This window comes from Nocardia sp. NPDC004582 (assembly GCF_053602115.1).
Genome location: NZ_JBSGCY010000026.1, coordinates 1 through 57266 on the forward strand (window position 1 = coordinate 1; position 57266 = coordinate 57266).

Consider the following 57266-nt stretch of genomic DNA (forward strand, 5'->3'; position numbering starts at 1 on the left):
GCCGAGATTGGCCGGGCGTTCGGCGAGCCGGCGCATGAGATAGCCGTACCACTGGGTGCCGTAGGGGATGTAGACGCGCAGCGCGTGCCCCGCGTCGACCAGGCGGCGCTGCTCGGCGTCGCGGATGCCGTAGAGCATCTGGAATTCGAAATCACCGGGGGTCCGGTGGTTTTCGGCGGCCAGGGTGAGGGCGGCGGAGATCATGGCCGGGTCGTGCGAGGCGATCATCGGGTACCAGGCGGTGCGCATGAGCACCGCGAGGCAGCGCAGGTAGGACCCGTCCACCTCGGCGCGGTGCTGGTAGGCGACGGTGTCGGGCTCCTGGTAGGCGCCCTTGCACAGGCGGATTCGGGTGCCGTCGGCGGCCAGGTCGCGGACATTGTGCTCGGCCTGGCGCAGGTAGGTCTGCACAGCGACCGCCAGCCAAGGGAATTCGGCGCGGGCGGCGCGGACCGCCGCGAGGGTCTCGGCCGTCGTGGTGTGGTCCTCGGCGTCGACGGTCACCCAGACGTGGCGTTCGACGGCCTTCGCGCACAGCTTGTGCAGGTTCTCCGCGGCGATGGCCGGACCGTCCTGCCCCAGCGACTGGCCCAGCGCCGACAACTTGAGCGAGACCTCCACCCGCGGGATGTCGGTGAGCGCCCCGGCGGCGGTCCGGTCCGCCTCGGCCAGGTCGTCGATGAGCGAGAAGTACTCCGCCACAGCGGCATCCGCCTGAGCGCGGTCGGTGGTGTACTCGCCGAGGAAGTCGACGCTGACCGAACGCCCGCTCTCCAGCAGCGCCCGCGCCACCGGCACCATGTCCGCCCGGGTCTCCCCCGCGACGAACCGCCGCACCACCGCCGCCGTCACCGGCACCTTCGTGATGACGTCCTTGATCCGGGACGACCCGGCGGCCGCCAGGATCGCCGGGCGCAATGGGTTCATCACGCCTCCATGTGGGGGTAGCGGTACTCGGTGGGCGGGATGAACGTTTCCTTCAGGGTGCGGGGCGCGACCCAGCGCAGCAGGTTGAGATACGAGCCCGCCTTGTCGTCGGTGCCCGAGGCCCGGGCTCCGCCGAAGGGCTGCTGGCCGACCACCGCGCCGGTGGGCTTGTCATTGATGTAGAAGTTCCCGGCCGCGAAGCGCAGTGTGCCGGTGGCGGATTCGACGGCCTGGCGGTCGCGGGCGAAGATGGCGCCGGTGAGCGCGTAGGGCGAGGTCCCGTCCACCACGTCCATGATCTCCTCGAAGGCGTCGGGCGCGCCGTCGTCGTAGACGTAGACCGACAGGATCGGACCGAAGTACTCGGTCTCGAAGGATTCGTCGCCCGGATCGTCACTGAGCAGCACGGTCGGCCGGACGAACCAGCCCTCGCGGTCGTCGAAGCCGCCACCCGCCGGAACGGAAATGCCCTGTTCCCGGGCGCGGCCGATGGCGGCCACGCATTTGGCGTAGGCGCGGTCGTCGATCACGGCCCCACCGAAATTCGACAGATCCGCCACGTCCCCATAGGTCAGCGCCTCCACCTCGGCCAGGAAGTCCGAGCCCATCCGCCGCCACACCGACTTCGGAATGTAGGCGCGCGAGGCGGCCGAGCATTTCTGGCCCTGGTACTCGTAGGCGCCGCGAATCATGGCCACGCGCAGCGCGTCCGGATCGGCGGAGGGGTGCGCGAGGATGAAGTCCTTGCCGCCGGTCTCCCCCACCAGCCGTGGATAGCCGTGGTATCGGCCGATATTCGAGCCCACCGTCTGCCACAGGTATTGGAAGGTGCGCGTCGATCCGGTGAAGTGGATGCCCGCCAGCCGGGGATCGGCCAGCACGACCTCCGACAACTGCGCGCCGTCCCCGGTCACCATATTGATGACACCCGGCGGCAGCCCGGCCTCCTCCAGCAGCTTCATGGTGTGGTAGGCCGAAAGCGTCTGTGTCTGTGAGGGTTTCCAGACGACCGTATTGCCCATGAGCGCGGGCGCGGTGGGCAGGTTCCCGGCGATGGCGGTGAAGTTGAACGGCGTGACGGCGTACACGAACCCTTCGAGGGGCCGGTAGTCCATCCGATTCCATACCCCCGGCGCGGATCGCGGCTGCTCCTGCAGGATGCCCCGCGCGAAGGCCACGTTGAACCGCCAGAAGTCGACCAGCTCACACGGTGCGTCGATTTCGGCCTGCTGCACCGATTTCGACTGCCCGAGCATGGTGGCGGCGGCGATGGTCTCGCGCCAGGGCCCGGCCAGCAGGTCGGCGGCGCGCAACAGGATGGCGGCCCGTTCCTCGAAGGGCATGGCCCGCCAGCCGGGCGCGGCCGCGGTCGCCGCGGCGATGGCCGCGCGGGCTTCGTCGTGGGTGGTGTTGGCGTAGGTCCCCAGTACGTGCCGGCGCCGGTGCGGCATCACGATCTCGCGCCGTTCACCCGCGCCGGGCTGGTGTTTGCCGCCGATCACCAGCGGCACTTCAACGGTTTCGGCGGAGAGTTCGGCCAGCCGCGCGGCCAGCAGCTCGCGTTCGCGGCTGCCGGGGGCGTAGGTGTGCACCGGTTCATTGACGGGAGCGGGGACAACCGTGACAGCGTCCATATCCAACACTATCGCGATCGTCCCCGCCCGGCCGGACAGAACACGCCCCGACGGCCGCTACAGCGGAATTTTTACATCAGTGGAAGTCCTCGGCGATGATCTTCTCAATGTTGCGTTCCGCCAACGCCGTAATGGTTACGAACGGGTTGACCGTGGTGAAGCCGGGAATCAGCGAGCCGTCGATGACGTAGAGGCCGGGGTACGACGAGAGGCGGCCGTAGTTGTCGGTGGCCACATTGAGCACGCAGCCGCCCAGCGGGTGGTAGGCGAAGTCGTCGCCCCAGGTCTTGTAGGTACCGAACAGGTCGGTCCGGTAGATGGTGCCTTCCTTGCTGTTGATCTTGTCGAAGATGCGCTTGGCGGCATCGATGCCGGGCTGGTTCCAGGAGGTCTGCCAGTTCAGGTCGACCCCGCCGCTGCCGGAGTTGTAGGTGAACTTGGCCCGGTTCGGGTTCTTGGTGATGGCCAGATACAGGCTGGCGAAGGTCTCGATCCCGGCCGGGAACGGCGAGACCTCGGCGAAGGCCGGACCGCCGCTGTCGGCCAGGTTGTCGATGCCCAGGCAGGGGATGCAGGACTGCAGGCTGCCGGTGGCGTCCCAGGCCTGGTTCTGCCGGGCCACCATGACATTGCCGTTGTTGCCCCAGCCCGCGCCGACCGAGTCGGGCAGGTTGGGCAGCTTGCCGGTCGCCTTCTGGGTCACCAGCAGTTTGCTGGTGCCCACGCTGCCGGCCGCGAAGAAGACCTTCTGCGCCGTAACCGTTTTCGACTTCACGGTATTGCCGCTGGTGTCGATCTGGTTCATCACGACCGAGAACCCGCCGCCGTTGGCCGGGGACACCGTGGTGACCACGTGCTGCGGGACGATGGTCACCTTGCCGGTGGCCGAGGCGTCCGCGAGATAGGTCTTGTCCAGGGAATTCTTGCCGTAGTTGTTGCCGTAGATGACCTCGGCGTTGAGCGCGGAGCGCGGCGCGGTGTTGGCCTGCTCCTGCTTCATGTAGTTGAAGTCGTAGACGTTGGGGACGAAGCTCCACTTGAAGCCGGACCGCTCGGCCTGCTTACGCCCGACGCGCGCGAACTGGTAGCAGTCGGCGCTGTCGAACCAGGTCGGGTCGATATTGTTCACCTTCAGCCCGGCATTGGCGCGCGGGTAGTAGGTGTTGTACATCTCGCCCGGATCCACCGACGGCAGGATGGTCGGGAACCAGCTCTGCTGCGGCGTCACCGCCATACCGCCGTTGACCAGCGAGCCGCCGCCGACGCCGCGGCCCTGGTAGATGCGAATCCCGCTGAACTGCTCGGAATCCAGCACGCCGGTGTACCGGGAGATCGACTTGTTGTAGGGCGCGCCCATGAAGTGGTTGACCGGCTGGTCGGTCTCGGTGCGCAGCCAGAACGAGCGGCCGTCGGGCTTGAGCATGTTGCAGAAGACCTTGCCGTCGGAACCGGGTTGGCTCCAGGACATGCCCTTCTCGACCATGACTACGTTCTGCCCGGCCTGCGCGAGCCGCAGGGCCGCGACCGCGCCGCCATAACCTGTTCCAATTACCAGGACCGGCATCTGGTCGCCGTCAGTGATCGACCCGGCGGGTAAGGCCCGGGCCGCTGGGAGCTTCCCTAGTAGCGCGGCCGCCCCGAGAACAACCCCCGTTGCAGCTAGGAACCCTCGTCGGCTGACATTGCTGCCGTAGACACTCTTGCCGGGGGTTTCATAAGACAATCCACGCACTGAAATACTCCTCATCGAGTTGCGATGAGAACTTGTTATAGATGTTCTGGAGAGAACGTGTGTCAGTTTTCACAAAACGAGAGCTGACAACATATCTCGCTACCCACGAGCAACCGGGACGGACAGCGAAAAGCCTCCCCACCGAGATGGTGGGGAGGCTGTGCACTTGCGACCCTGACGGGACTCGAACCCGCGACCTCCGCCGTGACAGGGCGGCGCGCTAACCAACTGCGCCACAGGGCCTTACGAATCGCTCGGCCATCCGGCCTCGCGACGTCGTAGACGGTATCACGCGGGCCCGGGTAACCGAAAATCAGCTGGTCAGACGATCAGCCGCGGCGGTGATGCGCTCGTCGGTGGCCGTGAGGGCAATGCGCACATGCTGATTCCCGCGCGGCCCGTAGAACTCGCCCGGGGCGGCCAGAATGCCGCGCGCGGCCAGCCAATCCAGGGTGGTGCGGCACGGCTCGTCCCGCGTCGACCACAGGTACAGGCCCGCCTCGGAATCGTCGATCCGGAATCCCGCGCGCCGCAGCGCATCTTGCAGCACCACCCGGCGGGCACGGTAGCGGTCCTTTTGCTGGACCTCGTGCGCGTCATCGCCGAGGGCCGCGGTCATGGCCGCCTGGATCGGGTACGGCAGCATCATGCCGGAGTGCTTGCGCACCTCCAGCAGCTCCGCCACCAACTCCGGGTCACCGGTCACGAAACCCGCGCGGTAGCTGGCCAGATTCGAGGTCTTGGACAGCGAGTGGATGGCCAGCAGGCCGGTGTGATCACCGTCGCACACTTCGGGATCGAGGATCGACAGCGCGCGACCCTCCCAGGCCAGGCCCAGGTAGCACTCGTCGGAGGCCACGATCGCGCCGCGCTCGCGGGCGAACCGCACCACCTTGCGCAGATGGTCGACGCCGAGCACCTTGCCGGTCGGGTTGGACGGCGAGTTCAGGAAGATCAGCGCGGGCCGCTCCGGACCCAGCGCCACCGTGCTGTCGGCCCGCAGGTAGCGGGTGCCGGCGAGCAGCGCGCCCACCTCGTAGGTCGGGTACGCGACCTCGGGGATGACCACCAGGTCCGAGGCGCCCAGCCCCAGCAGCCGCGGCAGCCCGGCGATGAGCTCCTTGGTGCCGATGGCCGGCAGCACCGCCGCCGGGTCCACCCCCGTGATCCCGAATCGCCGCTTCAGGGCCGCCACGACGGCCTCCCGCAATTCGGGCGTGCCGTGCGTGGTCGGGTACCCGGGTACCTCCGCCACCGACGAAAGCGCCTCGCGGATCAGCGGATCCACCGGATCGACCGGGGTTCCGACCGAGAGGTCGACGATGCCGTCCGGATGCGAAGCGGCCTTCGCCTTCACGGAAGCGATGGTGTCCCAGGGGAAATCGGGCAGCAGTGCGCTGACCCGGCCACGCGCGGTCAAATCTCGGTCCTACTCGCTCGCCATCGGCGGCAGCGCGGCGATGAACGGCGGGTCGTAGTCGACCTTGCCGACCTTGGTGGCGCCGCCCGGGGAACCCAGGTCGTCGAAGAAGTCGACGTTGGCGTTCACGTAACCGGCCCACTGATCCGGGGTGTCGTCTTCGTAGAAGATGGCTTCCACCGGGCAGACCGGCTCACACGCACCACAGTCCACGCACTCGTCGGGTTGGATGTACAGCATGCGTCCACCCTCGTAGATGCAGTCCACGGGGCATTCCTCGATGCACGCCTTGTCCTTCACGTCAACGCACGGTTCAGCGATGATGTACGGCACTGCCGCTCTCCTAGTCTGTCCACACCTGAGGGGGATACCTCCCCCCGGCGAAACCCTATCAGTGTCTGATTTGCCCTCCGCTGCGCTCCGGGCTGTTCACGGCCCTTAATAACCCCGGTCTTCCCTCCTCCGCTCCTCCGCTTCGCTCCCCCGCTCCGTCAGTCCAGACCGGGGCGGGCCGTGAACACCGGCGCGAGACGCCTATCTCAGGGTCCGCGAGCCGATCGGCTCGCGCCACGGCAGACCCTTCGGCCGCACGTCGGCGGCCAGGCCGGTCACCGGATCGACCAGCGCGGCAACATGGCCAGCGATGCGCGGATCGATCCAGGGCGCGCCTGCCAGCACGTATTCGGGGTGGGCGGTGACCCGCTCGGTCAGCGCATAGCCGCAGTCGGCGGTGATCCGCGCCAGGGTGTCCAGGTTCGGCCACGGGCGTTCCGGATTCACGTGGTCCGGGGTCAGCGGCGAGACCCCGCCCCAGTCGTCGATGCCCGCCCCCAGCAGCGCCCGGCACTCCTCGAGCGACACCAGGTTCGGCGGGGCCTGGACGCGCATCCCCGGGCCCATCACCAGGCGGGTCACCGCGATGGCGGCGCGGAACTCCTCCATCCCGGCGTCGGGGCTGTGCCGCATGGCGGTGTCGTGCTTGGCCAGGAAGTTCTGCACGATGACCTCCTGCACGTGCCCGAAAGCCTTGTGCAGCTGGTGAATCGCGAGAATCGACTCGGCCCGCTCGACGATGGTCTCGCCGATGCCCACCAGGATGCCGGTGGTGAACGGCACCGCGTGCCGGCCGGCGTCGGCGAGCGCCCGCAGCCGCACCGCCGGATCCTTGTCGGGCGAACCGTAGTGCGCCTGACCGGGTTCGGTGAACAGCCGGGTGGAGGTGGTCTCCAGCATCATCCCCATGGACGGCGAGACCGGCTTGAGCCACTCGAGTTCGTCGAAGCTCATGACGCCGGGGTTGAGATGCGGCAGCAGGCCGGTCTCCTCGAGCACCCGGATCGCCATGGCGCGGATGTAGTCCAGGGTGGAGGCGTAGCCGTGCTCGTCGAGCCACTGCCGGGCCTCGGGCCAGCGGTCCTCGGGACGGTCACCGAGGGTGAAAAGCGCTTCCTTGCAACCCAGTTCGGCCCCTTGACGGGCGACCTCGAGGATCTCCTCGGGCTCCATGTACATGCCCTTGCCCTGGGCGCGCAGCTTGCCGGGCACGGTGACGAAGGTGCAGTAGTGGCAGCGGTCGCGGCACAGGTGCGTAATGGGGATGAACACCTTGCGCGAGTAGGTGATCGGCAGGGTCTCGCCCGCGTACCCGGATTCCCGCAGCCCGGCGTCGCGTACCCGCGCCGCCGACTCGCACAGCTCGACCAGGTCCGCGCCGCGCGCCTGCAGCAGTACGACGGCCGCGTCGAGGTCGAGCGCGACGCCGTCCCGGGCACTGCGCAGCGCGGTTCGCATGGCCGCGGCATCGGGTGTCGCCTGCTCCCGGACCGGGCGCGGCAGGCTCGGGGTGGGTAGATCCGTCACGTCCACGATCATGCGCCATCCATCCCGCTGATTCGACTCGGGTGCCATGCAACGAGGCAACCCGCGCGGCCACCGACGATATTCCGATGCAATTACTTGCATCCTCGAGTACATCTATTCAAATCTCGGAAACCATCCAATAGCCTCGCGGGCGACTACTTCCCAGCAGAAAAGGGAGAGATCTTCGTGCTCGCGCAAATCCGACGTGCCGCCGTCGTCGCCGGCCTCGGCGCCACCGCCCTACTCACCATCGCCACCAGCACCGCGTCCGCCTTCGGGCCGGTCCCACCGGCCAATCCCTATCTGGGACCGGTCGGCACCGCGACCATGCACGGCGATTCGGAAGCCTCCGACACCACCCCGCTGCCGGGCGTCGGCACCGGCGGGGTGAACGCCGACTTCCACGAGGAGGGCGCGGCCTGCCCGACCATCCTGCAGGGCGCGGACGGCCTCCCCCAAGCGCTGTGCACCAAGATCACCGACCGGGCGCCGAAGGTGCTGCTGCTGGATCCGAGCAACGGCAACACCCTCGCCTCGCTCGACCTCACCAAGGGCAGCCTGCTCGGCGGCGTCTACGCCTACCTCGACAATCACGATCAGATGGTCACCGTCGACGGCTCCGGCAACCTGCTGCGGATCGGGCACCAGCGCGGCTCCGACGGCCGATGGTCACTGTCCATCGCCTCGAAAACCGATGTGACACAGGCGGTCACCGGACACTGCGGCGGCGGTGATTGCGACGCGGTCAGCTCCGTCTCCCCCGACTACCAGGGCCGGGTCTGGTTCGCCACCGACGGCGCGGCCGCCGGATTCGTCAACCTCGACGGCAGCGCGCGCTCCCTGGTGCTCGCGCCCGGCGAGAACGTGGCCAACAGCATCGCCACCGGCCCCCAGGGCATGGCCGTCGCCACCGACCACGCCCTCTACCTGCTCGACGTGGACGGCGGCGGCAACCCGCGGATCGTCTGGCGGCAGGCCTACGACCGCGGCCCCGCGCGCAAGCCCGGCCAGCTGAGCTGGGGCACCGGCGCCACCCCGACCTTCTTCGGCCCCGGCGACGGCACCGAATACCTGGCCATCACCGACAACGCCGCCACCAAGGAGAACCTGCTCGTCTACAACACGGCCACCGGAACGCCCGTCTGCTCGGTGCCCGCCATCGACGGCACCGAGAACTCCCCCATCGGATCCGGCAACAGCGTGTTCGTGGCCAGCACCTACGGCTACCCGTACCCGGCGCTGCCGCCCAACGCGGGCGCCAGCCAGCCCGCCAGCGCGCCGATCTCGGGCGGCATGACCCGCATCGACGTCACCGGCTCCGGCTGCACCGTGGTCTGGACCAACACCGTGCCCTCCTCGGCGGTGCCGCGACTGTCCGTGGCCGACGGCAAGATCTACACCTTCACCCGGCACTCGCTGCTGGGCAGCGGCAGCGGCGCGCTCGGCAGCAGCGGCCTGGGCAGCGGCAGTTCGGGCCTGGGCAGCGGCAGCGCCGGACTCGGCAGCGGCTCGGCGGGCGTCACCGACAACTACAGCTTCGCGGTGATCGACGCCAACACCGGCAAGGTCGACTCCGAGCAGTTCGTCGGCGCGACCACGATCAACGACACCCTGGAGATGGTCGGCACCATCGCACCCGGCCGAATCCAGTACCAGGGCACCACGACCGGGCTCTACCGCGTCACCCCCAAGTAGCGGGCCCTCCCAACAACCGCCTCCGCGGCGCAATCCATGCAAGCATGGGCACCATGTCCGAGCCCCTCGCTCCCGGCGGCCTGCTCGCCGACCCGGCCCGGCGGCCCAGCCCCCGCGCCAAACTGCTGTGGGCGCTGAGCGCCGCCCTGTCCTGGGTGGTGCCGGTCCTGGGGGTGGGGGTCTGGGCGCTGTTCGACGCCCACCGGCGCGCAACGCAGGGGCTGGCGCTCGGAATCGTGCTGCTGGCAGCGGTTTTCAGCATCGTGGTGATTCCGCTGTGGCGGTACGCGGTGCACCGGTGGGAGATCACCGATGAGGCCGTCTACACCCGGACCGGCTGGTTCACCCAGGAGAGCCGGGTCGCGCCGATCACCCGGGTGCAGACGGTCGACACCTATCGCGGGCCGCTCGAGCGACTGCTCGGGCTGGCCACCGTCACCGTCACCACCGCCTCCTCGGCGGGGGCGGTGCACATCAGCGCCCTGGCCCTGGCCGACGCGCGGGACACCGTCGCCCAGCTGACCGCGATCGCCGCCCAGCACCGCGGGGACGCCACGTGAGCGAGCCGCCCCACCAGCCGGACGACTTCTCCGATTCCTATCCGACAGAACAGCTTTCACCTCTGCCCGCGAACCTCGAACCGGCCGGTGCGGGCTGGCAGCGGCTCGACAAGCGCATGCTGCTGGTACACCCGGTCACCGAACTCATCCGCTTCATCCCGGTCCTGATCGCCACCCTGGTCGCGGGCGCCCGCGCCGACAACCCGCTGTGGAGCCTCACCGTGGTCGGCGTGATCGTGGCCTTCGCGCTCACCCGCTGGTTCACCACCACCTACCGCATCACCCCCGACAATGTGGAGCTACGCACCGGTCTGCTCCAGCGCAAACGGCTCTCGGTGCCGCGCAACCGGGTCCGCTCGGTGGACGTGGAGGCCGACCTGCTGCACCGGGCGCTCGGCCTGGCGGTGCTGTCCATCGGCACCGGGCAGCACGTGGACAAGCGGGAACAGTTCAAGCTGGACTCCCTGGACGCGACACTGGTGCCGGACCTGCGGAACACGCTGCTGGCGCACACCCGGTCCGCCGCGGAATCGACTGTCCCGCAGCCGATCACACCCGAGACCCCCGCCGCGGCCGAGGACGCCGTCGAGATCGCGCACTGGCGATCGGACTGGGTGCGCTATGCCCCGCTCTCGCTGACCGGCTTCGCCATCATCGCGCCGGTCGTGGGTCTGGCCTTCCAGTACGGCTTCGCGCAGCTCTTCCTGAGATCGGGCACCGTCCAGGACGTCGGCCACCGCGGCGCGGGCGTCATCGCGGGCGTGGTCGCGCTGCTGATCGTGCTGCTCGTGGTCGTGGTCAGCGTGGCCGCCTGCGCCCGCTACCTGCTGACCTGGTTCGGACTCCAGGTCCACGACGACGGCAAGACCCTCACCATCCGGCACGGCCTGCTCACCACCCGCCAGACCACCCTCGACCTGGCCCGCCTGCGCGGCGCGACGGTGAACGAACCGCTGCTGCTGCGCCTGGCCGGCGCCGCCGAACTCGAAGCCATCATGACCGGCACCAGCCCGCGGCAGAAGATCCTGCCGCAGGCGCCCCGCGCCGCCGTGCACCGGACGCTGGCCCACCTGCTGGGCACGGGCCACACCCGGCTCGCGGCGAACCCCGCGGGCCCCACCGGGCCCGCCCCATCGGCATCCGAACTGGTCACCGTGCCGCTGCTGCCGCACGGCCCCGCCGCGCACCGCCGCCGCTACACCCGGGCACTGGGCCCGCTCGCGGCCGCGGCGGTCGCCCTGGTCGCGATTCGCCTTGCGGGAGGCCATATCCCGCTCTGGACTTCGATCGCGTTGGCGGTCGCCGTGCCGATCGCCGTCGCGCTCGGGTGGGATCGGTACCGCGGCCTCGGCCACGCCGTCCTGCCCGCCGCCGACGGCAACCCGGCGTGGCTCATCACTCGCAGCGGCTGCCTGGACCGCGACCGCGACTGCCTGGAAGCCCCCGGCGTCATCGGCTGGACCGTGCGCCAGACCTTCTTCCAGCGCCGCGCGGGCGTGGCCACCGTGGTGGCGGCGTCGGCGGCGGGCAAGAAGCGGTATCACGTCATCGATCTGCCACTCGAGCAGGCGTGGGGGCTCATCGAGTCGGTCACGCCGGGACAGCTGGGCGTCCCGGTGCGGCGGTGATCCGGCCCGGCCCGCGGACGATCAGTCCTGGACCGGGTAGTTGGAGCGAATCACGTTGTGCGGGTCGCGCTCTCGCTTGATGGCGCGCAGGCGATCCAGAGTCGCCGCGTCGAACGCGGCGGCCGCCGACTCGCCCGGGGACAGGAACGTGAAGGGCTTGCGCCCGCTGACCTGATCACCCAGCTGCCCGACGAACGTGTCCAGTTTCGCGTGCACCGCGTCGCGCAGGTGCGGCAGTCCGATGCCCAGCAGATACACCAGGTACCCGTCGGACAGCGCACCGCGCGCGCCCGCCGCGGGCCCGGCCAGAGCGCCGCCGAGGCCGCGCACCTGGATATTGGCCAGTGGCGCGACGGATTCGCCGAGCAGAATCTTCTCCGCCGCCGCCGTCAGCTCGGGCAGCAGTTCGGTGCGGCCGATGGCCGGGCTGGGATCGGTCGGCTCGGAGGTGATGGTCCCGATCTCGGCGACCGACAGGGGCGCCCGCGAATCGGAAACCGCGCCGCCGATCCGGTCCAGCGCCGACACCAGGTCCCGGCCGCTGTCGGCATCGCCGAGGTAGGCGACGTCGAGGGCCACCAACTCCGGCGACTGCGGGAACTGGAAGCGCTGGAACCACACCGACAGCTCGTCAGGAGCCCGAGAAGTCAACGCCCGGAAGGCCTCCCATACTTCGGGCAGCCGCTCGGCGGGCCACATCACCCGGCCGCCGTACACTTCCGGCGCGGGGAACAGCTCGAATTCGAGCCCGGTCACCACCGCGAAATCACCGCCGCCGCCGGACAACGCCCAGAACAGGTCCGGATCGCTGTCGGCGGTCACCCGGCCGGGGCGGCCGTCGGCGTCCACGATCTCGAAGGCGCGCACCGCGTTCGACGCCCACCCGAACTTGCGGGCGAACCAGCCCGCGCCGCCGCCCAGCGTGTACCCGGTCACCCCGACCACCGGATTGCTGCCCGCCAGCCCGGTGAGCCCGTGCTCGGCGGCCGCCGCCTGCACCCGGCCCCACCGCACGCCGGCACCGACCCGCGCCACCCGGGCGACCGGATCGATCTCCAGGCGATCCAGCGCGCCGGTGCGCAGCAGGATCGCGGTCTCGACCCCGCCCGCCGCACCGTGCCCGGTCGGCTGGGTCACCACCGGACGGCCCGCGGCGCGCGCGTAGTCCACCACCGCGGCCACATCCCCGGCGTCGGCGGCCTCGGCGACCACGGCCACCGGCTGCGTCACCGCCAGGCTCCACGGCCGCGCGATCCGGTCGAAGTCAGCGTCACCGGCCTCCAGCACCCGGCCGCGGACGGTATTGCGCAGTTCGTCGAATCCCATCGTCTTCCCCTCGTCTCCGATCGCGAACGCGATTCCGCAGGGTTGACGAGATCCGGCGGCGAAGTGTGACACCGCCGCGGAAAACGCTCGGGGAATTCAGGCTCCGGCCGCGGCCAAGCGCGCGGTGGCCCGGTAGTAGAGGTACATGCCCGCGGGCAGCAGCCCGCAGATCAGCAGCAGCATGGTGGGCCAGTCGCCCATGAGCAGCGCGTAGCCGCTCGGGCTGAAACCCGCGCAGATCAGGAAGCCCAACGCCCACACCAGGATCGGCAGCGCCATCACGCCGATCCGATCGGTCGCCACGCCCATGCCCATCACCAGCAGCACATTCACCACCGCCGCCACCAGCGCGGCGACCGGCACCGCGATCGCGCCCGAGGTCATGCTCGAGGCCAGCGAGCCCGCGGCCAGCACGGGGGCGGGCTCGGGAATGGTGGCCTTGCCGGCGTAGAGCGGCAGGAACAGCACCTCGAGGCCGAGCGTGATCACGGCGTCGACCAGCAGCAGCCCGGCGATCACCGCGTTCAGCACGGCGCGGCCCGGCCGCCCGGCCGCCACCCCACCCGAGCGGGCTTCGACGGCGGTCGTCACGGCACCGGCGGGAAACCGAGCAGCGTCAGCAGGTGACTCTGCATGTCCACGAAGCCGTACAGCACCGACAGGTACAGCTCGTGCTGCCACTCGAAGTAGGGGCGCTGGCTCTCGACGAACGCCGCGATGGCGTTCTGGAGGTCCCAGTTGTACATAGCCTCAGTCTCTCATTCCAGCCCGCCGAAGAGATCATGTTCCCGACCGTCGGGGCCGAGTGGGCCGCGCTCACCCCGCACCAGAATGTAATGCTCCTCCGGCAGCACCGGCTGGGCGACATCGTTCGACAGCGCGAACTCCCGGCCCGAGGGGGCCACCGTCACCTGGGTGGCGTGCGCCCGCAGCGCCGCCCGCTTGGCCGTCAACGCGTCGGACACATCCACCGTGGTGGTGACCGATTCCGCCGGGACACACGCCAATTCGCCCTCGTGCGGCAGCCGCCAGCCGCGCGGCAGCGCACCCGGCAGCTGATCCACGGTGCGCCGCTTCAACGCCTCGGTGTGCATGGCCAGCACCGCGCCGTCGGTGACCGTCCAATACACCTTCGGGACCGTCCAGCCCCAGTCCGAGGCGGCGTCGACGGCCGCCATGGTGATCTCGTGCGCGCGAACGTGATCGGGATGGCCGTACCCGCCGCGCGGGTCGTAGCCGATCACCACCCGCGGGCGCAGCTCCAGCAGCACCCGCACCAGCTCGTCGGTGGCCGCGGCCCCGGAGTTCACGAAGGCCCGCGGATTACGCGCCGACGCCGACCCGGCCATGCCGGAGTCCCGCCAGCGGCCCGCGCCGCCCAGGAAATACGGCGCGCCCGCGTCCAACGCGTCCAGGGCCCTGGTCAATTCGGCGATCCGATAGCCGCCCAGCTGATCGGCCGACCCGGCCACCAGCTGCGCGTACTCGTCGCCGATGACCTCGCCCTCCTCGCCGAGCGTGCAGGTCACCACGGTGACCGGGACGCCGCGGCGGCGGTAGTGGGCGATGGTGCCGCCGGTCGTGATGGATTCGTCGTCGGGGTGCGCATGCACCAGCAGCAGCCCGTGACGCGCGGAATCGATGGTCACGGCAGCCTCCGCCAGTTGGCGGCATCCGCGAAGATGCCGGTCTGGATGGCGCCGCTCAGCGAAGCCCCGTCCACGCGCGGGCCCGCCGCGGCCACCTGGGTGTCCTGCACGATCGGCAGCACGGTCGACAGCTCCCACAGCCGGGGTTCGGTCTCGGCGATCACCTTGCCGGGATCGATGCCGCGCAGGGCGGCGTCGATGCCGGGCTGCAGGCCCGGATCGCAGACCCCGGACAGATTCGACGGCGACTTCTTCGCACCGTCCGCCACCGTGGTGTCGCCGTTGTCGCCCGGCAGCGCCACCGGCGCGCACCCGTACCGGGAGGCCAGCACGGTCGCCGGATCCTGACCGGTGCGCTCCCAGCCGACCACCGCGTCGATCCCGGCGTCGGTCAGCTCCTTGCCGTACAGCGTCGCCGCGGTGACGCTGCGCACGATGACATCGATTCCGGCGCTGCGCAATTGGTCGGCCGCGGTATTGGCCACCGCCAGCGATGTGGTGTCACCGTCCACCGCGCCGATCCGCACCGTCAGCGACTTGCCGTTCTTGGCCAGCGACCGCGGCTGCGGCGCGGGCGAGGTCGCCGACGGCACCGCGGGAGTCTCCGCGGCCCGGGCGAATCCGGCCTCGGCGAGCAACGCGAACGCCTCCTCCACCGGCAGCCGCGGCGGCTGCGTGGCCGCGTACCCGGGATCCGACGGCGAGAGCACCTGCGCCCGAACCGGTTCCACCCAGCTGCCGGTCTGCGCGCCGACCGTCGCCAGCAACACCGGATCCAGCAGCGCCAGCACCGCGCGCCGCACCCGCACATCGGCGAGATCCCCGCCGCGCCCATTGAGCACCAGCGACATCTCCCGCGACTGCGCCATCACGGCCGTGCGCACCGAGGGAATCGCCGCCAGCTGCGCCTGCAACGCCACCCCGCCGTGCACCAGCGCCATCTGCGCGTCCCCGACCCGCAGCGACTCGGCCACCTGCGCGGGAGTTCCGCCGCGCCGCAACAGGATCTGATCCGGCACCGCGGGCTGACCCCAGTACCGGTCATTGCGTTCCAGCAGGATCTCCTCGCGACCGCGATCGGCCTGCTTGATCCGGAACTGACCGCCCGAGATCCGGATGGTGTCGACCAGGCCCTGTTCGAAACCGCTGTCCTTCACCAGATGCTGGGGCAGCAGATCCGTGAACAGCTGCCGCCACGCCGGATACGGCTGCGTCAGCGTGACATTCACGGTCTTGCCGCCCGCCGCGGAACTGACATCGGAGATCAGCCGATACCCCGCCGGATCCACCGTGCCCGGCTGCGTGATCATCTGCTGCCACAGGTATTTGAAGTCCTCGGCCGCGATCGGCGCGCCATCGGACCAGGACGCCTCGTTCTTGATCTGGTAGCTGATCGTGAACGGCTCCTGCGCGGTCACCTCCGCCGACACCATGAGCGCCGGATTCAGAATCCAGTCCGTCGCCCCCGGCACCCCGGGCGTCGGCGCGGCCTTGAACGGACTCGGCAACACCATCGACGCCACCGCCGCCGTCGCGGGCGACTGCTGCGACCGCAGATGCGGATTGAACCCGATCCCGATGTCGTCCACCGCGACCACGACCGAATTCTTGCCGGGCTTGGCGGGCTGCGTCTTGGGCGAGTCCGTGGACTCGATGGGCGGCGGCGGATTCGCGGTGCAGCCGGTCGCGACCGCCAGCAGGGTCGCCACCAGAACCAACATCGCGCGCACCGATGCGCGCATCCGGGCCCCCGTTCTCACGTTCGGCACTCTACTGGATCCACCTTTCACGGCCCCGCCACCAATACGCGACATGGTGCCCGCCAAATGAATGACGGACACCATGTCGCAGAGTACGGCTCGGCACGTGACCCTTCTCACGCCTCCGGCCCTGACCATTCTCGGATCAGCTCCGAGGTTCGCGGCCCGCCCCGGCCTGGACTGACGGAGCGACGGAGCGAAGCGGAGGAGCGGAGGAGGGAAGGCCGGGGTTATAAGGGCCGCGAACAGCCGGAGCGAAGCGGAGGCTAATTAGACACAGCGCGGTCGCGCGCCTTGCGGCGGGAGATCTCGCGCTGGCGGTCGGTGGCGCTCAGGGTGACCTTGCGCACGCGCACGATCTCCGGGGTCACCTCGACGCACTCGTCGTCGGTGCAGAACTCCATGGCGCCCTCGAGATCCAGCTGCAGCGGCTTGGCCAGGGTCTCGAGCACGTCACCGGTGGCGGACCGCATGTTGGTCAGCTTCTTCTCGCGGGTGACGTTGATGTCGAGGTCCTCGGCACGCGGGTTGATGCCGACCACGTGACCCTCGTAGGTGTCCGCACCCGGCTCCACGAAGAACTGACCGCGGTCGGCCAGCTGGATCATGGCGAACGGGGTGACCGAACCGGAGCGGTCGGAGACCAGCGAACCGGTGTGGCGGGCGCGGATCTCGCCGGCCCACGGCGCGTAACCGTCGAACACGGCGTTGGCGATGCCGGTGCCGCGGGTCTCGGTGAGGAAGTCGGTGCGGAAACCGATCAGGCCGCGCGACGGCACGATGAACTCCATGCGCACCCACCCGGCGGAGTGGTTGCTCATCTGGACCATCTTGCCCTTGCGGGCGGCCAGCAGCTGCGTGACCGCGCCCAGGTACTCGTCGGGGCAGTCGATGGTCAGCTCTTCGAACGGCTCGTGGGTCTTGCCGTCGACGACCTTGGTGACCACCTGCGGCTTGCCGACGGTGAGCTCGAAGCCCTCGCGGCGCATCTGCTCGACCAGGATGGCGAGCGCGAGCTCACCACGGCCCTGGACCTCCCAGGCGTCGGGGCGGCCGATGTCGAGCACGCGCAGCGACACGTTGCCGACCAGCTCCTGGTCCAGGCGCGACTTCACCATGCGGGCGGTCAGCTTGTGCCCCTGCACGCGGCCGACCAGCGGCGAGGTGTTGGTGCCGATGGTGACCGAGATGGCCGGCTCGTCGACGGTGATGCGCGGCAGCGCGACCGGGTTCTCCAGGTCGGCGAGGGTGTCGCCGATCATGATGTCCGGGATGCCGGCGATGGCGACGATGTCACCGGCCACGGCCTCCTCGCCGGGCTGACGCTCGACGCCGACGGTCTTGAGCAGCTCGGTGATCTTGACCTGCTTGACGCCGTCACCGTGCATCCACGAAACGCTCTGGCCCTTCTTCAGGGTGCCGTTGTGGATGCGCACCAGGCCGATACGGCCCAGGAACGGGGAGGCGTCGAGGTTGGTGACGTGCGCCTGCAGGGTGGCGTTCGCGTCGCCCTTGGGAGCCGGGACGTACTTCATGAGGACCTCGAACAGCTCGTCGAGGTTCTCGGCGTCGGGCACCTGGCCGTTCTCGGGGCGGCTGGTGGAGGCGACGCCCGCGCGGCCGGAGGCGTAGAGCACCGGCAGGTCGAGGGCCAGCTCGGCGGCTTCGGAGGCCTCGTCGTCGAGGTCGGAGGCCAGGTCCAGCAGCAGGTCGTGGGATTCCTCGACGACCTCTTCGATGCGGGCGTCCGGGCGGTCGGTCTTGTTGACCACCAGGATCACCGGCAGCGAGGCCGCGAGGGCCTTGCGCAGCACGAAGCGGGTCTGCGGCAGCGGACCCTCGGACGCGTCGACGAGCAGCACGACGCCGTCCACCATGGACAGACCGCGCTCGACCTCACCACCGAAGTCGGCGTGGCCGGGGGTGTCGATGACATTGATGACGGTGACCGAACCATCGGCGTTGTGCCGGTGAACAGCGGTGTTCTTGGCGAGAATGGTGATGCCCTTCTCGCGCTCGAGGTCACCGGAGTCCATCACTCGGTCGACGAGCTCGGCTCGTTCGGCGAACGCGCCGGATTGCCGGAGCATGGCGTCGACCAGTGTTGTCTTGCCGTGGTCGACGTGCGCCACGATGGCGACGTTGCGGAACTCGACAGACGACACGTTTGATTCCTCCTGGTGGAAAGTCTGTTGCCGACCCGGATGGGTCTCATGCGTGGGGCTGCCTACGACGAGACATGGCGAACTCCACCGGGCATGCGGCGAGCTATACATTACCGGGCGACCTGGGTCACCTGTTCAACGGCCGGAGGTTAGGTTAAGCTAACCAACATGGGCAAGGTCAAGGCGAAGGACGTCTCGCGTCTCAAGCCGAAGAAGAAGTGCTGCCGCAAGAAGACGCGGTGCCTCAAGTGCCCTGTGGTCATCATGCGGATGCAGAAGGCGGAAGCCTCGGGCTGCTGCGGCAAGGAACTCAAGAAGTGCCTCAAAGCCGCCCGCGCGGCCTGAAACCGGAGTAGACCGGGACTATGAGTCCCGCGTTGCTTTCCGACGACGATATCGCCGCGGCCCTCACCGACCTGCCCGACTGGTCCCGCGACGGCGACAGCATCACGCGCACGATCGAGGCCGACACCTTCCTGGACGGCATCGATCTGGTCCGCCGGGTGGCGGCCGCGGCCGAGGCCGCCGACCACCATCCCGACATCGATATCCGCTGGCGGCGAGTCACTTTCACGCTCTCGACCCACTCCGCCGGCGGCCTCACCCCACTGGATATGGCTCTCGCGCACGAGATCGATCGACTCCGGCGCGGGGCGCCGGGCTGAGCAGTTTCGCCACCAGGATCCACACGTAGAGCGCCAGCGCGCCGCCCACGAAGACGGTGCCCGACCAGGCCAGGTACCACGGGCGCGAGATATCCCACATCGACTTCTGGAGTGTCCCGAGCAGGAACGGCACTCCGGTCAGCGTCGTGAGCACCCAGAACGCCGCCAGCAGACGCGCGCCCAGGGCCGCGCGCAGCGGGCCGTGGACCAGCCACAGGATCAGCGGCACCAGCCAGATCCAATGGTGCGACCAGGAGATCGGCGAGGCCATCAGACCGAACAGCTGCACCACCAGCAACGCGCCCAGACGGTCGTCGGAACGCAATGCGCGCCAGGCGAAGAACGCCAGCACGGCCGTCACCAGCACCGACGACTTCCACAGCAGCCCGGATCCGATGTCGTGCCCGGCCAGTCGGCTCAGCGCGCCGCGCAGCGACTGGTTGATCACCGAACCGACGGGCAGGGGCCGGCGCGGATCGCCCGGCAGTTCACCGAAGAACTGACGGGTCTCGCGCGGGGCGAACACGAAGGTCACGCCGATGGTGAGCACGAAGGCCAGCGCGGACGCGCCCGCCGACAGCCACTTCCGCCGCGCCGCGAAGTACAGCCCGGTCACCGCCGGGGTCAGCTTGACGCCCGCCGCCAGCCCGACCAGCAGGCCCGACACCCACCACCGGCGGCTGCGCACCGCGAGCATGACCAGCAGCACCAGGAAGATGTTGACCTGGCCGAAGTCGAGGGTGGACCGCACCGGTTCCAGCCAGACGGCCACCGCCGTCCACGCCACCGCGGTGGTGCGCCAGGACGATTCGGCCATGGCCGCGGATCCCACCATGAGCTCCAGCGAGATCCACACCACCCCGAACAGCGCCGCGAAGGTGGCCAGCAGCCAGCCGATGGCGACCAGGTCGAAGGGCAGCAGATGCAGCGGATACAGCACCAGCGCCGCGAACGGCGGGTAGATGAACGGCAGCGGAAAGTCCGGTGACCGACTGGAATCGGTCCACTCGTAGAGGTTCCCGCCGAACAGATTCGCGGCGCCGTCGATGTAGACATGCAGGTCGACCAGGATCAGCCGGCTGGGCCCGAGCAGCACCCACAGCACCCGGGCCAGGATCGAGAGGCCCAGTGCGGCGGCGGCCAGGCGGGAACGTCGATTCATGCTCACGCCACCGGGATCGGCTCTTGCTCACGCACCGGCTCGGCCTTGCGTGCGAGCGCGGGACTGAGCCGTTTCGCCACGATGATCCAGACGAAGAGCACCAGCGCGGCGAAGGTGTTGCTGCCGCCGGCCCAGGCCAGGTACCAGGGGCGGGAGATCACCATGGCGTCGAGCTGGATGATGCCCAGCGCCCACGGAATGCCGAGGATCGTGTTGAACAGCCAGAAGGCGAGCTGAAGTTTGGTGAACAGCGCCTCGCGCAGCGGACCGTAGCGCAGCCACAGGATCATCGGGATCAGGATGATCCAGTGGTGTGACCAGGAGATCGGTGCGGCCAGCAGGCCGAACAGCTGCACGATGATCAGCGCGCCCAGCTTGTCGTCGGAACGCAGTGCGCGCCAGGCGAAGAACGCGAGCACGGCCGTCGCCAGCACCAGCGACTTCCAGACCAGCCCGTCGCCGATATCGTGGCCGACGATGCGGCTGATCGTGCCGCGCAGGGACTGGTTGATCACCGAACCGACCGGACCGATGCGGTGCGGGTCCCCCATCAGTTCGAAGAAGTACTTGTTGGTCTCGTTCGGCGCGAGCAGGTAGGTCAGCCCGATGGTCCCGAAGAAGGCCACCACCGTCGCCACGATCGCGAGCCACTGCCCGCGGGCCGCGAAGTACAGCCCGGTCACCGCCGGAGTCAGCTTGATACCCGCGCCGATGCCGACCAGCAGACCCGACAGCCACCATCGGCTGCTGCGCGCGGCCAGCATCACCAGCAGCGCCAGGAACACATTGATCTGGCCGTAGTCGAGGGTGGACCGCACCGGTTCCAGCCACAGGCCACCGGCGGTCCACGCGAGCGCGGCCGAACGCCAGGTCGGGTCCTGCATGGCCGCGGCGCCGACGATCATCTCGAGCGCGATCCACACGATGCCGTACAGCGCCGCCGTGATGGCCAGCATCCAGCCGATCGCCACCACGTCGAACGGCAGGAAATGCAGCGGGTACAACACCAGCGCCGCGAACGGCGGATAGGTGAACGGCAGCGGGAATTTCGGCGATCTGCTGGCGTCGGCCCAGTCGTAGAGGTCGCCTTGGAACAGATGCGCGGCGCCTTCGACGTAGACGTGCAGGTCCACGAGAATCAGATTGCTGGGCCAGAACAAAGCCCACCATGCTCGGGCCAGCAGCGAGATGACGAGGGCGATGGCGGCCAGCAGGAAACGACGATTCACGAACGGGGCTTTCAGGTCGGATGCGGTCGCCGACCGGAGTTCACGGCTGGCGATCTCGCCTTGCGGCGCGCGGATAAGCGTAGCCGGAGTAACGAATATCTCGCGCACCCAAGAAACGTGGGCACAGCGATCCGACTATCGCATATTTCACACTGCGACTTTCACATCCGCGTCGGCCGCGCGCGGGCTCGCGATCCGGCCCGCCCAGATGATCCAGGCGAACAGCGCCAGCACACCGATCGCGTCCACCGCGCCCAGCCAGGACAGGATGCCCGGCCGCGAGATGGTCCAGATCGAATCCTGGAAGAACCCCAGCACCCACGGCACGCCGACCAACGTCACCACGAGCCAGTACCCCGCGAGCACCCGCGCCCCGGGGGCGTCGCGCAGCGGACCGTAGATCAGCCACAGGATCACCGGCACCAGCCAGATCCAGTGATGCGACCAGGAGATCGGCGACACCATCAGCCCGAACAGCTGCACGATGATCAGCGTGCCGAGCCGGTCGTCGGAACGCAGTGCGCGCCAGGCGAAGAACCCGAGCACCGCGGTCACCAGGACCGCGGCGATCCACACCGGGCCCGACACCACGTCGTGGCCGAGCAGCCGGCTGAGCGCGCCGCGCAGCGACTGATTGGTCGACGAACCGACCGGGCCGATCCGTTTGGCGTCGCCGAGCAGCTCCCGGAAGTACTTGTTGGTCTCCCCCGGCGTCAGCAGGTAGGTCAGCCCGATGGTGCCGAAGAAGACCACCGCCGACCACAGCGCGGTGAACCAGCGCTTGCGGGCCGCGAAGTACAGCCCGGTGACCGCCGGGGTCAGCTTGATGCCCGCCGCCACGCCGACCAGCGTGCCCGACACCCACCACCGCGCGCTGCGCACCGCGACCATGGCCAGCAGCACCAGGAACACATTGACCTGGCCGTAGTCGAAGGTGGTGCGGACCGGCTCCAGCCACATCGCCACCGCGGTCCACGCGACAGCGGCTGTGCGCCAACGCTGTTCGCGCATGGCCTCCGGACCGAGGATCAGCTCCAGGGCGAACCACACCACGCCGAACAGCGCCGCCACCGTGGCCAGCAGCCACCCAATCGCGACCACGCCGAAGGGCAGGAAGTGCAAGGGGTAGAACACCAGCGCCGCGAACGGCGGATAGGTGAACGGCAGCGGAAAGTCCGGCGTCTTACTGGCATCGGTGTACTCGTAGAGGTGCCCGCCGCCGAGATTCGCCGAGCCGTCGACGTAGACGTGCAGGTCCACGAAGTTCATGCCATTGGGCAGCAGCAGCACCCACAGCAGACGGGCCAGCACCGAAATACCCAGTGCCGCGGCGGCCATGTGACAGTGTCTGTTCACAGGATTCGTCGTTTCACGCGGCACGTCTTTCAGCTCAGGCGGTCTGCGGCCGCGGCCAGCCTAGTCGTAACCCGAATTGCGCCGCGCATCGGACGCGCTGCGTAACATTTGCATCACTGGCCCCATTGGTAACACGCATTCTGGTCGCTCGTTCGATAGCGTCAGCTGATCAAGTTCGCCAAGATCACACGCTGGCTGTACAACACGGCAGCCCGGTCCCTAGAGTGGCGCGGAGCGATGGGGCTCCATCGCCGCTAGTTGTACCCGAGGTAAGGACGGCTACACCAGTGCTTCGCACCCGAGGAACGCGGTTCACAGTCTCCGCGCTGGCCCTGGCGGCCTGCGCCACCGTCGCCGTGCCGACTGCGGCAGACGCGAAGCCCGCGCCCGCGCCCCTGAGCGCGGTGTCGATTCCGATGATCCCCGAAGGGGTTCCGGTCGACGCCCTGGCCTCGCTGATTCCCGCCATCGTGGGCGCGGCCACCGGCCCCGCCGATATCGCCGACGCGGGCCCCAAGAACGCCATCCTCGCCCAGGCCAAGCAGCTGCTGGAGACCAGCAACCTGCCGCCGCAGGTGAAGACCACGCTGCTCGCGGTCATCACCTTCCTGGACGGCAGTGGCGGCGGCGGCCCGGACATCCCGAAGGACGGCCCGGTCATCTCGCAGTTCCTGTGGCCGACCATCGGCAAGGGCTGCATCGCCTCCTCCGCCGACTCGGTGGGCACCGCGCTGGCCGTCGCCGGTCCCGCGCAGCTGCCCCCGCCGGGACCCGCGCAGGGCCAGGCCGGTTTCGTGTTCACCGCGCTGGGCACCAAGCGGCCCACCGACCCGCAGCCCGTGCCGATGACCGTGCAGTGGCTGAACCTGGACACCCGCGCCACCGGCACCATGAACCTGACCGACGACGCCAAGATCAACCCGGACGGCCCGGCCACCCTGTCGGCCATCGCCAACACCGGTTCCGGTCGCGTGGTCGCCATCGTCTCGGGTTCGCTGACCACCCAGGCCGACCCGGAGGCGCAGCCGATCACCTGCTCCTTCCTGCCGACCATCGGCTTCTTCACGGTCTAGTCTCGGCGCACGCCGAGAATTCGCCCCCGTCCCGCCCGCGCGAAAGCCCGGGAGCGGCGGGGGCGAAATCGTTTGCAGGAGCGGAATCCTGTGGTAGACCGCTAACTATGGCCGCTGTTTCCAACCCTCTGCGGGGACTGCATTCGCGCCGATCGATCCTCTCGATTCGCTCGGAGGGATCGATCCTGTCGATCGGCTCGGCCTATTCGATCCTGTCCATCGGCAGCGTGGGCTCGGTGCTGTCGATCGGGTCGGTGGGCTCGTTCGGCTCTCTCATCTCCTCGGCGTCCTTCGGCAGCCTGGGATCCGCCTTCTCCGGCCTGTCCCGTTTCTCGCTGTTCTCCTGGAACGGCAATGGGCAGGCCTTCGCCAACGGCTCCGACGAGGAACACAACGATCCCCACCTGATGCTCCGGGTCGTGCCCGAAGAGCCCGATCTGGTGCAGGACCCGACCTGCCACTGCCAGACCTAGCCGACCGCTCCCCGTAGACAGCCGTGTCCCGCTGCCACCGGCAGCGGGACACGAGAGCGCGGAGAGCCCGGTATCACCACCACTGGCCGTATTGCGGGGCCAGGACCGAGTTGACGTCCACCGAGATGCCGCCCACCTCGCGCTTGTCGATCTCGAACTGGTGCAGGGTGGCGGCGGGATGCACGAAACCCTTCGGCGTGCCCCAATTGTGCTGCCAGAAGAACGAACCCAGCCCGGCGTCGCGAATATTGTCGATGGTCGGCGAGTTGGCGTACACGCCGGTGCGGCCGCGCCCGATGACGGTTTCCCAGCCGCGCAGGTAGGGCTCGATCATCGACTCGAAGTCCGCGTCGCTGGGGTTGTCGTCGATGGAGGCGTAGATGGGCGCGCTGTCCGGGCCGCCCGCGGCCTTGTGCAGCACCAATCCCCGTGCGGCGTGCTTCAGTCCGGCCGGGTAGCCGCCGCGCCAGTCGGCGGTCGGGCCCTTGCCGAACTGGTAGCAGGACACCACCGACAGGCCCGCGGCGCGCAGGGCGTCGACCTCGCGGGCGAGCAGCGGTTTGCCTTCCATCCACTCCGCGCCGGGCCGCCGGTCGGAGACGTAGCGGATGACGCCGAGATGACCGTCGTCGCTGATGGATTGGGCCGTGGGGACGCCACCCGCGTAGTCGAGCAGGGTGCCGAGGGATTCCTTGGCGGCGGCGGTGCCGGCCGGGAGGGTCATGCCGGCGGTGATCCCGGCGGCCAGGGCCGTTGCTCCGGAGAGGAAATTCCGGCGATTGACAGGGGCAGAACTCATCACGACTCCTTCGCGCACTGGTCGAACATTCCGATCGAGTGCTGGAGGAGTCTGGCTCTGGACCTAGGCGGCCCACCTGCGGCGTACCCGGCGCACCTTCCCCGATGACAACAAGATCATCAATGCGCCGGGAGCCCCTGAACGTGCCCTCATTTCACCATATTCACATTGGAATCGCCAGACTCATCGAGCACATCGGCACCATATGTCACATCGATGGAAAACCGGGCAACGACCGGCCGACAGCGAACAAATAGCTATGAATTTTCGTGGCCGCCGAGGCCGTCAGACGCGGGTCTTGTCCAGCTGGGCGCCCACATCGATGGTCCGGCGCGACACATCGGCGACCTCGGTCCGCACGACCGTCGCCACCTGCGCGGCGATCTGCTTGCGCATACCCGCGAGCTTGCCCAGGGCCGCGGCCCGCCAGCCCTCGGCAGTCATCTCCAGATCGATGTCGCGGGCCCGGGGCGGTGCGGCGTCGATGACGATCAGCAACGGTTCGGCGGCACGCGCGGTGAGGGCCACGGGCACCTGCACCTCGGCGCGGTAGCGGTTGGTCTTCAGCACGTCCACGCTGATGTCCAGGCTCACCGGAATGGTGAGGTCGAAGCGCACCAAGGCCGGATCGTGGACCTCGGCGGCGGCTTCGGCGGCCAGCGCGGCCGCGGCGGATTCGGCCGCGGCCCTGGGCAATTCCGCGATCCGCGGCTGCGGCGGGGCCACCGGGGTGACCGGCGCGGCGGCCGCCACCCTGGGCAGTCGCACGCTGCCCTGCACCCAGACCTCGGCCTTGTTGCCGGGGCCGGTGCGCAGCGGTCCGACCTCGATGGGTTTGCCCGCCATCGACTCCACCACCTGCCGGACCCGGTCCGCGGTGACGATCAGGTCGAAGAACCGGTGGCCGAACTCGTCGTAGCCGATCCATTCGTGGGTGGGGCGGCCCTTGTAGGGCGAGCGGGTGCCGTCCAGGATGGCCTGCACGTCGAAGGTGCGGCCGCGCTGTGAGTCCGGGTCGGCCAGGATCGCGTTGATCCGGTTGGCGACCTCGCGTTGCACCAGCTGCGCGATCGGGTTGAGCAGTACTTCCCAGGCGGTGCCGATGGCCTGCGCGCGCATGACGAAGCTCACGTCGCGGCTGGTGACCGGGGGGATGTCGATGACGATGAGCAGCGGGTCGGCGGTGCGCGCGTGCATGGTGAGGTCGATCTCGACGACCGCTTCCAGCCGCAGCCGCTGCCCGCCGAGGGTGACGTCGACCCGCAGGGTGACCGGGAGCATGACGTCGAAATGCACATGGGGGGCGCGCCGGATGATGGTGGGCTTGCCGATGCTGCCCTTGGCCACGAAGCGGGCCAGTCCGGCAGGCCCGATTCCGAAGGGCCCGATGGTGATTCCCCGCCCGGCCACACTGGAGACCGCGGATTCGATCCGGGATTCCGTCACCGCCGCCGCCACGAAACGTTCGCCGAATTCGGCGTAATCGATCCAGGTGGGTTCGTCGGGCAACGTCATCCAGCTCTTTCGTCGGGCGGGGACCCCTGTCCTGCCGATGAGGGGGCAGCAGGACAGGGATCAATCGGCGACGCTGCCGGGCGCCGCCGAAACCCATCGTAGGCGGAAGACGTGCTCAGTTGTACACCCCGCCCCGCGTGTTTCCAGAATGTGGAATCAGCGTGTTCCCAATCGCCCGAAACCGACCAGCCCCGTTGTGCCGGATGGGCGGAATTGATGGATGGCGACACCGCCGGATTCTCCGGCTTCATTGCCACCCACCGTGGTGATGGTATCCGAATCCACCGCGATCACAATATTCGTGTGCTGATGGAACGGACTGGAATCGGAGTACAGGACAACATCTCCGACACGGGGTGGATAACCGCCGTTCGCCTCCTCGAAACGGTGCTGACCCCGGTAGTACTCCTCCAACGTGTATACGCCCGGTATGCGCCAGGATCCGGAATTCGGATTGTGCAAGGGTTGCCCGGCGGCGCGCATCACCCAGCTCACGAAGTCGGCGCACCACGGTTCGGCAATACCCTCGGAGTATTTGTCGCGTCCGCTCTGTTCCTCGAATTGTTGCCGCAGCACATCCACCACGCGGTTCTGCGCGTCGGTCAAGCCGGTGGAATCGATCGCGGGAAAATCGTGCACCAGGCCACCGGCCAGGTCGCGCGGTCCGGTGAACGGATTCGCCCCGGGGTGGCCGTGCTGCCACCAGCGCACTCCGGCCACTCCCCCGGCCGCGAGGCCGCCGACCACCGCCAGTACCAACACGGCTACCAGCGCGCGGCGGCCGAGCGCCGACCCGCCCGCCCGCTTCGCGGCCGCACGCTCACGGCGTCCGCGCGGCGCGCCTTCGGTCTCGATCGTCATATCGTCCTCCCCTGCGGCCGATGATCGGCCTCGAGGGTTAGGACGTCTCACACCGTCGGGAAGTTCCCCCAGCCGCCCGCGCGGTCGATTCGGGCGAGGGGTCGATGCGGCCCTGGCCGATGGCGCCGAGCCGCCCGGCCCGCATCAGCCCCAGGCCCGCGGGCGCGAGTTCGGCCAGCTGTGTGCGCAGCCGGGTCTGGAGTTCCGTGCCGGCGGACCGGTGCCCGGCGGCGCGCGCGTGATCGCCGAGGTAGGCGGCGAGTTCGGCGAGCACGAAGTCCATCGGCCCCATGGCCGAGGCTCCCGATTCCAGTCCGCAGACGGTGCCCGCGTACGGCAGCAGCTGCGCGTAGATATCACGCGCCTCGGCCGGTTCGTCGAGGGCGATGGCCAGGCGGGCCTTCACGGCGGTGAAGGTGGACCAGAACTGCGGGGCGAGCGGCGGCGCGGCGGCGAGGGTGCGGCGGGCCTCCTCGGGGCGGCCCGCGTGCACCAGCGCCAGCGCGTAACCGTGCACGAACAGTTCGGGTTTGAGCGCGGTGCGTTCGCGCAGGTCGTTCAGGTATTCCGACATGTCGCCGCGCAGCCAGCCGATGGATACGGCGATGCCGACGTGCAGCGCGTTGGTGTCGCGGGTCGGTTCGGCCGCGCCCTCGAGCGAGTGCGCCACCAGCTCGTCGATGCCCGGGTTGCCCGCGGTGAGCAGGCGCAGCACCTCATCGGTGTTGCCCCGCAACAACTCCAGCACCATGCCGAAGGGCGCGATGGCGTCGAGCAGGTGCCGCAGCTGCCCGTCGGTGGCGTAGGCCCCGGCCTGGGCGGCGTGTTCGGCGGCGGCCACCAGGTCGGCGTCGGCGAGGGTGGCGCGGAACAGCAGATAGTGTGCGAGCGCGCGGAATTCGGTGAGTTCGGCCTCGGTGGAGACACGCAGCAGGTGGGTGGCGTAGCGCCGCAGGTCGTGGGCGCGCAGGAAGCCGCCCGCCGCGAAGGCCGCGAACGCCTGCGCGTTGAGCACCGTGCACAGCAGATCCGGATCGCCGAGCGGCTCGGCCAGCGCCATCGCGGTGGCCGCCAGCACGCACGCGGCGGCCGGGTCCTCGACCGCGCGATCGAAGACCGCGGTGACCTGCAACATGATTCGGGTCCGCACCGGCTGCACCGGATCGGCCGACGCGGCCCGCAACGGGCCCCGCAGCCCGGGATCCGGCGTGTGCCAGTCGTGCACCGACCAGATCAGCGGCGTCGGCCAGCAGGTGACCGCGTGCGCGAGAACCGCTGTCCCGCCGAGTGATTGGGCCAGATCCAGGGCCTGCGCCCGCGCCGCCCGCGCCGCGATGTGCTGTCCGTCGTAGGCCAGCGCCACCACCAGCTCGCACCGCGCTTCCAGCACCGCCAGCCGATCCCGCTGACCCGCGCCCTCCCCGGTGTGCCCCGCCAGATCGTGCAACGCCAGCACCGACCGCCACCGCCGCACCGCATCGGCCCGCATCCGCCGCTCCCCACACCGCCGCGCCGCCGCCCGCACATAGGGCAGCGCCACCGTGGCGGTCTCGCCATCGGCCCCGAGCGCCGCGTGATGGGCGAGCTCATCGATGTCCCGCCCCTGCGGCACGATGATCTCCTCGGCATCGGAATACGCTCCGGCGAAGGGGAACTCGGCCGCGAACCCACCAATCGCCGACGAGCTCAGCGCGGCCATGGCCGATGCGTACGCGGCATCCCTGGCACCGCGCGCACCCCCCACGCCAGACATCCCGCTCGCCACCCCAGTCCTCGCGTCGACCACGCCGGACACTCCAACGCCGGACCCCCCACTTGCCGCGCCGGGTCTCCCGACCGCCGTGCCGGAAGTCCCGCCGGCCACACCGGACATCCCAACAGCCGCACCGGATGTCCCGCTCGCCGCGCCGACCGCCATACCAGGCGCAATACTCGTCGGTCCGGACACTCCACCCACAGTGCCGGACATTCCGATCCCGCCGCCGGGCACTCCACTCACGGCGCCAGGCATTCCAGTCACCGCGCCAGGCACTCCACTCACGCTGCCGGGCAGTTCATTCGACGCCGCGGTACCGCCTCGAGCCGCGACCGCGCCGGCGTCCCTGATTCCGGCCTGGAACAGTCCTGCCAGCCGGAGCGAGGCGGCGGAGCGGGTCGAGGGGTCGCTTCGGGTTTCGCGGGGACCGGGGGCGTTGCGGGTGGCCGCGGCGACCTCGTCCGCGCCGCGCAGGGCCGAGAGTGTGCGGTCTATGCGAGATCCGTTGGCGTATCGCGGCATTCCGAGCAGGGCGGCGACCACTTCGTCGGCGCCGCGCAGTGCGGACAGCGCCCGGCCAGCCGCTATGGGGAAGCCCGCGCCGTCGGTTCGATGGTCAGCGGACAGCTTTCCCGTATCGAAGGTGTCGGGCTGGTCCGATACCTCGACTTCGGGGTCGTGGCGCAGGTATTCGAAAGCGGCCCAGTGCATTCGGGTGCGGCGTAGCGCGGGGAGGTCGTAGTAGACGGTTTCCCGGACGAGCGCGTGGTCGAAGGTGACGCGCCCGGCCCGGTCGGTGCGCAGCAGGCGCGCCGTTTCGCCGGTGGCGACGAGGTCGATGACGGTGTCGTGGGACCGTCGGGTGGAGCCCGCGAGGGTGGCGATATCGCTGTCGCCCCAGACCGACAGGTGGCGCAGCAGATCCACCACGTCCGGCGGCAGCTGGGCGATCCGGCGGCCCAGCAGGTCGCGCACGCTGTCCGGCAGCGCGTCGGTGATGCCCTGGGTGGCAACGAGTTTGGCGAGTTCGCGCACGAACAGCGGGTTGCCGCCGGTGCGGCGGCGCAGCAGTTCGACGGTGCGGTCGTCGAGGGCGGTGAGTCCGGCGGCGGCCGCGGCGCGGCGGGTCCCGGCCATGTCGAGCCCGTCGAGTTCGACACGGTCGGCGGTGAACAGGGCCAGGGCGGCGGCGGTATCGCGGACGCCGGGCCCGGCTTCGGTGCCGCGCAGGGTGGCGACGATGAGGATCGGGCTGTCGCGCAGCCAGTTCACCACCTGCCGCAGCACCTGCAGGGTGGCGGTGTCCGCGCCGTGCACGTCCTCGAGCACGATGGCGACGGGTGTCGCGGCCGACCGTTCCCGGCAGGACCGGACCACGCGCCGTGCCAGCGTGAAAGCGTCGGCGGCGGTGAAGGTTTCGGGGTCGGCGGCGTCGAGTCCGGTGAGCACTTCGGCCCAGGACCAGGCGGGCGGCGCGGAGTCGACCTCGGGGCAGCGGCCGAAGACGGCGGTCCAGCCGCGTTCGCCCAGGTGCGCGGTGATGGCGGTGGCGAGGGTGGTCTTCCCGGCCCCCGCCTCACCGGACAGCCAGACCAGCCGCACGTGCCCGGCGGCCGCGGCTTCGGCGGCGGCCAGCACGGCGTCGCGCTGGGCGGCGTATCCGCTGTCGGGCAGGGCTTCCGGGGCGGGCAGCGGTTCGGGTTCGGCGGGCCGGATCACCACGGCGGGCGGTGCGGTCTCGATATCCACCGAGTGGGTGAGGATGGCGGTTTCCAGGTCCCGCAACGCGGGTCCCGGATCGACCCCGAATTCGAGGGTGAGGAATTCGCGGCTGCGGCGCACGGTGGCGAGCGCGTCCAGCGACTGTCCCAGTCGATACTGGGCGACGGCCAGCAACCGGGCGGTTTCCTCGCGGCCGGGGTACTCCTCGAGGATGGGCCGCAGCGCCAGCACCACCTCGGCGGGCCGGTTCATCTCGAGCGCGGCCTGGGCGCGCAGTTCGGCGGCGGTCATCTTCAGCGCCTGCAGCCGCGCGGTCTCCTGGGTGGCCCAGGTCATGCCGGGGAAGGATTCGAAGGCGCCGCCGTGCCAGCAGGCGAGCGCGGCGTCGAGCACCCGCACCTGTTCGAGGGGTTCGGGCCGTCCGGCGGGATCGCGCATGGCGGCCTCGTGGCCGTGCAGCAGTTGTTCGAAGAGCCAGGAGTCGACCTGGTTGGGTTCCAGGTTGAGCGCGTAGCCGTGGGATTCGGAGACGATGACGCGCGAGTGGGCGCGGCGCGGCCGGTCGGGTTCGAAGACGCGGCGCAGGTTGTGGATGTACACCTGGAGCGCGGCAACGGCTTTGGCGGGCGGGTCGCCGTGCCAGAGGTCGTCGATGAGCCGTTCGGTGGGCACCACCCGGCCACCGGCGGCGACCAGCCGGCCCAGCACCGCGCATTGCATGGGCGCGCCCGGTGGCACGCGCTGGCCATCGATGCTGATGTGCAGCGGGCCCAGCACCCCGATCCGTATCAGCGCCATAGCCGGTGTCCGACCCCCGTACCCACCTCGAATAAAACCAAACAGGATCCTCTCAATATGGCAGAAATTCTGCGGCAGTACCCAGTCTTGTGATCCGGCTTAATTCGATACGAAGTCATTCCGAAGAGCTATCCCGCACACTGCCTAGGGTGTTCGACCCCTCTCCGCCGCCCGACGCCGATCTCGCGGTGCTGCACAGCCTCCCGCATCCGGCCTGCCTGCACGACGGCGGCTACGACGTGGTCGCGTGCAACGACGCCTTCGGAAAGCTCTTCCCGGGTACCGGTCCGGGCGCGAATCTGATGACCGCGATCCTGCTCGAACCCATGGCCCGCTATCGACTGGGCGACTGGGAGGCCGAGGCGCAGGTGATGGTGTCGGCGTTCCGCGCCGCCGCCCCCGAGCTGCGGCCGGACCGGGTGGAGGAGATCGTCAATCTGGCCCGCCGCTCCCCCGACTGGGATCGCCTGTGGGACAGCGGGATCGTTCCGGCCGCGCCCTATGAGCGCACGGTGCTGATGAACGATCCGCTGACCCGCAAGGAGCGGCGGATGTACGTGCAGACCTTCGAATTCCGGGCGCCGCAGCGGCCGTGGTGGCTGCTGACCGTGGTGCCGTTCGACTGACCTTCGCGCCGTTCGGTCAAGCCTCCGCGGCCGGGATCTCGAACCAGCCGTCCTCGGGTTCGGCGTATCCGTGGTACATGAGCGGGATGCGCCGGTCCACGCCGAAATGCCGGTAGACGGCGAGCATGGCGGACCGTACGGCGTAGTTGTGGAAGTCGTCGATGCGGCGCGGGCCGAGCCAGTGCTCGGGCAGCAGCTCGAGCCGGGCCAGCTCGTCGGGATCGTCCGCGTCCAGGCCGATGGGGGGCTCGGGGTCGGCGATGAAGTGATCGTGCAGCACCACGTGCACCCGATGCGGGTCGTGTTGCCCGGCGGCGAAGGCCAGGAATCGGGTTCGGATGCTGGGTGCGCCGTGCGCCTGTAACCACTCCACGAGGTGGGGGTTGGGGCTCGGGATCGGGGCGGGCGACCAGCGGGGTCCGGCGGCGAGCGGGGTCTGCTCGACCAGGTGCAGGACGCCGGCGCCGGGCACGCGGGGTTCGGGGACGAGGAACAGGCTCAGGACCGGGGATCCGGACACGCTGTCGGAGAGGCAGACTTTCGTGCGCATGGGGTCGGGCATGCGCCGCTCCTTCGGGGGAAGGTTTGCTGGCATGGTCATCCGAGGTGGTGCCGGCTCGTCGAGTGACCAGACTCGGACAGATCTCTCCTCGACGCCCGACCGGTGCAACACCCGGAATTATAGTCGCCGACCATCGATCAGACCGACCGGTCTGCCGGTCGATCCGATCGTGTTCGCGGGGAGCTCGGGCCTACGCGCCGACCAGGCGGCTGCGCGTCCCCTGGGCGGGCAAGGCCGCCAGCTGCCCCTCGATGGTGGCCCGGACAGCGGGCCACTCGTCCTCGAGGATCGAATAGAACGCGGTGCTGCGCACCTCGCCGTCCAGCCCCCGCGAATGCGCCCGCCGGACCCCGTCGCTGGTGGCGCCGAGCCGTTCGATCGCCATGCGGGAGCGCAGATTCCGGACATCGGCGCGCATGGCGATGCGCCGCACCCGCCACACCTCGAAGGCGTGCTGCAGTAACAGCAGCTTGGACTCCAGGTTGATGCCCGCGCCGCGCGCCTGCGGAGACAGCCAGGTGTTCCCGATCTCGGCGGCATCGGGCACCGCCAGCAGCGGATCGTCGCTGGGCGCACCGTGGACCAGCGGCCACACCACCGGGCCCTGCCAGTAGTCGAAGCGGGTGAACCGGGTCGAGCCCAGCACCCGGCCACTGGCGACGGCGATGATCGCGAAGGCCACCGAGGTGCCCGCGGCATGCCCGGCCAGTGCCTGCGCGATGTATTCCAGCGCCTCGTCCACACCGTGTGGGACAGGAGTGAACGCATAATCATCACGATTCCCCGCCGCGGCCTCCGTGAGACCCGACGCATGCTGCGGCGCAAGGGGTTCCAGCCGTACCAGACGGCCGGTCAGAGTAACGGGTACGGGCACGTTCCCTCGATCTTTCGGAGACGGTCGGGGGTCGCGTCAGGCATTGGCCGCCCCGGCCACCCACTCCGGAATCGACGAACCAGCCCTGGCGCGCCAGTAGCAGCATCGGATAGTGGGATGAACGATAGCGGAACACCAGCGCACCGCGCCGCAGGCGGCATGTAAATTTCGAGCGCTTTTCCGCGCGTCGCGCCGGTCTTTTCACAGGTGTCATTCAGCCGATTCCGAGCCGACCGTCCGCTACCATCCGGCGACCCGGCCGTGGACCCACGAAACCCCGAATACCTATGCGCTGGAAGGTATTACTACGTCAGCGTTTCTCCCCAGAACCCGCCGTGCACCGCCCGCGCTTCCGCGAGCTCGACCGGCCCCACCACCGCGATCCCCCGTTGCCCCGCCGCGAATACCGCCCGGCACGGCAGCGCCATCGTCGGGTTCTGCCGATTCGCCCCGGTCAGCCCCAGCAGCTGGTCCTCGCCGAGCGCATAAACCACCCGCCCGATATTCGCCCAATAGATCGCCCCGGCACACATCACACAGGGCTCACAACTGGTGTAAACCGTACAGCCACGCAGAAACTCGGCATCATAAGCGGCACTGGCGGCCCGCACCAGATTCGTCTCCGCGTGCCCGGTCGCGTCCCGTCCGGTCCGGACGGTGTTCTCCGCCTCCAGCAACACCACCCCGTCGGGCCCCGTGAGCAATGCCCCGAATGGGTGATTCCCGCGTTCCCGGGCCCGCCCCGCAATGGCGATGGCCGCCCTGAGTAAGCGGGTATCCAGATCGGTCGGGACGCCGTCCCGCGAACCGGGGTTCATGTCACCATCATCGCCCACCGGGGGCGGCCGGGTTCCGGCGCACGCTCGAGCCACACCCCGAGGGCACAGTGCTGCAACATCCGTGGCAAATCAGCGAACTGTCAGCTAGCTTTCGAAGGGTGCGTTCGCTGTGGGCACTCGACACAAGGAGGCATCCCATGAGATCCAAGCGCGCGGCATTGGGGCTGGCTACGGCCATTCTCGCGATTGCGTTCGGCTCCGGCATGGCCGCCGCCGATCCAGACGATCCGGGCACCTCGGGCACCGGCCCCGATTCGGAGCTGTGCCCCTACCCCGATGTGAACAATCCGTACTGCACGTACTTCCCCGACGATCACAACAACGAGGGCGATATGGGCAACGGTCATGATGAAGGAGGCGTCGGCGGCCACCGCTGAAGCTGGCCGACACGACGTGAGCCCCCGCCCGATGCCCGGGCAGGGGCTCGCGTCGTCCGGGCAAAGTTGGGATCGGTAGGCGGCGGGCGCGGCATCTACTTACCGCATGACATTTTCTCAGCCTCCCGCCAACCAGCCGCAGTCCACCGGTGTGGACAAGAAGACCAGCGCGATCCTGTCCTACGCGCTGGGCTGGCTCACCGGAATCATCTTCCTGTTCCTGGGCAAGAACGACCCCGACGTGAAATTCCATGCCTCCCAGTCGATCGTCTTCTTCGGAGCGGTCTCCGTGCTCAATATGGCGCTGAGCATCATCGGCTCACTCCTGGGAGCCCTGGGCATCATCTTCAGCCTCGCCGGGCTGGCGGTCGGCCTGCTCGCACTCGTCGTGTGGATCATGGCCATGCTCCAGGCGAACAACACCGGCGGTGTCCGCGCGCCGCTCCCCATCGTCGGAAAGTTCACCGCCCCGTATGCCGATCAGCTGGCCAACTCGGTCAAGTAGTCGCGCTTTCGAAGTCCATCTGTTCCGAATATCAACGGCCCGAGGCTATCTCGGGCCGTTGCCTGTTTTCGGCATGCCTTCGCTACCAGCGACCGGCCCGTCGACGAGTTCACCCGGGGCCGGCCACGCGCGTTCAGCTCTCGCCGTCGAGGGTCAGCACGACGAGGGGAATCGGCCGGTCGATCTTGGACTGGAAATCCGCCAGCAGCGGGTTGTTGGCCAGCACCCAGGCCGCGAACTCGTCGTACTCCCCGGCTTCGAGCACCGCGCCGGTCGCCCGGTAGGTCTTGTCCCGGAGTTCGATGGTGACCTGCGGATTCGCCTTGATGTTGTGCCACCAGGCCGGGTACTTGTCCTCGATGAACGAGCTCACGTACATGGTGTCGCCCCGGTACAGGGGTCCCAGCGGAGTCGTGTGCCGTTTGCCGCTCCTGGCTCCGGTGGTGGTGAGCAGGATGAGGTCCCCGCCCGCGTAAGCGCCGCCGACCTTGCCCGAGTTCTCCCGGAACTCCTTGATCACGTCGTCGTTCCAGTTGGCGATGCCGCCCTCCTGGTCCCACGCCTGGTTCCACGGCGCGTTCGGATCGTCGTAGTCGGTGATGTCGGCCTGATCCGGCTGTCCCACAGTCGATTCGATGTCGTTCATGATTCGAGTATGGCGGTCATATAGGACTGTCCCGGTCCTAGTTCCACGGGGAGGTCGTGGAACATTCGATCAGTCCGTGTGCGTGGCGATTCGGCCGAGGGCTGGTGGCGGCTAGGGCGTCAGCACGATTTTGCCGTGGGTGTGTCTGCGTTCGAGTTCGGCGTAGGCCTGGCGGACCTGCGCCAACGGGTAGACGTTCGCGATCGGGACTTCGAGGTGTCCGGCGGCGATCAGGGCGGCCAGTTCGGCGAGGACCTCGGCGCCCGCCCTGCCGTCGGGCCCGGGTTCGGTCTTGACCCCGTACTTCGCGGCTGCCGCGAAATCGATGGTGGTGTCGATCCGTTCGATGGCGACGCCGAGAGCCAGGGCCAGTTCGACATACCCGCCGCCGTAGGCGTCGATGAAGGCATGGACGCCGCCCGGTGCGGCGGCCTCGATCCGGTCCTTGACGCCGCCACCGTACGCGACGGGGATCACGCCGTGGCTTCGCAGCCACTCGTGGTTGCCCTCGCCGGCCAGGCCGATGACCGTGGCTCCGGCGCGGCGCGCGAGCTGCACGGCGAACGAGCCGACGCCGCCGGCCGCCGCGGACACGACGACGGTCTCGCCCTGCTCCAGCTGTACGGAATGCACTGCCCCCCAGGCGGTTACGCCGGCGATGTACAGGCTGCCCGCCACCTCCCACGGGACGTTCCCCGGTTTGCGGGTGAGGTTGCCGATGTCGACGAGGACCAGCTCGGCCTGAGCGGCTCGCTGATCGGTGAATCCGATCACCTCGTCGCCGGGCGAGAATCGGCCGGCTCCGGCGCCGATCTCGACGACGACTCCGGCGAGATCGCTGCCCTGCCCGGAGGGAAAGGCGGAGGGAAAGATGTCCGTCATCGCGCCGCTGCGCAATGCCGCCTCACCGGGGTTGATGCTCGCCGCCCGCACCCGGACGAGGGCCTGCCCCGCCCCGGGGACGGGGCGGTCGACCTCGTCGATGCGCAGGACGTCGATTCCGCCGAATTCGTCGTACCTGACCGCCTTCATCATTGTCTCGGTCACCAGGGCACCGCTCCGGCGTCGTTGCGGAATTCGCCGGCCGGGCCGTCGTCGGGCAGGGTCGCGAGGTGAATCGCGATGGCCGCGCCCTGTTGCGGTGTCCGGTCGCCGCTGAATCCGGTGAAGTCGGTGGCGGTGAAACCGGGGCAGCCCGAGTTGATCAGGATCTTGGTGTCGCTCAGTTCCTTGACGTATTGGATGGTAACGGCGTTGAGGAAGGTCTTCGACGCCAGATAGGCGGCGGGAACCGGGCCCATGTCGATGCCGGGTGTGGTCTGCAGGGCGAGCGAGCCGACACTGCTGGACATATTGACGATCCGCGGCGAGGCCGAGGCGCGCAGCATCGGCAGCATCGCGTTGGTGACCCGGATGACCCCGATCACGTTGGTTTCCACGATGGTTCGCACGGTCGCGGGATCGACCGTGGTCGGTGTCTGCGGCTTATCACCGGTGATGCCGTTGATCGCGGCATTGTTCACCAGGACGTCGAGCCCTCCGGCCTGGTCGGCGATCAATTCGGCCGCCGCGGCCACGCTCGCGTCGTCGGTGACGTCGAGTGGCACGCCGAACGCGTCGACCCCGGCCGCGCGCAGTTTCTCCACCGCGGTGTCGCGGCGGTGCGGGTCGCGCGCGCCCACCCCGATTCGCCAGCCGAGCGCGCCCAGGCCGGCGGCGATCTCGTATCCGATTCCCTTGTTGGCGCCGGTCACCAGCGCGATCGTCTGCTTACTCACACCGCCGATCCTGCTGCGGACGCGGGGGCGGCGTCCAAGACCGATCGGGTGGGCGGCGATACCGCACGGGTATCGGTCGTGGTGAGCGCCGGATACGATGACCCGGTGGAGACGCGGGAATTGCGATACTTCGTCGCTGTCGCCGAGGAGTTGCACTTCGGGCGGGCGGCGCAACGGCTCGCGATGGCACAACCACCGCTGTCGCGGGCGATCCAGCAATTGGAACGACGGCTCGGAGTCGTTCTGCTGCACCGCGGTTCACGCGCGATCACCCTGACCGAGGCCGGGTCGGTACTGATGCGGGAGGCCCGCCTCGCCCTCGAAGCGGTCGAAGCCGCCGAGCGCCGCACCCGCCGCGCCGCCGCCGAGCGGCCCGGTGTGGTGCTGGCCGCCAAGGCGGGAGCGTCGAGCGAACTGTTGTCGAAGCTGCTGGACGCCTACGCCGCCGACCCCGGCGCTGTCGCGGTCGAGGTGGTGCTGTGCGGCCCCGGCGAACCGGAACGACTGCTACGCAACGGAACTGCCGACATCGCCCTGCTCCACCGCCCCTACGACACCACGGCCGGATTCGACACCGAGGACCTCCACACCGAACAGCAGGTCGTGGTCCTGCCCGCCGGACACCCCCTCGCCCACCGCCCCCACCTGTCGATGACCGAGGTCACCACCCTGCCGGACCTCCCCCTGCCACGCTGGCCCCGCCCCGACGGAACCTACCCGGACGGCCCCGGCCCCCAGGTCCGCGACCACACCCAGCTGATCCAGCTGATCAGACTGGGCCGAGCCTGCGCCGTCGTACCCGAGTCCCTCCGAACCCAACTACGCGCCGACCACGCCACCGTCCCGGTCCCGGACGCACCCCCCGTCACCACCGTCATCGCCTGGCCCCCACACAGCCGCTCCCAAGCCGTCGCCGCCCTGGTCCGCACCGCGACCAACCTCTAGCCGACGCCATCGCCACTTGCCGCACGGCGTGCGGTCCCGATCAACCACCGATACGACCGAGCCCCGTCCGGAACACCGGACGGGGCTCGATCGGACTGCGCGCGTGGCGGTTCGATCGCCGGCGACTGGCGCGTCGCCGGTGCGGGACTCAGACGTTGAAGCGGAACTCCACGGCCGCGCCGTCGAATATCTGCACGTCAAACGCCCTGCTCACCCCTCGACTCGCGTTCCGGAACCGAATAACCTCTGCGCTACATCCGCCGGACCCACCCTCGGCCGGCGTGGCCGGGCAGCCATCCGACCACGACCGCTTCGGTCGCCCGCCGCAGCGGGAGCTTCCGCCAGGCCTGCGACCGCCCAGCCCTATAGGTCGAGTCAATGCGCTTGCCGATCACACCCTCGATGTCGTGTTCGGCGGCGACCTCCAGCATCCGCGAGACCGGGATCCCGCGGTAGAACGGGGAGAGCAGGATCGGGCCGTGCGGTAGCGGCAGTCGTTCGAGGTGGGCGCGGCGTTTCAGGTAGGTAGCGTGCGTAGGTCCCGGTCCCCGAAACCCAGCAGGTCGAACACGTACAGCCGCGCGGGCGCTGCCTGGATCAGTGCGGGGCTGGGATGGGTCATGCCCAGGCGGCGGCCGATGCGGGAGAACCGCGGCACCCCGTTGCGGTCGGGGGCCACGAGCTCGCCGCCGAGGGTCAGCTCCCGGCCCGCGGCGGGCAATCTCCAGAGCACTAACCCACCTACAGAGGATCGCCGTCCACTTCCGTGTCGTCAGGGCTGATCCGTGTGTGTGCCTGATCGGACCTCAGAATGTCGTTCCTCTCCTCCTCGGTCCAATCGGAGAACTCGTTGATTCCTGCCTCGAAGGCGTTCGGATTGGACGAGCCGGGTTGGGTCATGACGATCTCCTTTACGCACTCGATGGTCTGTCCTTGCCCGCTAAAGCGTGTCACCGCTCCACCTCAGCGATCAGACGAATGCCCGAACCCGAACCAGCAAGGGGAGGGCGTTCGGAAAACGACCACCTGCGGTAGGCGGGGGCCACAGGCCCCATCGGCCCGCTGGCGGTGAAACCAGCGGGCCGACACGATCATTCGCCAACCGGCCACTTACCAGTGGCGAGGTAGGTTTTCGCTACCCAGGCCGCGTCAGGGAATCGCCCGTTTTCCTGATAGCACTCGTCACCCCACCAGCGTGTAGGAGAGTAGCCCCAACTCTCATCGGGAGACTTACCTGACTGTTTCTTGAGCTCCGCATAGACGGTGTTCCACCACTTGTCCAACGTCCCGATGCGCTCTCGATATGCAAGCTCGCGTGCCTGAGCTGCGGCCTTGGCGTCGCGCTCGGCTCGAGACTCCCCCATCTTGAGCATTCCGGTCTCGCCGTACATCTCCTCGCCGGCAGGGTTGCGCATCGTGAGCTGATAAGACACCACGCTGCCCTCGTTGAACGGGCCAGGGCTGATGTTGGACGGCACGACCAGCGACCAGTTGCCGATGGAGTCACCGATCTGCAAGCCCTTGAGCACGGCCTTGCCGGTTCCACCCTTGCTGCCATCGGCGGCATAGACCTCTATGCTCACCGTCGTCGCATCCTTGTTCCGGACGATTCCGCTGATCTTGACCTTGTCGCCGAGGGATTCGGCCAGGTTCGGTAGAGCTGTCCCCTTCGCACACTCCTATCTGTAGACCACGCCGTACGGTTGCCTGCCCTCGTACGCAGAGCGCGCACGAACGAGCGACACGAAGTACCGGAACCTACGATCGAAATGTCCTCACCGGCGACGATACAGCCCACGACACACCCGAGACCGCCGATCGCGGTGTTCGGAAAACGATCGTTAGCCGAACCCGAACACCTCGCCGGATCCACCCGCGTTTCCGCAGGCCGAAACGTTCGGAATCCCGTTTGTCTGCAGATCGCCTCGGCACTGCTCCGACGGAACGACTGAGCCCCCACCCGGCAACCGGACGGGGGCTCAGCGAAGTCTCTACCAGCAGCGATACACGCGCTGCCCTACTTCTTCGCAGACGCTAGTCCGCTTCGGAATTCGACCGCCGCGCCGTCGAATATCTGCACGTCAAACGCCCCGACCCGCGTTTCGGAACCGAATAACCTCAATCCGCTGCCCCGACCAACCGTCGTAGGACTCGGCGCCGGCTACTGCGCGCCAACGTCGCCCTTGAGGTTGCAGCTCGCCACACCCGCTCCGGAGTCGAACTGTATGGCCCTCGCCAAGGACAATGCCGACACTCTGGCTTCGAGATCTGCTGCCACGATCGCGACCCCCAGATCCTCACGGAGCACCTGTCGAAGCAACCAGACCGCATCCGACACTGAGGTATCCAGCCACAGATGCAACCGCCCCAGCACATCCGCGTCGGCATGATCAATCATGTTGCACACCGCACGGTACGAATTACCCAGGCACAGATCCACTTCGGAAGCGACCGTCAGCACCCGGTCGGGCACGATCATCTGGGCTTGCGCATACACCTCACGGTAGTGCGCACGTTCGCTCTCCAGCCTCGCAACGTCGGCTGACCTACCCCGCTCCAGCTCCATCACACAGTGGTGCAGCTCCATTCGATAATTCCGAGCCGCAGCATTGAACCCCGAATACACCGATTGCTTCTGCTCACGCTCGTGCACACGCACCGACTCGGCATGCTGCTCAGCCTGGTGCCCCCGCTGGATCTCAGCGTCAAGGCGTTTGCCCCTCAACGCCGCCCACTGCGCAGCCACCGCCGCGCCAAACGTGCCGAACACACCGACACCCGCCACGGCCAAGCTGATCAGATCCGCCCCCACACCCGGATTATCCAACCGATCGGCTTCACCTGTCACCAGCCAGTTGCAGTAAGCCCCAACCGATCACGAACGACGCTGGCTCCAGTGCACTCAAGTGCGCGCTCATGCCGATGACCATTTCGTTGACCACGAACACTGAGGCGGTCGGTCCGTCGGATCTGGATCGCGTTCATACGGCTGGGTCGTTATGGTCCTGCCATGACACCGAACTGGGCCACGGGCGACAGGTGTTACCTACCAGCCACGGCTGCCTACTGGCTTTGCGATGAACCGCAGCCCGGGTTGGTCCTGGTCGAGGTTGTGGATGCCAACGGTCGCCCCCACTGGCTGGTCGACAAGTGCGCCATCTTCGGCGCCGATCTGCTGCCGACATCGACCTACCCTCGCGCGACCAGCATTCAGTGCTCGATCGAAGAGATCAACGGCGACATCGCTACGGTCAGCCCGTGGTGGACGATCAGCCGCGCCGGTATGCCCTTTCTGTTCGATGTCCGGGTGGAGATTCTCGTTCCGTGGACGACAGACTGACAGTGAACCTCGGTCACCGCTGGCGAACAGTCGAATGGCCATGAGGTACCGCAGCCGAACATCCTGAAATGCCGCATTGTGCGTGGATCGAAACGGCCCCGCCGACTGGTGGGCGGGGATTCCTGTCCTGCTTCTGGCCTACGTTGTTCCCGGTTCTGGCTGGCCGTCATCGTAGAAGGTGTCCGGCACAGGCGTGAGGTGCAGGGCCTGCCGGACTGCGCCGAGGTACGTCTCGAAGGCCCGGCGAGCTGGGACACGGGCGACGGCCCATTGTTCGGTAGTGAACTTCGTTTTGACCGCGTCGGTATAAAGAGAGGTCAACTCGCGACCCAGGGCTGCCGCGGCGGCGATGGTGGCCGGAGCGCCATAGATCCAGACGGCGGTCGCGGCATCGTGCCATCGGTGGTTTCCGGTCGTGAGAACGGTCCGCACCGTGATGGCGTAATCAGGGTCGGTCGGGTCGGTGAAGGCGATGGTCTGGATATCGTCGTAGCTGGCACGGAATGCTTCTGACAATGTTTGGTAGGCGGCCATCGTCTGGTCGCGACGCCAGCGTGTGGCTTCAGCTCGCGTGTCCCACAATCGCCCCAAAGCGACGCCAAGTAGCGCCGCGACCGCAGCGATGGCCGCTGTCCCCACGGGATACCTCCCCCATTGCGGCGTTGAACCAAGCGCCGCCCATGCCACAGTATCTCGTGGCCCGCCGCAGCACCTCCATCGCCGAGATCGCCGAACGCTGCGGCCTGTCCCAGCCCGGGGTCCTGCACTACTTCCCCAACAAGGCGGTGCTGCTGTCCGCCGCGCTTGAGCCGGAATCTATTGATATCAGCCGAATCTGACACTCGCTGCGAGTGCACGGAGCTGTCAGCCGCAGGCCATCCTGAAACTCCGCGAGGCGCGCTGATCGAACCGGCACTGCGGATAGCCAAGACACAGCTGAGCCCCGTCCGGAACACCGGACGGGGCTCGATCGGACTGCGCGCGTGGCGGGTTCGACCGCCGGCGACTGGCGCGTCGCCGGTGCGGGACTCAGACGTTGAAGCGGAACTCCACGACGTCGCCGTCGACCATGACGTATTCCTTGCCTTCCATCCGCACCTTGCCCGCGGACTTGGCGGCGGCCATGGAGCCGGCGGCGACGAGGTCGTCGAAGGCGACGATCTCGGCCTTGATGAAGCCGCGTTCGAAGTCGGTGTGGATGACGCCGGCGGCCTTGGGGGCGGTGTCGCCCTGGTGGATGGTCCAGGCGCGGGCTTCCTTGGGGCCGGCGGTGAGGTAGGTCTGCAGGCCGAGGGTGTGGAAGCCGGCGCGGGCCAGAGCGTGCAGGCCGGGTTCGGTCTGGCCGATGGATTCCAGGAGTTCGAGGGCGGATTCCTCGTCGAGTTCGAGGAGTTCGGCTTCGACCTTGGCGTCGAGGAAGACGGCGTCGGCGGGGGCGACGGCGGCCTTCAGCTCGGCCTTCTTGTCCTCGTCGGTGAGGATCGCCTCGTCGGCGTTGAAGACGTAGAGGAACGGCTTGATGGTGAGCAGCGACAGTTCCTTGAGCAGCTCGGTCTCGATCTGCGCGCGGGCGGCGAACAGTGTCTTGCCGCCGTTGAGGATCTCCTGCGCCTGCTTGGCGGCGTCGGCGACCGGCTTGCGGTCCTTCTTGACCTTGGCTTCCTTCTCGAGCCGGACCACAGCCTTCTCGAGGGTCTGCAGGTCGGCGAGGATGAGCTCGGTCTCGATGACCTCGATATCGGACAGCGGGTCGACCTTGCCGTCGACGTGGATCACGTCGTCGTCGGCGAACACGCGCACGACCTGGCAGATGGCGTCGGCCTCACGAATGTTGGCGAGGAACTTGTTGCCCAGCCCGGCGCCCTCGGACGCGCCCTTCACGATGCCCGCGATGTCGACGAACGACACCACGGCGGGAACCAGCCGCTCGGACCCGAAGATCTCGGCCAGCTTGCCCAACCGCGGGTCCGGCAGCGGCACCACGCCGACATTCGGCTCGATCGTGGCGAACGGGTAGTTCGCGGCCAGCACGTCATTGCGCGTCAGGGCGTTGAACAGCGTCGACTTTCCGACGTTGGGCAGGCCGACGATTCCGAGGGTGAGACTCACGAGAGTGGGAGTCTACCCGGCCCGTCGGCCCGCACCGTCACCGCAGGTCCGGGCCCGCGCCGGTCAGGCACGTGGCTCGCGGCCGAGGTAGGCCAGCAGCTCGGCCACCACCGGGGTGCCGGTCACGGGGGCGTCGGTGACGATCGGGGCGTACACGCCGTAGTCGCGCAGCGGCTCGACCAGGGCGTGGGCGGCGATCAGGAGATGCCCGGCCAGTTCGTCGGTGAGCGGGGAGGCCTGGCCGGTGCCGATGGCGATGTCCCAGGCGTGCACGGCGGCGTCGAGGGCGCACATGACAGCGGCGACCGGGGTGGGCAGTTCGCCCTGCGGGAGCGGGGTGGGGACGGTCTCGGTACCGTCGGTGACGGTGGCCCAGGCGGTGGCGGTGGGTTCGATGGCGGCGGAAACCAATTCGGCCGGCTTGCCGTCGATGGCGCCGGACGGTTCGAAGGGGTTGTAGGCGGGGCCGTCACCGATGCCGAGGAACTTGGCGTAGGCGAGCTGGTCACCCGCGGCGTGCTGGACGACCTGGGTGACGGTCCATTCCGAGCAGGGGGTGGCGTTGTCCCACTGGTCCGCGCTCACTCCGGCGACGACGTCGGCGAGCGCCCGGTGCGAGGCGGCGAGCACGTCGCGCCACACGGGGGCGAGGACGGCGGCGGGCGAGTTCTCGTTCTGCGCGTTCATTGTTCTTGCCTCTCAGGTCGTTTCGATCCGTTGAGATAAAGGTATGACCCGATTAGGCTGAATTTCTTCCTAATCAACCCGGCCGAGTGAAGGGATTAGGTGTGACCTCCCCCACAACCCGATTGCTCCGCCTGCTGACGCTCCTCCAGGAAGGCACCCACACCGGCCGTGACCTGGCCGAACGCATGAACGTCACCGACCGCACCCTGCGTCAGGACATCGCTCGGCTGCGCAATCTCGGTTACCCCGTCCACGCCGAACGCGGGCCGATCGGCGGCTACCGGCTCGGTCAAGGGGCCACCATGCCGCCGCTGCTGCTCGACGATGACGAGGCGGTCGCGGTGGCGGTCGCCATGAACGTGGCGGCCGATGGCAGCACGGGCATCACCGATATCCAGGCCAATCTCGAACGCGCCCAGTCGAAGCTGGATCGCATCCTCCCGAAACGGCTGCAGCGGAAGGTCACCGCCTTGCGCACGGTCACCGACATCGGCCCGGCCGTCACCGGTTCCCGCGAGCCGGATGCTCCCGTACCCGCCGAAACCCTCGCCACCCTGGCAACCGCCATCCGTGGCGCCACCACTGTCCACGCCGACGGAGCCGAACTGGAGCCTTACCGGCTGATCAGCTGGCAACGCCGCTGGTATCTGGTGGCCTACCGCCTCGCCACCCATGCCTGGCAGGCGCTTCCCGTGGCCTCGATGACCGAGATCCGGCCCGGCACACGTCATTTCGCCGCGCGAGCCCTCCCCGACTCCGACCTGGTCGCGTTCGTGTTGCGCGAAATAGCCTCCACCGGTTGGCAAGTCCACGCCCGCGTCACGGTGTTGGCGCCCGCCGAGACCGTCATCGCCCGGATCAATCCGACGGTCGGCGTGGTGGAACCACTCGACGACGCTTCCTGCCTGCTGCTGACCGGGGCCGACCGCCTGGAGACCATCGCCATCTATCTCAGCATGCTGATGATGGACTTCCGCGTCACCGAACCGCCGGAACTCGTCGCCCACCTGCGCACGCTCGCCCGCCGCTATGCGGCCGCGACCGAGCAGTGACTGCGGGACTACCGCGCGATCTGCTCGGACAGCACCGTGAAATGCCGGACTGTTCCAGACAGTTCGGGCAGCTCGACCGGTGCGGTCCAGGTGCGGAAACCGTCGAAACTGTCGCTGTAGAAGTACTTTCCCTCGGTGTACGCGTCGAAGTAGATCCGATGGCCGCCGCTCGGCAGCGCGACCACACACTGCCCCTCCCGGGGCGCGCCCCAGCCCGCCCAGTCGCCGAGGCCGATGAACCGGTACGGCCCGAGCGGGTGGGCGGCGACCGCGAGCTCGATGAACTTGGTGGATTCGTTCTTGGCGAAGGCGTAATAGCTGCCGTTGTTCGCCACGATGGTGGTGTCGATGAAACCGAGGTGGCCCGGCTGTTGCGGGCCGATCCCGATCAGCGGAATCGGCGGGCTCCAGATCGGGCGGGCCGGATCGGTCGCGACCATCAGATAGGGGGTGAACCCGTGGCCCTGCGAGATGGAGACGAGCACGCCGACGAAGCCGGGCATGAGGGTGAACCACTTTGGGGCCCAGGCCGCTTCAGCCTTGGGAACGGGCACGGGATAGTCGCTCACATGCGTCCAGTTGACCCGGTCCGCGCTGCGGGCGAATCCGATCGTATGGCCGTCGCCGGCGGTGGTGTAGGTGATGTAGTACGAACCATCGGTATGTCTGAGCAGGCTGGGGTCTCGAACCAGCCCGGCCGGGGGCCGGTAGGCATTCGCGCCGAGCAGCTCGAAGTTGGTCGCGTCCTCGGATTCGTATACATACAGCTCGGAATCGCTGCTGTTGGTGAAGGCGGTCATCGTGTACCGGGTGCCCGCCGCCGCTCGCGCTACCGCCGCCCGCGTCCCGACCCCGGCGCCGAGCGAGAGCAAGGCGATCGAGGCCAGCACGGACCGACGATTCCACCGGATCATGTCCATCCACAGCATTATTCAAGGACTGTTTGCCGACACGTAGCCGCCGCGCCGCGAAATTCGCGACCGCCGTCACCTTTCCAGCGCGGGTACGAGCTCGGTTTCGGGAATCTCGGTGCCGTGCAGTGAGGTTCCCGCGGTTTCACGGAGGAAGACGCAGGCGACCAGTCCGATCAGGGATGCCGCGACCATGTAGCCCGCCGGAAATAGCGACCAACCGGTGTGTTCGATGACCGCCTCGTTGACCAGCGGCGCCGTACCGCCGAAGACCGCCGTGGACACGTTGTAGCCCAATGCGAATCCGGCGTACCGGACGTGCGTGGGGAAGATGGCCGGGAAGGTGGAGCTGATCGTCGACAGCTGCGGCACGTACAGCAACCCCAGCACCACGAATCCGACCACGGCCCACACGGTTCCACGGCCCATCAGCCAGTACATGGGTATGGCGGCCACGGCCAACCCCACCAGCGACACCAGCCACATCGGACGCCGCCCGACCCGGTCGGAGAGCCGCCCGAAGAACGGCAGCGACACCATCATCACCACCTGGCCGATCAACATCATGGCGGTGGTGGTGGATTCGCCCAGGCCGATCGTCCGCTGCAGGTAGGTGGGCTGGTACGTGAGCAGCGTGTAGTTCACTACGTTGAGGGCCACCACCAGGCCGATCAGCGTGAGTAGTTCACGCCGATAGGTGGTGAGCACCACGCGCAGGCCACCCGCCGGGGTGTCCCGGTCGTCCCGCGCGGACATTTCGGTGAACACCGGCGACTCGTCCAGCCGGCCGCGCAGGTACCAGCCGGTCAGGCCCAGCGGGATGGCCAGCAGGAACGGGATGCGCCACCCGCCCGCGTACATGGCATCGGACCCGAGCGCGAGCTGACAGGCCAGCACGACGGCCGAACCGCCGACGAACCCCGCGAGAGTCCCGAATTCGAGGAAGCTGCCCAGGAATCCGCGCCGGCGATCCTCCGCGCATTCCGCGAGATAGGTTGCGGCGCCGCCGTACTCACCGCCGGTGGAGAACCCTTGTACGACGCGGAGCAGGATCAACAGGATCGGCGCGAGCACCCCGACCTGCCCGTGTGTCGGCAGGATCCCGATAGCTCCGGTGGCCGCCGTCATGATCAGGATCGTGGTCGCCAGCACCGCCTTGCGGCCGATCCGATCCCCCAGCGGCCCCCACACCATGCCGCCCAGCGGGCGCAGCAGGAACGAGATGGCGAAGCCCAGCATGGTGCCGAGCGTCCCCAGCGATCCCGGGAAGAAGGCGGAGGTGAGATACCCGGCCGTGGCGGCGTACACCCCGTAGTCGAACCACTCGGTGGCGTTGCCCATGGCACTCGCGGCAACCGACCTCCGCAGCGGAAGCCCGGCGTTGCTCGATTCCGTCTTCTCTCGCATGTGACAAACCGATACCCATGCTCACCCCGGGCAAACTCCGACGACCTCGGTCCGCGCTCCGGCGCACAGCGTCACCAGTGTCTAAACCCGAACGTGATCGTTCCCATACGGCGGTCGATTTCCACAACCGTGAGCCGCCGCCCGCAACGGCACCAACCCCACGGTTCTCACCCGCATGCGCACCGGCTGGGCGGTAATCGGCTCCACCCAACATCTCCCCGGCTACTGCCTGCTGATCCACGACGGCACCGCCGACCAATTGACCGACCTGCCCCGCCCAGCACGCGTGGCATTCATGCAGGACCTGGTCATCCTCGGCGAAGCGGTCGAGCAAGCCTGCCGCACCGCCGATCCCGACTTCTGGCGCATCAACTACGAAGTCCTCGGCAACAGCTGGCCGCACCTCCACGGCCACATCCACCCCCGCTACCGCTGGGAGCCCGACCACCTCCGCACCGGCCCGGTCCACCTCTACGGCGCGGTCCGCAACGCCCCGGAACATCTCCTCGGCCCGCAGCACAACGCTCTCCGCAACGCGATCACGGCCACACTCGCCTCCAAGCTCGACCGCGATTGATCGCCCCGATCGATTGCCACTGAGCGCCGAATCTCGGTGAGCCGGTGGCCATCCCGCCTTTTCGCGTGCGAAAGCGCCCGGCATCCAGACACGCGGCAGGACAATTGGTTTCGTGGAGGATCGAATGCGGCCGTGGTCGTTTCCCGGCAGTTACGAGGACGGTCGCGGACGCGAGCCGATCAAGTGGCGGATAGAGCCATACGACGCGGCGGGCTGGACCGGAGGGTACGAGATCTCGACGGTGGTTCGAGGGATCCCGCTCAGCGGAGGCGACCTCGACTGCATCGACCCCGACCCGCCGGATCCCCGCGCGCGGGAGGTGCTGTCCCTGGAAGACCGCTTCGACAGCCTCACCCGATGCCGGCTCACCGGCGACTTGCCGTGCACCGTCATGGTTTCCGGAAACCGGCGAGCAGAGATCATCCGGTTCACGGTGGATCTCCGGCCGGAGCCACAACGCGACGACCTACATCTCGGTGTAACCCTGCACGGCGCAGCGTACGAAACCGATTGCCATGACTTCGAAACCGGACTGCGCCAGCTGACCGAAGCATTACCGGAGGGCACAGCTCTGTTGTGCTGCTACACGTGCCGGTACTCCGGCTACTCCCCCGTCAGTGGACAGATCATGGGAATGCGGTGTTATCGCCAGGCCAAGGACCAGTACCTCGCCGCCAAGACCGAACATGCCATCTGGAGTGTCCCGGCGACCGAGGCCGTCCCCGAAACCTACCTGTGCCCCCAGTACCAGGTTCGCGTCCCCGGCACCGGCTTCCGCGAGTAAGGCGTGATGGTGAAATCAGCGACCGCCGAGGCCGGAGAGGGCTATGCCTCGGACGAAGGCTCGTTGGGCCAGGGCGTAGATGAGCAGGAGGGGGAGGAGGAGGACGGTGGCGGCGGCCATCAGGAGGGGCCAGTTGGTGGAGTATTGGCCCTGGAGGCGGACGAGGCCGAGGGTGGCGGTGGCGTAGTCGTTGCGCTGGATCATGATCAGGGGCCAGAGGAAGTCGTTCCAGACGGTGATCCAGGTGAGGACCGCCAGCACCATGACGGCGGGTTTCGTGTGCGGGAGAAGGACTCGCCAGTACGTTTGCCAGGGGGTGCAGCCGTCGAGGGTGGCGGCCTCTTCCAATTCGATTGGGAGAGTGCGGAAGAACTGGCGCATCAGGTAGGTGCCGAAGGCGCTGCCGAACAGGCCGGGGACGATCATGGACCACGGTGTGTCCATCCAGCCGAAGGCGCGCATCAGCAGGAATTGGGGGATGACGGTGACGGTCAGCGGGACCATGAGGGTGGCCAGGTAGCCGAGGAACAGGGCCTCGCGGCCGGGGAAGTCCAGGCGGGCGAAGGCGTAACCGGCCAGCGAGCAGAAGAAGACCTGGCCGGCCGTCACGCAGGCCGCGTAGACGACGGTGTTGAGGAGCATGTGGCCGAGGGGGATGGAGTCGAAAGCCTCCCGGTAGTTGGACCATTGGGGGTGGGAGGGCAGCGGGGCGGCGTCGGTCAGTTCGCCGTCGGATTTCAGGGAGGCCGAGAGGGACCAGAGGATCGGGGTGAGGGCACACCACGCCACGGCGATCAACGCCAGGTAGGCGAGGACGGCCGAGGTCAGGCGGCGCTTCACCGGTCCACCTCGGCGCGGCGGGCCAGCCACTGCTGGATGAGGGTGAAGGCCAGCAGGATCGCGAAGATTATCCAGGCCAGGGCCGAGGCGTAGCCGACCTCGTAGAAGCGGAAGGCGTTCTGGAACAGCATGATTCCCAAGACGTAGGTGCCGGTTTCCGGGCCGCCGTTGCTGCCGGTGAGGGCGTAGGCCTGATCGAAGGCTTGAACGGAGTTGATGACCGTGATGACGAGGACGAAGGAGAGCGCGCCTCGAATCAGCGGGATGGTGATGGCGGTGAAGCGGCGGAACCCACCGGCGCCGTCGATCTTCGCTGCCTCATAGAGGTTTTCGGGGACACCCTGCATGGCGGCCAGCAGGATGACCGTCGCGAAGGGCACCGACTTCCACACCGTGACCAGGCTCAGGGACACCATGGCCCAGTGCGGGTCGGTCAACCACGGGATCGGGCCCACGCCGAGCCGGCCCAGCAGAATATTGGCGAGACCGTCATCGCTGGCGAAGATGAAGCGGAAGACCACCGCCATCGCCACCGTCGAAGCCACCAGGGGCAGAAAGGCGATGGTGCGGAAAACCCCGATGGCCCGCAGCTTCCGGTTCAGCAGCGCCGCCACGGCGAGGCTGATCACCACCGTCGGCACCAGGGTCAGCACCGTGAACACCGCCGTATTGCGCAGCGCGATATAGAACAGCGGATCCTCGGAGAACAGCCGCCGATAATTCGCCACCCCCACGAACCGGGGCGGACTGAACAGATCCCACGAGTGAAAACTCAGATACAGCGAGAACCCCAGCGGGAACAGCATGAAGACCGCGATCGCCGCCACATTCGGCGCCACGAACAGCTTCCCGGCCCGCGCCCGCCGCCGCGCCAAACCCGATTCCCGGCTCATACCGCCGCCCGCAACAACTGGTCGATATCGGAAGTCGTCTGCCCACCCAGCGATTCCGCCGAGGCGGCACCGCGCAACACCCGATTGCAGCCGCGCTCCAGCAGCGCCTCCACCTTGCCCCACAGCGGCGTCACCGCCAGTGGACGAGAATTCTCCGGCCCCTCGGTGAAGACCTCCAGATTTCGCACCCCCGGATGCGCGGCGGCGAACCCCGCGGACCGCATGGCCGACCGCAGCACCGGCACGAACAGCCCCGATTCGGCGATGATGGCCTGCCCTTCCGGCCCGGTCGCGAATTTCACGAACTCCCACGCCTGTTCGCGCCGCGGACTGCTCGCGGCGATGGCCAGCCCGGTGCTGCCGATATCGGTGATCGCCCCCGGGCCCCCGTGCGGCCCGACCGGCAGCACCGTCACATCGAAGTCCAGCCCGTCCCGGTCGGCGAACTCCGAATACAGCCAGTGCCCGCCCAAGAGCATGGCGGCCTTCCCGCTGCGGAACAGGTCCTGCGCCGAAACGGACTGCCGATCACCGACACTGGGCGCGACCCGATGCCGGACCGCGAGGTCGGCGTAGAACTGGAGCCCGTCCGCGAACCACGGATCCCCCAGGTTCGTGTGCTCCGGCCGCACCGGCGGGCTGAACCACTCGGTGCCGTTGTTCATGCCGAAGCAGGCCGCCGAGAAGTACGGCACCCACGCGTCCACGAAGCCCCATTGGCGAGTGCGCCCGTCGGCGTCGCGGTGGGTGAGCGTGCGCGCGGCTGTCAGGAACTCGTCGAAGCTCCACGCCTCGGACCAGCGCACCGGCGGCCGGATCCCGGCTTCGGCGAACAGCTTCCGGTTGTAATAGAGGAACACTCCGGACCATTGCTCCGGCAGCGCGTATTGCCCGCCGCCCCACCCGAAGGTGTCGCGCAAGGTGGCGTAGCCGTCCGCCCGCAGCCGCGCCGCGTAATCCGGTTCCCGATCCAGGAATTCCCGCAGGTCGGCCAGCACCCCCCGATCGGCGAGCCCCGCGTACAGCAGCTCCCACGCCATCAGCACGTCCGGGCATTTGCCGCCCGCGCAGTAGGTGAGCATCTGCTGCAAGGGATCCGGCCCGGACATGATGGTGCGGATCCGGATGTCGGGTCGCCGCCGCTGGAATTCGTCGATGATCCGCAGCCGCGCCCGCGCCTCCTCGGGCCGCGCCTGGAAGAAGAAGGTGACCGCGTCGTCGTCCCCGCCCGCGCACCCGCCGGCGGCGAGCAGCGCACCGGCCGCGGCCGAGCGCAGCAGGGTCCGACGGTCGAAACCGCCGCGCGCACCGCCGATCTCCCGCGCGCCGGCCGGGCGGAGGTGCTGCGGCATCGCGTCTCCTCGGGTCGCGGACGATCGCGGCGGGGTCATGACTCGGGTGACGGGGCGGCCGGAAGGATATATCCGTGAACTAAACGAACTAATGCCACCACCGTGACGTCGATCTCGAATCAGCATGGCAGCATACGGGGAGCTACCCGCGACACGTCGAAAACACGCGAACTCGCGGGCATCGCACCGGACCGCACCACCCCCGCCGAGCCCGGTACAGCGTCCCCCGGGCCAACCGTACCCGGCGGTACGACATGCAGGTGAACGGCTGGTCAAAGCCGGTTCAGACGCATGTCGGTTGGGCTACGTTGTGACCATTTCAATCAGTGACCGTTGTACCGCACGGGAGAGTTGGCGCATGGCGACCATCGAGTACCTCCGGACGGATCCCGACCTGCCACCGGTGGGCGTCGTGGACCGGACACCCATGACACCGGCGAAGAAGGGCATCTTCCTCGCCATCGCCGTCGTCGGCGCGATCGCCTGGGCCATCCTCGCGTTCATGCGCGGCGAGAACGTGAACGCGGTGTGGATCGTCATCGCGGCCCTGTGCACGTACGTGCTCGCGTACCAGTTCTACGCGCGGCTCATCGAATACAAGATCACCAAGCCGCGTGACGACGTCGCCACTCCCGCCGAGGAGATGGAGAACGGCAAGGACTACATGCCGATGGACCGGCGGGTCCTGTTCGGCCACCACTTCGCCGCCATCGCCGGCGCGGGCCCGCTGGTCGGCCCGGTGCTCGCCGCCCAGATGGGCTACCTACCCGGCACCATCTGGATCATCGTCGGCGTGGTGCTGGCCGGTGCGGTGCAGGACTACCTGGTCCTGTGGGCGTCGGTGAAGCGCCGCGGCCGCTCGCTGGGCCAGATGGCGCGCGACGAACTCGGCGTGGTCGGCGGCGTGGCGGCCATCGTCGCCGTGCTCGTCATCATGATGATCCTGCTCGCCGTGCTCGGCATCGTCGTCGTGAATGCCCTTGCGGCGACCGAGAACAAGACCACCCACGTGCTCGAGGGCGGCAGCCCGTGGGGTGTGTTCTCCATCGCCATGACCATCCCGATCGCCCTGTTCATGGGCTTGTACCTGCGGTACCTGCGCCCCGGCAAGGTCGGCGAGGTGTCGATCATCGGCTTCGCGGCGCTGCTGCTGGCCATCATCTCCGGCAACTGGGTCGCCGGATCCGGTTGGGGCCGTGACCTGTTCACGCTGTCGGGCACCACCATCTCCTGGATGCTGATCATCTACGGCTTCGTCGCGTCGGTGCTGCCGGTGTGGATGCTGCTCGCCCCGCGCGACTACCTGTCGACCTTCATGAAGATCGGCACCATCGGCCTGCTCGCCCTCGGCGTGCTCGCCACCATGCCGGTGCTGCAGGCCCCCGCGGTCTCCCAGTTCGCGAGCAACTCCAACGGACCGTCCTTCGCGGGCAGCCTGTTCCCGTTCCTGTTCATCACCATCGCGTGCGGCGCGCTGTCGGGCTTCCACTCGCTGGTGTCCTCGGGCACCACGCCCAAGCTGCTGGAGAAGCAGTCGCAGGCGCGGATGATCGGCTACGGCGGCATGCTGATGGAGTCGTTCGTGGCGGTCATGGCGATCATCGCGGCGTCGATCCTGGATCAGCACCTGTACTTCGCGATCAACACCCCCAACCTGACCTCCGCGCAGGCGGCCGCCGACAGCGTCAACAAGCTCGGCCTGAGCGGCAACCCGATCGACGCGCAATACCTGAACGACGTGGCCGCGGGCACGGGTGAATCCCGCGTCTACTCCCGCACCGGTGGCGCGCCCACCCTCGCCATCGGCATGACCGAGATCATGCACAAGTTCATCGGCGGCAACAGCCTCAAGGCGTTCTGGTACCACTTCGCGATCATGTTCGAGGCGCTGTTCATCCTCACCACGATCGACGCCGGCACCCGGGTCGCGCGGTTCATGCTCTCGGATTCGCTGGGCAACCTGGGCGGCGTCGCCAAGAAGTTCCGCGACCCGTCGTGGTGGCCGGGCGTGTTCATCTGCTCCGGGCTGGTGGTGGCCGCGTGGGGTTCGGTGCTGCTGATGGGCGTCACCGACCCGCTGGGCGGCATCAACACGCTGTACCCGCTGTTCGGCATCTCCAACCAGCTGCTCGCGGCCATCGCGCTGACGGTGGTGCTGGTGATCGTGGTGAAGAAGGGCCTGCTGAAATGGGCCTGGATTCCGGCGGTTCCGCTGGTCTGGGACCTGATCGTCACCATGACGGCCTCGTTCCAGAAGATCTTCTCCGGGGACCCGAAGATCGGCTACTGGACGCTGCACTACAACACCATCGACAAGCAGAACGCCTATATCGCGGCCCGGGACACCGGTCAGCTGCCGAAGGGCATCAAGGACGTCGACGCGCTGAACCTGCAGATCAGCAATATGGACAAGATCATCCGCAATACCTTCATCCAGGGCACGCTGTCGATCGTGTTCGCGGTGATGGTGCTGATCGTGGCGCTGGTCGGCGTCTGGGTCTGCGTGAAGACCATCCGGGCGGGCGGCGGCTCGACCACCGAGACCGAGGAAGTGCCGTCGAAGCTGTTCGGCCCCAAGGGGTTCATCGCCACCAAGGCCGAACGGGAGGTCCAGCAGGAATGGGACGCCCTGATCGCCGCGGGCAAGGTCGTCGCACCCGGCGCGAGGCATTGACGCGCCGATGACCACCCCCGACGCCCCGCCCACCGCAGGTCCGCTGCGGCGGGCGGGGCTCGCCCTCGTCCGGGCCGTGAAAGCCGTTGCCTGGTGGTTCAACTCGATCCTCGGCGGCAACGACTACGCCCGCTACGTGCAGCATCAGCGCCTGCACCATCCCGGCTGCGAGATTCCCAGTGAACGGGACTATTGGCGCGACCGGCACGCCGCGGCGGACAAGAATCCGGCCAACCGCTGCTGTTGAGCACGGGTGACCGTTTTTCGCCGACGCCCATGGCTGATTTCCGCTAGCGCGGGCGGGCTCGGGCTGACATGGTGGTATGCGTGAGTGCGAACGACTTGGACTTCGAGCGTTGCTACCGCGCCGTGGCCACCCGGGACTCCCGGTTCGACGGACACTTCGTGACCGCGGTACGCACCACCGGAATCTATTGCCGCCCTTCCTGTCCGGCCATCACCCCCAAACGCGCCAACGTCACCTTCCTGCCGACCGCGGCCGCGGCCCAGCAGGGCGGATTCCGGGCCTGCCGCCGCTGCCTGCCCGACGCCGCGCCCGGATCACCCCTGTGGAACACCCGCGCCGACCTGGCCTCCCGGGCCATGCGACTGATCGGCGACGGCGTCATCGAACGCGGCGGCGTGCCCGCCCTCGCCAACGCCCTCGGCTACTCGCAGCGCCAGCTCACCCGGGTGCTCACCGGCGAACTCGGCGCGGGCCCACTGGCTTTGGCGCGCGCCCACCGCGCCCACACCGCGCGACTGCTCATCCAGACCACCCGGCTGCCCATGTCCGACATCGCGTTCGCGGCCGGATTCGCCAGCATCCGGCAGTTCAACGACACCGTGCGCGAGGTCTTCGCCGTCAGCCCCACCGCGCTGCGCGAGGAATCCCGCCGCCGCAACGGCGACACCCTGCCCGCCACCAACGGGCTGCTCACCCTGCGCCTGCCCTACCGCGAACCGCTGGACCGATCCTGGCTGGAGTGGTTCCTCGCCGCGCACGCCGCGCCCGGGCTGGAGCTGTACGAGAACGGGGTGTACACGCGCAGCCTGCGAACACCGCACGGTCACACCACCATTCGGCTGTCGATCCAGCCGGGACACGTGCGAGCGGCGCTGTCATTGCAGGACATGCGCGACCTCGCGGCGACCGTGGCGCGCATCCGGCACTTCCTCGACCTCGACGCCGATCCCGTCGGCATCGACGAGGCGTTGACCGCGGGCATGGCGGGGATGCCGCTGCGGGTTGGCATCGCACACACGGCCAACGGCACCGCCCTGCCCGCGGGCATTCGCGTGCCCGGCTGCATGGACGGGTCGGAACTGTTGCTGCGCACCATGATCGGGCAGCAGATCTCGGTGGCCGCCGCCAACACCCACACCGCGCGCCTGGTACAGCAGCTGGGCGAGCCCATCGACGGGCCCATCCCGCACCTGTTCCCCACCGCCGAGGCCATCGCCGAACACGGCTCCGAGGTGCTCACCGGGCCCGGGCGGCGGATCGACGCCATCGTCGGCGCGGCCAAAGCCATCGCCAATGGCGACCTGGTGCTGCACTCCGGACGCACCGCCGCCGAACTCCGCCGCGACCTGCTCGCTCTGGACGGCGTCGGGCCCTGGACCGCCGACTACGTCACCATGCGACTACTGGCCGACCCGGACGTCCTGCTGCCCTCCGACCTGGTCGTCCGCCGCGGCGCGGCCCTGCTGGGCGTGGATC

The 57266-nt window shown here is 68.5% G+C and carries 55 protein-coding genes, 1 tRNA gene and 1 pseudogene (1 of these 57 running past the window's edge); 19 read left to right on the top strand and 38 right to left on the bottom strand.

Annotated elements, in window-relative coordinates:
* The 7 genes and pseudogenes from ACWELJ_RS10545 to cofG form a co-directional block, all read right to left on the bottom strand.
* Positions 1–927, bottom strand: a 927-nt coding sequence (locus ACWELJ_RS10545; protein ID WP_452365918.1) for a proline dehydrogenase family protein, incomplete at its 3' end; no start/stop codon positions are given.
* On the bottom strand, positions 927–2561 hold the full coding sequence (gene pruA, locus ACWELJ_RS10550; RefSeq protein WP_452365919.1) for an L-glutamate gamma-semialdehyde dehydrogenase: 1635 nt from the start codon (positions 2559–2561) through the stop codon (positions 927–929). The genes pruA and ACWELJ_RS10545, both read right to left, overlap by 1 nt.
* A 76-nt stretch (positions 2562–2637) precedes the next feature.
* A complete protein-coding gene (locus ACWELJ_RS10555) occupies positions 2638–4125 on the bottom strand; it encodes a GMC oxidoreductase (RefSeq protein ID WP_452365920.1) in 1488 nt (495 codons plus the stop codon).
* Between the two features lie 337 nt (positions 4126–4462).
* Positions 4463–4536: transfer RNA gene (locus tag ACWELJ_RS10560), tRNA-Asp, on the bottom strand.
* 70 nt (positions 4537–4606) lie between these two features.
* On the bottom strand, positions 4607–5713 hold the full coding sequence (gene dapC, locus ACWELJ_RS10565) for a succinyldiaminopimelate transaminase (RefSeq protein WP_452365921.1): 1107 nt from the start codon (positions 5711–5713) through the stop codon (positions 4607–4609).
* Positions 5714–5722: 9 nt separating this feature from the next.
* Positions 5723–6046, bottom strand: coding sequence for a ferredoxin (fdxA, locus tag ACWELJ_RS10570; RefSeq protein WP_040812194.1), 324 nt, complete (start codon positions 6044–6046; stop codon positions 5723–5725).
* A 225-nt stretch (positions 6047–6271) separates the two neighbouring features.
* Positions 6272–7585: pseudogene (gene cofG, locus ACWELJ_RS10575) on the bottom strand (7,8-didemethyl-8-hydroxy-5-deazariboflavin synthase CofG); the annotation flags it as partial.
* A gap of 174 nt (positions 7586–7759) precedes the next feature.
* Between cofG and ACWELJ_RS10580 the strand changes: the two are divergent.
* The 3 genes from ACWELJ_RS10580 to ACWELJ_RS10590 all read left to right on the top strand — a co-directional run bounded on the left by ACWELJ_RS10580 (position 7760) and on the right by ACWELJ_RS10590 (position 11456).
* A complete protein-coding gene (locus ACWELJ_RS10580) occupies positions 7760–9268 on the top strand; it encodes a hypothetical protein (protein WP_452365922.1) in 1509 nt (502 codons plus the stop codon).
* A gap of 53 nt (positions 9269–9321) precedes the next feature.
* Positions 9322–9828: a PH domain-containing protein gene (locus ACWELJ_RS10585; protein WP_452365923.1), complete on the top strand. Its 507-nt coding sequence runs from the start codon at positions 9322–9324 to the stop codon at positions 9826–9828.
* A 116-nt stretch (positions 9829–9944) separates the two neighbouring features.
* On the top strand, positions 9945–11456 hold the full coding sequence (locus tag ACWELJ_RS10590) for a PH domain-containing protein (RefSeq protein WP_452365970.1): 1512 nt from the start codon (positions 9945–9947) through the stop codon (positions 11454–11456).
* A 21-nt stretch (positions 11457–11477) separates the two neighbouring features.
* Here the strand turns inward: ACWELJ_RS10590 and ACWELJ_RS10595 are convergent, their stop codons facing one another.
* The 6 genes from ACWELJ_RS10595 to typA all read right to left on the bottom strand — a co-directional run bounded on the left by ACWELJ_RS10595 (position 11478) and on the right by typA (position 18356).
* Positions 11478–12782, bottom strand: coding sequence for an FAD-binding oxidoreductase (locus ACWELJ_RS10595; protein ID WP_452365924.1), 1305 nt, complete (start codon positions 12780–12782; stop codon positions 11478–11480).
* Between the two features lie 96 nt (positions 12783–12878).
* On the bottom strand, positions 12879–13373 hold the full coding sequence (locus ACWELJ_RS10600; protein ID WP_452365925.1) for a hypothetical protein: 495 nt from the start codon (positions 13371–13373) through the stop codon (positions 12879–12881).
* Positions 13370–13528, bottom strand: a complete 159-nt coding sequence (locus ACWELJ_RS10605) for a hypothetical protein (RefSeq protein WP_167333469.1) — start codon at positions 13526–13528, stop codon at positions 13370–13372. Before ACWELJ_RS10605 ends, ACWELJ_RS10600 begins: the two co-directional genes overlap by 4 nt.
* A gap of 12 nt (positions 13529–13540) precedes the next feature.
* Positions 13541–14431 carry an N-acetyl-1-D-myo-inositol-2-amino-2-deoxy-alpha-D-glucopyranoside deacetylase gene (mshB, locus tag ACWELJ_RS10610; RefSeq protein WP_452365926.1) on the bottom strand — a complete coding sequence of 297 codons (891 nt, stop codon included), beginning with the start codon at positions 14429–14431 and terminating at the stop codon, positions 13541–13543.
* Positions 14428–16173 (bottom strand): ABC transporter family substrate-binding protein, encoded by a 1746-nt coding sequence (locus ACWELJ_RS10615; protein WP_452365971.1) that lies wholly within the window; start codon positions 16171–16173, stop codon positions 14428–14430. Before ACWELJ_RS10615 ends, mshB begins: the two co-directional genes overlap by 4 nt.
* Positions 16174–16457: 284 nt before the next feature.
* The gene (gene typA / locus ACWELJ_RS10620; RefSeq protein ID WP_452365927.1) at positions 16458–18356 is read right to left on the bottom strand and encodes a translational GTPase TypA; all 1899 of its coding nucleotides are present in this window, start codon (positions 18354–18356) and stop codon (positions 16458–16460) included.
* A 168-nt stretch (positions 18357–18524) separates the two neighbouring features.
* Between typA and ACWELJ_RS10625 the strand changes: the two genes are divergently transcribed.
* On the top strand, positions 18525–18701 hold the full coding sequence (locus ACWELJ_RS10625; protein WP_452365928.1) for a hypothetical protein: 177 nt from the start codon (positions 18525–18527) through the stop codon (positions 18699–18701).
* Positions 18702–18721: 20 nt separating this feature from the next.
* Positions 18722–19021, top strand: a complete 300-nt coding sequence (locus ACWELJ_RS10630; protein ID WP_452365929.1) for a 4a-hydroxytetrahydrobiopterin dehydratase — start codon at positions 18722–18724, stop codon at positions 19019–19021.
* Here the strand turns inward: ACWELJ_RS10630 and ACWELJ_RS10635 are convergent.
* From ACWELJ_RS10635 to ACWELJ_RS10645, 3 genes are read right to left on the bottom strand one after another with little or no spacing between them, the layout of a single operon-like run.
* Entirely contained in the window at positions 18957–20183 is a 1227-nt protein-coding gene (locus tag ACWELJ_RS10635; RefSeq protein WP_452365930.1) for a mannosyltransferase, read from the bottom strand. The two genes, ACWELJ_RS10630 and ACWELJ_RS10635, sit on opposite strands and share 65 nt — an antisense overlap.
* 2 nt (positions 20184–20185) lie before the next feature.
* A complete protein-coding gene (locus ACWELJ_RS10640; protein WP_452365931.1) occupies positions 20186–21520 on the bottom strand; it encodes a mannosyltransferase in 1335 nt (444 codons plus the stop codon).
* Between the two features lie 39 nt (positions 21521–21559).
* On the bottom strand, positions 21560–22792 hold the full coding sequence (locus ACWELJ_RS10645; RefSeq protein ID WP_452365932.1) for a mannosyltransferase: 1233 nt from the start codon (positions 22790–22792) through the stop codon (positions 21560–21562).
* Between the two features lie 263 nt (positions 22793–23055).
* Here ACWELJ_RS10645 and ACWELJ_RS10650 point away from each other — a divergent pair, with 263 nt between their 5' ends.
* Together ACWELJ_RS10650 and ACWELJ_RS10655 are read left to right on the top strand one after the other, a co-directional pair.
* Complete coding sequence (locus tag ACWELJ_RS10650; protein ID WP_452365933.1) at positions 23056–23841, top strand: Rv1157c family protein; 786 nt, start codon at positions 23056–23058, stop codon at positions 23839–23841.
* A 107-nt stretch (positions 23842–23948) separates the two neighbouring features.
* Complete coding sequence (locus ACWELJ_RS10655; RefSeq protein WP_452365934.1) at positions 23949–24314, top strand: hypothetical protein; 366 nt, start codon at positions 23949–23951, stop codon at positions 24312–24314.
* Between the two features lie 73 nt (positions 24315–24387).
* Here the strand turns inward: ACWELJ_RS10655 and ACWELJ_RS10660 are convergent, their stop codons facing one another.
* The 4 genes from ACWELJ_RS10660 to ACWELJ_RS10675 form a co-directional block, all read right to left on the bottom strand.
* A complete protein-coding gene (locus ACWELJ_RS10660; protein WP_452365935.1) occupies positions 24388–25113 on the bottom strand; it encodes a DUF1906 domain-containing protein in 726 nt (241 codons plus the stop codon).
* 285 nt (positions 25114–25398) lie between these two features.
* Complete coding sequence (locus ACWELJ_RS10665; RefSeq protein ID WP_452365936.1) at positions 25399–26628, bottom strand: hypothetical protein; 1230 nt, start codon at positions 26626–26628, stop codon at positions 25399–25401.
* Between the two features lie 156 nt (positions 26629–26784).
* Positions 26785–27489 (bottom strand): CHAP domain-containing protein, encoded by a 705-nt coding sequence (locus ACWELJ_RS10670; protein WP_452365937.1) that lies wholly within the window; start codon positions 27487–27489, stop codon positions 26785–26787.
* A 37-nt stretch (positions 27490–27526) separates the two neighbouring features.
* A complete protein-coding gene (locus ACWELJ_RS10675) occupies positions 27527–31765 on the bottom strand; it encodes a BTAD domain-containing putative transcriptional regulator (protein ID WP_452365938.1) in 4239 nt (1412 codons plus the stop codon).
* Positions 31766–31914: 149 nt separating this feature from the next.
* Here ACWELJ_RS10675 and ACWELJ_RS10680 point away from each other — a divergent pair, with 149 nt between their 5' ends.
* Positions 31915–32391 carry an MmyB family transcriptional regulator gene (locus ACWELJ_RS10680; protein WP_452365939.1) on the top strand — a complete coding sequence of 159 codons (477 nt, stop codon included), beginning with the start codon at positions 31915–31917 and terminating at the stop codon, positions 32389–32391.
* A 16-nt stretch (positions 32392–32407) separates the two neighbouring features.
* Here ACWELJ_RS10680 and ACWELJ_RS10685 read toward each other — a convergent pair whose 3' ends face one another.
* From ACWELJ_RS10685 to ACWELJ_RS10695, 3 genes are all read right to left on the bottom strand, one after another.
* Positions 32408–32953, bottom strand: coding sequence for a hypothetical protein (locus ACWELJ_RS10685; RefSeq protein ID WP_452365940.1), 546 nt, complete (start codon positions 32951–32953; stop codon positions 32408–32410).
* A gap of 190 nt (positions 32954–33143) precedes the next feature.
* The gene (locus ACWELJ_RS10690) at positions 33144–33827 is read right to left on the bottom strand and encodes a GNAT family N-acetyltransferase (protein WP_452365941.1); all 684 of its coding nucleotides are present in this window, start codon (positions 33825–33827) and stop codon (positions 33144–33146) included.
* 305 nt (positions 33828–34132) lie between these two features.
* Positions 34133–34645, bottom strand: coding sequence for a nucleoside deaminase (locus ACWELJ_RS10695; protein WP_452365942.1), 513 nt, complete (start codon positions 34643–34645; stop codon positions 34133–34135).
* A gap of 158 nt (positions 34646–34803) precedes the next feature.
* Here ACWELJ_RS10695 and ACWELJ_RS10700 point away from each other — a divergent pair, with 158 nt between their 5' ends.
* Together ACWELJ_RS10700 and ACWELJ_RS10705 are read left to right on the top strand one after the other, a co-directional pair.
* The gene (locus tag ACWELJ_RS10700; protein ID WP_452365943.1) at positions 34804–35043 is read left to right on the top strand and encodes a hypothetical protein; all 240 of its coding nucleotides are present in this window, start codon (positions 34804–34806) and stop codon (positions 35041–35043) included.
* A 106-nt stretch (positions 35044–35149) separates the two neighbouring features.
* Positions 35150–35548, top strand: coding sequence for a DUF4870 domain-containing protein (locus ACWELJ_RS10705; RefSeq protein ID WP_452365944.1), 399 nt, complete (start codon positions 35150–35152; stop codon positions 35546–35548).
* Positions 35549–35681: 133 nt separating this feature from the next.
* On the opposite strand, the gene ACWELJ_RS10710 is transcribed toward ACWELJ_RS10705, so the two are convergent.
* From ACWELJ_RS10710 to ACWELJ_RS10720, 3 genes are all read right to left on the bottom strand, one after another.
* Positions 35682–36194 (bottom strand): nitroreductase/quinone reductase family protein, encoded by a 513-nt coding sequence (locus ACWELJ_RS10710; RefSeq protein ID WP_452365945.1) that lies wholly within the window; start codon positions 36192–36194, stop codon positions 35682–35684.
* Positions 36195–36305: 111 nt separating this feature from the next.
* On the bottom strand, positions 36306–37229 hold the full coding sequence (locus ACWELJ_RS10715) for an NADP-dependent oxidoreductase (protein WP_452365972.1): 924 nt from the start codon (positions 37227–37229) through the stop codon (positions 36306–36308).
* 8 nt (positions 37230–37237) lie between these two features.
* On the bottom strand, positions 37238–37972 hold the full coding sequence (locus tag ACWELJ_RS10720; protein ID WP_452365946.1) for an SDR family NAD(P)-dependent oxidoreductase: 735 nt from the start codon (positions 37970–37972) through the stop codon (positions 37238–37240).
* Positions 37973–38077: 105 nt separating this feature from the next.
* On the opposite strand from ACWELJ_RS10720, the gene ACWELJ_RS10725 reads away from it, so the two are divergent.
* Entirely contained in the window at positions 38078–38917 is an 840-nt protein-coding gene (locus tag ACWELJ_RS10725) for a LysR family transcriptional regulator (protein ID WP_452365947.1), read from the top strand.
* 517 nt (positions 38918–39434) lie between these two features.
* Here ACWELJ_RS10725 and ACWELJ_RS10730 read toward each other — a convergent pair.
* From ACWELJ_RS10730 to ACWELJ_RS10745, 4 genes are all read right to left on the bottom strand, one after another.
* Positions 39435–39650: a hypothetical protein gene (locus tag ACWELJ_RS10730; protein WP_452365948.1), complete on the bottom strand. Its 216-nt coding sequence runs from the start codon at positions 39648–39650 to the stop codon at positions 39435–39437.
* 8 nt (positions 39651–39658) lie between these two features.
* Positions 39659–39817, bottom strand: a complete 159-nt coding sequence (locus ACWELJ_RS10735) for a hypothetical protein (protein WP_452365949.1) — start codon at positions 39815–39817, stop codon at positions 39659–39661.
* A gap of 191 nt (positions 39818–40008) precedes the next feature.
* Positions 40009–40500: a hypothetical protein gene (locus tag ACWELJ_RS10740; RefSeq protein WP_452365950.1), complete on the bottom strand. Its 492-nt coding sequence runs from the start codon at positions 40498–40500 to the stop codon at positions 40009–40011.
* A 578-nt stretch (positions 40501–41078) separates the two neighbouring features.
* Positions 41079–41765 carry a hypothetical protein gene (locus tag ACWELJ_RS10745; protein WP_452365951.1) on the bottom strand — a complete coding sequence of 229 codons (687 nt, stop codon included), beginning with the start codon at positions 41763–41765 and terminating at the stop codon, positions 41079–41081.
* A gap of 162 nt (positions 41766–41927) precedes the next feature.
* On the opposite strand from ACWELJ_RS10745, the gene ACWELJ_RS10750 reads away from it, so the two are divergent.
* Complete coding sequence (locus tag ACWELJ_RS10750; RefSeq protein WP_452365952.1) at positions 41928–42257, top strand: hypothetical protein; 330 nt, start codon at positions 41928–41930, stop codon at positions 42255–42257.
* Positions 42258–42395: 138 nt separating this feature from the next.
* Here the strand turns inward: ACWELJ_RS10750 and ACWELJ_RS10755 are convergent, their stop codons facing one another.
* Complete coding sequence (locus ACWELJ_RS10755; protein ID WP_452365953.1) at positions 42396–42896, bottom strand: hypothetical protein; 501 nt, start codon at positions 42894–42896, stop codon at positions 42396–42398.
* A 41-nt stretch (positions 42897–42937) separates the two neighbouring features.
* On the opposite strand from ACWELJ_RS10755, the gene ACWELJ_RS10760 reads away from it, so the two are divergent.
* Positions 42938–43096, top strand: a complete 159-nt coding sequence (locus ACWELJ_RS10760) for a helix-turn-helix domain-containing protein (protein ID WP_452365954.1) — start codon at positions 42938–42940, stop codon at positions 43094–43096.
* Positions 43097–43286: 190 nt separating this feature from the next.
* Here ACWELJ_RS10760 and ychF read toward each other — a convergent pair whose 3' ends face one another.
* Positions 43287–44366, bottom strand: a complete 1080-nt coding sequence (ychF, locus tag ACWELJ_RS10765) for a redox-regulated ATPase YchF (protein ID WP_452365955.1) — start codon at positions 44364–44366, stop codon at positions 43287–43289.
* 63 nt (positions 44367–44429) lie between these two features.
* A complete protein-coding gene (locus ACWELJ_RS10770) occupies positions 44430–45053 on the bottom strand; it encodes a TIGR03086 family metal-binding protein (RefSeq protein ID WP_452365956.1) in 624 nt (207 codons plus the stop codon).
* Between the two features lie 101 nt (positions 45054–45154).
* Here ACWELJ_RS10770 and ACWELJ_RS10775 point away from each other — a divergent pair, with 101 nt between their 5' ends.
* Positions 45155–46105 carry a helix-turn-helix transcriptional regulator gene (locus tag ACWELJ_RS10775; RefSeq protein WP_452365957.1) on the top strand — a complete coding sequence of 317 codons (951 nt, stop codon included), beginning with the start codon at positions 45155–45157 and terminating at the stop codon, positions 46103–46105.
* A gap of 8 nt (positions 46106–46113) precedes the next feature.
* On the opposite strand, the gene ACWELJ_RS10780 is transcribed toward ACWELJ_RS10775, so the two are convergent.
* Together ACWELJ_RS10780 and ACWELJ_RS10785 are read right to left on the bottom strand one after the other, a co-directional pair.
* The gene (locus ACWELJ_RS10780) at positions 46114–47025 is read right to left on the bottom strand and encodes a family 43 glycosylhydrolase (protein ID WP_452365958.1); all 912 of its coding nucleotides are present in this window, start codon (positions 47023–47025) and stop codon (positions 46114–46116) included.
* A 66-nt stretch (positions 47026–47091) separates the two neighbouring features.
* Positions 47092–48423 (bottom strand): MFS transporter, encoded by a 1332-nt coding sequence (locus ACWELJ_RS10785; protein ID WP_452365959.1) that lies wholly within the window; start codon positions 48421–48423, stop codon positions 47092–47094.
* Positions 48424–48598: 175 nt separating this feature from the next.
* On the opposite strand from ACWELJ_RS10785, the gene ACWELJ_RS10790 reads away from it, so the two are divergent.
* Positions 48599–49000 (top strand): HIT family protein, encoded by a 402-nt coding sequence (locus ACWELJ_RS10790; RefSeq protein ID WP_452365960.1) that lies wholly within the window; start codon positions 48599–48601, stop codon positions 48998–49000.
* 112 nt (positions 49001–49112) lie between these two features.
* Positions 49113–49784, top strand: a complete 672-nt coding sequence (locus ACWELJ_RS10795; protein WP_452365961.1) for a DUF6304 family protein — start codon at positions 49113–49115, stop codon at positions 49782–49784.
* A 15-nt stretch (positions 49785–49799) separates the two neighbouring features.
* On the opposite strand, the gene ACWELJ_RS10800 is transcribed toward ACWELJ_RS10795, so the two are convergent.
* The 3 genes from ACWELJ_RS10800 to ACWELJ_RS10810 are packed head-to-tail and all read right to left on the bottom strand — an operon-like array spanning position 49800 to position 52869.
* Positions 49800–50624 carry a carbohydrate ABC transporter permease gene (locus ACWELJ_RS10800; protein ID WP_452365962.1) on the bottom strand — a complete coding sequence of 275 codons (825 nt, stop codon included), beginning with the start codon at positions 50622–50624 and terminating at the stop codon, positions 49800–49802.
* Positions 50621–51517 carry a carbohydrate ABC transporter permease gene (locus tag ACWELJ_RS10805; RefSeq protein WP_452365963.1) on the bottom strand — a complete coding sequence of 299 codons (897 nt, stop codon included), beginning with the start codon at positions 51515–51517 and terminating at the stop codon, positions 50621–50623. Before ACWELJ_RS10805 ends, ACWELJ_RS10800 begins: the two co-directional genes overlap by 4 nt.
* Positions 51514–52869 (bottom strand): ABC transporter substrate-binding protein, encoded by a 1356-nt coding sequence (locus tag ACWELJ_RS10810; RefSeq protein ID WP_452365964.1) that lies wholly within the window; start codon positions 52867–52869, stop codon positions 51514–51516. Before ACWELJ_RS10810 ends, ACWELJ_RS10805 begins: the two co-directional genes overlap by 4 nt.
* A 358-nt stretch (positions 52870–53227) precedes the next feature.
* Between ACWELJ_RS10810 and ACWELJ_RS10815 the strand changes: the two genes are divergently transcribed.
* The 3 genes from ACWELJ_RS10815 to ACWELJ_RS10825 form a co-directional block, all read left to right on the top strand.
* Entirely contained in the window at positions 53228–55543 is a 2316-nt protein-coding gene (locus ACWELJ_RS10815) for a carbon starvation CstA family protein (RefSeq protein ID WP_452365965.1), read from the top strand.
* 7 nt (positions 55544–55550) lie between these two features.
* Entirely contained in the window at positions 55551–55790 is a 240-nt protein-coding gene (locus ACWELJ_RS10820; RefSeq protein WP_452365966.1) for a YbdD/YjiX family protein, read from the top strand.
* A gap of 68 nt (positions 55791–55858) precedes the next feature.
* Positions 55859–57266: the 5' portion of an Ada metal-binding domain-containing protein gene (locus ACWELJ_RS10825; protein WP_452365967.1), read on the top strand. The gene runs 128 nt beyond the window's last position; 1408 of the gene's 1536 nt are visible here — the first part of the coding sequence; its start codon is at positions 55859–55861; its stop codon lies beyond the right edge, outside the window.

Excerpts from the sequence above, each read along its gene's own strand:
- ACWELJ_RS10790 (WP_452365960.1), top strand. The coding sequence starts at position 48,599 with ATGCGCACCGGCTGGGCGGTAATCGGCTCCACCCAACATCTCCCCGGC.
- ACWELJ_RS10700 (WP_452365943.1), top strand. The coding sequence starts at position 34,804 with ATGAGATCCAAGCGCGCGGCATTGGGGCTGGCTACGGCCATTCTCGCG.
- ACWELJ_RS10820 (WP_452365966.1), top strand. The coding sequence starts at position 55,551 with ATGACCACCCCCGACGCCCCGCCCACCGCAGGTCCGCTGCGGCGGGCG.
- pruA (WP_452365919.1), bottom strand. The coding sequence starts at position 2,561 with ATGGACGCTGTCACGGTTGTCCCCGCTCCCGTCAATGAACCGGTGCAC.
- ACWELJ_RS10815 (WP_452365965.1), top strand. The coding sequence starts at position 53,228 with ATGGCGACCATCGAGTACCTCCGGACGGATCCCGACCTGCCACCGGTG.
- ACWELJ_RS10780 (WP_452365958.1), bottom strand. The coding sequence starts at position 47,025 with ATGGACATGATCCGGTGGAATCGTCGGTCCGTGCTGGCCTCGATCGCC.
- ACWELJ_RS10625 (WP_452365928.1), top strand. The coding sequence starts at position 18,525 with ATGGGCAAGGTCAAGGCGAAGGACGTCTCGCGTCTCAAGCCGAAGAAG.
- ACWELJ_RS10605 (WP_167333469.1), bottom strand. The coding sequence starts at position 13,528 with ATGTACAACTGGGACCTCCAGAACGCCATCGCGGCGTTCGTCGAGAGC.
- ACWELJ_RS10670 (WP_452365937.1), bottom strand. The coding sequence starts at position 27,489 with ATGACGATCGAGACCGAAGGCGCGCCGCGCGGACGCCGTGAGCGTGCG.
- ACWELJ_RS10590 (WP_452365970.1), top strand. The coding sequence starts at position 9,945 with ATGCTGCTGGTACACCCGGTCACCGAACTCATCCGCTTCATCCCGGTC.
- ACWELJ_RS10810 (WP_452365964.1), bottom strand. The coding sequence starts at position 52,869 with ATGCCGCAGCACCTCCGCCCGGCCGGCGCGCGGGAGATCGGCGGTGCG.
- ACWELJ_RS10750 (WP_452365952.1), top strand. The coding sequence starts at position 41,928 with ATGACACCGAACTGGGCCACGGGCGACAGGTGTTACCTACCAGCCACG.
- ACWELJ_RS10555 (WP_452365920.1), bottom strand. The coding sequence starts at position 4,125 with ATGCCGGTCCTGGTAATTGGAACAGGTTATGGCGGCGCGGTCGCGGCC.
- ACWELJ_RS10695 (WP_452365942.1), bottom strand. The coding sequence starts at position 34,645 with ATGAACCCCGGTTCGCGGGACGGCGTCCCGACCGATCTGGATACCCGC.
- ACWELJ_RS10710 (WP_452365945.1), bottom strand. The coding sequence starts at position 36,194 with ATGAACGACATCGAATCGACTGTGGGACAGCCGGATCAGGCCGACATC.
- ACWELJ_RS10705 (WP_452365944.1), top strand. The coding sequence starts at position 35,150 with ATGACATTTTCTCAGCCTCCCGCCAACCAGCCGCAGTCCACCGGTGTG.
- ACWELJ_RS10785 (WP_452365959.1), bottom strand. The coding sequence starts at position 48,423 with ATGCGAGAGAAGACGGAATCGAGCAACGCCGGGCTTCCGCTGCGGAGG.
- ACWELJ_RS10615 (WP_452365971.1), bottom strand. The coding sequence starts at position 16,173 with ATGCGCGCATCGGTGCGCGCGATGTTGGTTCTGGTGGCGACCCTGCTG.
- ACWELJ_RS10630 (WP_452365929.1), top strand. The coding sequence starts at position 18,722 with ATGAGTCCCGCGTTGCTTTCCGACGACGATATCGCCGCGGCCCTCACC.
- ACWELJ_RS10595 (WP_452365924.1), bottom strand. The coding sequence starts at position 12,782 with ATGGGATTCGACGAACTGCGCAATACCGTCCGCGGCCGGGTGCTGGAG.
- ACWELJ_RS10635 (WP_452365930.1), bottom strand. The coding sequence starts at position 20,183 with ATGAATCGACGTTCCCGCCTGGCCGCCGCCGCACTGGGCCTCTCGATC.
- ACWELJ_RS10685 (WP_452365940.1), bottom strand. The coding sequence starts at position 32,953 with ATGCCCGACCCCATGCGCACGAAAGTCTGCCTCTCCGACAGCGTGTCC.
- ACWELJ_RS10715 (WP_452365972.1), bottom strand. The coding sequence starts at position 37,229 with ATGATGAAGGCGGTCAGGTACGACGAATTCGGCGGAATCGACGTCCTG.
- ACWELJ_RS10770 (WP_452365956.1), bottom strand. The coding sequence starts at position 45,053 with ATGAACGCGCAGAACGAGAACTCGCCCGCCGCCGTCCTCGCCCCCGTG.
- ACWELJ_RS10585 (WP_452365923.1), top strand. The coding sequence starts at position 9,322 with ATGTCCGAGCCCCTCGCTCCCGGCGGCCTGCTCGCCGACCCGGCCCGG.
- ACWELJ_RS10675 (WP_452365938.1), bottom strand. The coding sequence starts at position 31,765 with ATGGCGCTGATACGGATCGGGGTGCTGGGCCCGCTGCACATCAGCATC.
- ACWELJ_RS10665 (WP_452365936.1), bottom strand. The coding sequence starts at position 26,628 with ATGACGTTGCCCGACGAACCCACCTGGATCGATTACGCCGAATTCGGC.
- ACWELJ_RS10805 (WP_452365963.1), bottom strand. The coding sequence starts at position 51,517 with ATGAGCCGGGAATCGGGTTTGGCGCGGCGGCGGGCGCGGGCCGGGAAG.
- ACWELJ_RS10760 (WP_452365954.1), top strand. The coding sequence starts at position 42,938 with ATGCCACAGTATCTCGTGGCCCGCCGCAGCACCTCCATCGCCGAGATC.
- ACWELJ_RS10655 (WP_452365934.1), top strand. The coding sequence starts at position 23,949 with ATGGCCGCTGTTTCCAACCCTCTGCGGGGACTGCATTCGCGCCGATCG.
- ACWELJ_RS10735 (WP_452365949.1), bottom strand. The coding sequence starts at position 39,817 with ATGACCCAACCCGGCTCGTCCAATCCGAACGCCTTCGAGGCAGGAATC.
- ACWELJ_RS10660 (WP_452365935.1), bottom strand. The coding sequence starts at position 25,113 with ATGAGTTCTGCCCCTGTCAATCGCCGGAATTTCCTCTCCGGAGCAACG.